We start from the raw sequence: 56,188 nt of genomic DNA, 5'->3' as shown, positions 1-56,188 counted from the left end.
CATGACGGCTGACCGGTCCGACCCTCGGCCGACGACCGCAGGCATCGAGCTGCGCGACAGTCCCGGCCTGATCGCGCCGCGGGGGCACTATTCGCACGTCGCCGTCCACGGCGCCGTCGCGTACATCTCCGGACAGCTGCCGCTCGACGCGGCAGGCACACCGCTGGCGGACCAGCCGTTCGACGTGCAGGTGCGGCAGGTGCTCAGCAACCTCGACGACTGCCTCAGCACCGCCGGCAGCAGCCGCCGGCAGCTGCTCTCGGTCACCGTGTTCGTCACCGACATCCGCCAGTGGCCGGCGTTCGACGCCGCCTACGCCGAGTGGATCGGCGGCCACCGGCCGTCGCGCGCCGTCGCCGGCGTCGCCGGCCTGCACTACGGCGCCGCGATCGAGGTCCAGGCCGTCGCCGCCGTCGGGCCCCGCTCGTGAGCGGCGGGGCCGACATCACCGTGCTCGCGACCGGCGGCACGATCGACAAGATCTACACCCTCACCGGTGAGCTGGAGATCGGGCCGCCCGCCGCCCAGCGGCTCCTCGATGTCCTCAGCACCGATCTGCGCATCGAGGTGCGCTCCGTCGTCGCCAAGGACAGCCTGGACCTCACCGACGCCGACCGGCAGGTCCTCGCCGACGCGGTCGACGGGACGGAATCGCCGTCCGTCGTGATCACGCACGGCACGGACACCCTCACCGATACCGCGGAGCACCTCAGCCGGCACGCGTCCGCGGCCGCGAACAAGGTGATCGTGCTGACCGGCGCGCTGCAGCCCGCGGCCATGGCCGTGAGCGATGCCGCGCTGAACCTTGGGGCGGCCCTGCTGGCGTCCCAGACGCTCCGGCCGGGCGTGTACGTGTGCATGAGCGGGCGCGCCGTCCCAGCAGGACAGGTCCGCAAGGACCCGTCCACGGGCCGGTTCGTGCGCCGGCCGCCGATCACCGCTCCGTAGGGGGCCGAAGCCCGGATCGGCAGAGGCGACGGACGAGTCGGCCTGTACGCCGGGTTCTGTCCACGGGCGCCTCGCGGCGTCCCGATGGGCGGTCATCCATCTAGGCCTGCCGTTGCCGGCAGGCTCCAGCGGTCTACCCGCAGGCATCGGGCGGGCCGCCCTCGAACGCCTGCGCGGGACGGCGGCGAACCGCCGTCCTTTCTTGACCTTGCTCCGGGTGGGGTTTACCGAGCCACACCGGTCACCCGGTGTGCGGTGGTCTCTTACACCGCCGTTTCACCCTTACCAGTGCGAGCACTGGCGGTCTGTTCTCTGTGGCACTGTCCCGCGGGTCACCCCGGGTCGCTGTTAACGACCACCCTGCCCTGTGGAGCCCGGACGTTCCTCGGCGACGGGGTCTCCCCCGCCGACGCGACCGCCCGGCCGACTCGTCCGTCGTGCCGCCAGTCTAGGCGATGATCACTCGCGAGCGTGTGCGCCGACGCCCCGTTCCCGACGGCGGAACGGGGCCCGGGTGCACACGCTCAGGCGGTGCGGACGTCGACGAGGCTGGCGTAGGCGACGACGTTGTCCTCGTAGCTGCGGTTCACCGGGTCGAACTCACCGCCACAGGTGATCAGCCGCAGCTGCGGGTCGGCGGTGTTCCCGTACACCCGCAGGGTCGGGAAGTCGGCCTTGGTGTACCGCTCGACGCGGTCGACGGCGAACACCGCCACCGTCCCGTCGGCCCGGGAGACCTCGACCTCGGCGCCGGGCGTGAGCGCCCCCAGCTCGAAGAAGACGCCGGGGCCGTACTCGGCGGAGTCGACGTGCCCGAGCAGCACCGCCGGCCCGACGGCGCCCGGAGCCGGCGACTCGCGGTACCAGCCGGCCTGGTCCACGGCGCGCAGCGGCGGCACCTCGGCGGAGCCGTCCTCCTGCAGGCCCAGGTCTAGCAGGTCGCTGCTGACCCCGAGGGCAGGGATGCGGAGCGCGACCGGAGCGGCCACCGGCTCGGGCTCGACCTCAAGGTCGGCAGGAGGGGGCGGGGCCGGCGCGGATGTCGTGGGAGGGGTCTGGGACCGCTCGTCCGCCGCGGAGACCGCGGGCGGCTGGGGCGCCCGCTGCTGACCGGCGAGCGCCACGCCGAGCGCGACCGCGGCGACGACGGCGAGGGCGATGGCGAGGTAGATCCAGGTACGCGAGCCGGCGGTACCGCTGGATCGGTCCATCACTGACGTTCCCTCCACCTCGGGGTTCCCACGGCCGGGGTCACGGGCCCTGGGTCGTGCGCCGGTGCCGCGCCGGGCAGGTGGTGCCTGCCCGGCGCGGCCCGGTCGGTCGGATCAGGCCTGGTCGGTGGCCTGACGACGGCGGTACGCGACGGCGCCGGCGGCCGCCGCACCGACGGCGGCGAGGGCGCCGACACCGATCGCGGCCTGGTTCTCGACGCCGCTGGTGGCACCGGCACCGGTGTCGGCACCGCCGGCGGGCATCTGACCCATCTGCGAGGCGTTCAGCACGCCGCACGCGGCCGGCGCGGTGGCCTCCATCGGCAGCGACGGGTCGAGGTCGCTGACCACGTCGCCGTCGTAGGCTCCGCTGCCGTCCTTGTCGACACCGTGCACGACGAGCACCGCGGTGCCCTCGGCGAAGGACTTCTGCACGTCCTCGCTGACGGCGAAGGTGCGCTCGTAGGTGTACGAGCCGCCCTCGGCGGTCGGGAACCGGTCGACTGCCAGACCGCTGTCGGGCCCGGTGTCACCGGTGGTGGTCAGCGACGCGCCGATGGAGCCGTAGTAGGGCGCGCCCTCGGTGACGCTGAGGAAGCCGTCGTCGTCGGTGTCGTCGGCGTCGGTCGGGCACGCACCCTGGGCACCGATGTGGAAGTGCTGGGCGTGCGGCGAGCCGGCCAGCAGGTTGGAGGCGTTGACGGTCACGGTCGCCTGGTCACCCTGCAGCGTGACCATGCCGGTGCCGGTCGTGCCCGACTCGTTCAGCGCACCGAGCGTCGCCTGGTAGCTGCCGTCGTGGTCGGCGAGCGCCGTACCCATGGTCAGCAGCGGGAACGCCGCGGCGGCGAGTGCGACGGTCGGGAGAGCGAATGCCTTGCGCATGGAGACTCCTTCGTCTCAGGGGTCGTGCTCCGCCGCGAGCGGCGGGCACCGGGCACGGTTCGGAACCGGCCCCCGTGGGCGAACGGCGCGTCGGTGCGCCGGTCGCTGGAACGGGTCGGGGAGGACCCGGATAGAGCGGCGGACGCGAACCGGATCGGTCCGTGCGTCTGCCGTGCCCTGCAATGGGCCTTCGCCGCCGATGCCCTGGTCGGTTCACTTTCGAACGCGCACAACCCGATTGAGCACATGACGATTGTGTGACACGCCGGTGCGACCAGCGCGAACGGCGCCGCCCGGAGGTCGGCGCGGCGGGCGGATCAGCCCCAGTAGAGCCGGAAACCCACCCGGCGCCGGCCGTCCTCGGTCAGCGTCGACATGTCGACGATCCGCCGTGCCTGTTCCTCCACCGGCTCGTCGGACAGCACCTCGAGGTAGCGCCGGTGCTCGGTCAGGGAGGCCACGGCGGACTCGACCGCGGTGCTGACGTCCACCTCGTGCGGCGCGTCGAGTAGCTCGCCGACGGCGATGTACTGCACACCCCGCCACGGCTCCTCGGCGAGGTCCGGGAAGATCCACTCGTTGGCGGCGTCCGCCACCGCGTCCAGGACGCTCTGCCCCAGCGCCTGGTGGTCGGCCGAGTTCAGGTACGCCGGGGAGACGCCCGGCGGCGTCCAGGTGGGCCCGAAGTATCCGGTGACCACGAGCTCCGGCCGGTGCCGCCGGATCGCCCCCGCGAGGTCACGCCGCAGGTCGGGGCCGGCGACGACCGTGCCGTCCCGGTGGTCGAGGAACTCCACCTCGCGCACGCCCACCACCGCCGCCGAACGGCGCTCCTCCTCCTCGCGCACGGGGCCGGCCTCCGCCGGCGGCACCCCCGCCATCCCCGCCTCGCCTCGGGTCGCCAGGAGGTAGTGCACCTCCTTGCCGGCAGCCGTCCAGACCGCCACCGCCGCCGCCAGTCCGTACTCGATGTCGTCGGGGTGCGCGGCCACGACCAGCGCGCGCTGCCAGTCGTCGGGGATCGGTGTCGGCATGACCGCAGTCTGCCGCGGCGGTCGACCTCGCGGTGCCGACGTCGTCCTCGCGGCACACCGGGTGGTCGAGTGCTCTGTCGCGAGGGCGGAGGATCACCTCCCGCGGGCCACGCCCAGCGCCACGCCGACCAGCGGTGCCTGCAGCGGGAGACGGAGGGCGGCGACGGCCAGCGGCAGCGGCCGCCGGGGCACCACGCGGAAGGTGTGCAGGTGCGCCGGCAGGAAGGCCAGCAGCAGCCCGGCCGCCGCCCATCCCCCCGCCCGCCGGGTCGCCGAGGCCGACAGCAGCGCCGCCGTCCCCAGCTCGGCCACCCCGCTGGCCAGCACCCAGCCCCGGGCGTCGCCCAGTTCCGGCGGCACCAGCCACTCGTAGGTGCGGGGGCGCAGCAGGTGGAGCACCCCCGACCCGCCGAGCAACGCCGCCAACCCGATCGCCCTGCCCGGCCTCCGCATCCGGTCACCGTAGGCTCGCCCCCCGTGCCCGCCGTCGACCTGGTCCTCGCCGCGGCGGTGGCCTTCCTGGCCGGCGCGGTCAACTCCGTCGCCGGCGGCGGCTCGCTGATCCTCTTCCCCACGCTGATCGCCCTCGGCCTGCCCCCGGTGACGGCGAACGTCACCAACTCCGTCGCCCAGTGGCCCGGATACCTCGGCGGGGTCGCCGGCTTCCGCCGGGAGTACGCCGGGCAGCGGGGCCGGCTGCTGCGGTTCGGGCTGGTCGCGCTGCTGGGCGGGGCGGCGGGCAGCGTCCTCCTCCTGACCACCCCGTCGGAGGCGTTCGCCGTCGTCGTCCCGGTCCTGGTCCTGCTGGCCAGCCTGCTGCTCGCCGTCCAGCCCCTGCTGACGCGGAGACTGCCCGACGACGAGCGGAGCCGCCGGGATCCGCTCTGGGTGTACGCCGCGCTCTTCGCCGCCACCGTCTACGGCGGCTACTTCGGCGGGGCGCTCGGCGTGATCCTGGTGGGCGTCCTCGGGATCGCCCTGCAGCGCCTGGCGCTGGCCAACGCGCTGAAGTCGGCGCTGTCGGCCGTCACCGCGACGGTCGCCCTCGTCGTCTTCGGCCTGTTCGGGGACGTGCGGTGGGACGTCGTCGCGGTGGCGGCCCCCGCCTGCCTGGCCGGCGGGTTCCTCGGCGCCCGCCTCGCCACCCGCATCCCGGCCCGGCCGCTGCGCTGGCTGATCGTGGCCTTCGGCGTCGCCGTCTCGCTGTACCTGTTCGCCGAGGTGTCGACGGCGGACGCCTGACCCCGACGGGTGAGGTGCCGGCCGGCGGGTTCACCGCCTCCGCCGCTCCGCCGATACCGGGACCATGGATGGTCGCGTGCAGTCCCGGCTGCTGCCCGGGGCTCCGCGCGGCCTGCTGGCCCTCGCCGTCCTCCTCGCCGTCCCGTTCCTGGCGTTCGGCCTGCTCAGGATCGCGTGGCCGGATGCCGTCACCGGTGTCGGCGGCGCGGTCGACCTGGCGCTGCTGGTGGCCCTGCACGTCGTCCTCCTCGCGGTGCTCGTGTGGCGGGCACGGACCGTGCCCACGGAGCGCGCGGTGTGGAACCGGCTCGCGCTCGGCGCGGCCGTCTTCGTGGTCGCCCTGGCGGTCGTGGGCGTCCTGGCGATCAGCCCCGCCACCCGGGCCGCCGCCGTGGTCCCGACGTACTGGGCCGGCGTGGCGGTCTTCCCCTTCTGGTACGGCGGTCTGGTGCGCTGGAACCGCCACAGCACCAGCCTCGCCGACCCCAACGACGTGCTCAACGGCTCCGCCGCGGTCCTCGCCGTGGTGGCGGTGCTGAACCTCTCCCTCGTGCCGGCGGTCGAGCCGCTCGGCCGGCTGCCCTGGTGGGAGCTCCAGGCCCTCCTCGCCCAGTTCGCCGTCTGCTTCGTGCTGCTGGGGACGGCGCTGACGCTGCCGTTCATCGGTGCCATGGGACGCGACCTGCGCACCTGGCTCGTGGTCGCCGCCCTCGGCACGGGCCTGGCCGGCACGGCGCTGACCCTGCTGGCCGGGGGCGAGCGCGTCGGCTGGGGTGCGGTGTCGCAGCCGTTGCTCATCCTGTGCCTGACCCTCGCCGCGTGCCTGCGCTCCCGCCGGTCGGCGCCCCAGCCCACCGACCCCGCGGCGGCCACGATCGGCGCCTTCGTCGTCATCCTCGCGGCCACGGCGACGCTCGCGGTGGGCAGCGTCGTCGACGCGAACGGGGTGAGCGTCTGGTGCGCCGCCCTGGCCGCGACCGGGGCCGGGGTGCGCATGGCGGTCAACGTGCGCGAGCTCGCCCAGCTGGCGGTCACCCGCCGGGAGGCGCTGACCGACGAGCTGACCGGCCTGGCCAACCGGCGGGCCGTGCTGCGCCGGATCGAGGAGCTGTGCGCCGAGGGGACACCGGTCGCCCTGGCCCTGCTCGACGTCGACAAGTTCAAGGAGGTCAACGACGCGCTCGGGCACGCCGCCGGGGACGACCTGCTGCGCATGGTCGCCGATCGCCTCGAGCCGGCCCTGCGGGCAGGAGACCTGCTGGGCCGGCTCGGCGGCGACGAGTTCGCCGTGGTCGCCGCGCTCGACCCGCAGCTCCCCGCCGCCGACGCCGCCCTGGCCCTGGGGGCGCGACTGCACGACCGCCTGACCCAGCCCTTCCCCATCGAGGGCATGTCGGTGCACGCCTCGGCGAGCATCGGTGTCACCACCACGCACGACGACCTCGCCCGGCCCTCCCACCTGCTGCGCCGGGCGGACGTGGCGATGTACGACGCCAAGCGCTCGGGGACCGGCGTCGTCCTCTACGACGGCGACCGGCACGCCCACGGCAGCGGGCACCTCGCCCTGGTCGAGGAGCTGCGGGCCGGCCTCGCGGGCGGGGAGCTGGTCCTGCACCACCAGCCCCAGCTGGACGTGGCCACCGGCCGGATCACCGGTGTCGAGGCCCTCGTGCGGTGGGCCCACCCCACCCGTGGCCTGCTCCTCCCCGCCGACTTCCTCCCCCTCGCCGAGGTGCACGGTCTGATGGGCACCCTCACCGAGACCGTCCTCGAGCAGGCCGTGTCGCAGGCTGCCAGCTGGCACCGGGAGGGCCGGCGGCTGCCGGTCTCGGTCAACCTCTCGGCCAGCAACCTGCTCGACGCCGGCCTGCCGGCCCGGGTCTCGGAACTGCTGGCCACCCACGCGCTGTCGCCGGACCTCCTGGTCCTGGAGGTCACCGAGAGCGTGCTGCTCACCGACCCCGACCGCAGCCTCGCCGTCGTCGGGGCCCTCGCCGATCTCGGCGTGACGGTGAGCATCGACGACTTCGGGACCGGCTACTCCTCGCTGGCCTACCTCCGCGACCTGCCGGTGGCCGAGCTCAAGCTGGACCGCTCGTTCACCGTCGACCTGCTGACCGACCAGCGGACCGCCGCCATCGTGGCCAGCACGATCGCACTGGCCCATCGGCTCGGTCTCCGGGTCGTCGCCGAGGGGGTCGAGGACCAGGCGACCCTGTCCCGGCTGCAGGCGCTCGACTGCGACGTGAGCCAGGGCTACCTGCACTCCCGGCCGCTGCCGGCCGACGAGCTCCCCCGCTGGGTCGCGGCCCACGGCCGGTCGCCCGGGGTGCGCTCGGGCGCGTAGCGCCGGGTCAGCGCAGGTGCGCGGTGTCGTTCACCAGCCGCACCGACGTCCGGCCGTCGGAGGACCAGGCGACGGAGGACAGCGACGCGGCCTCGAGGAAGACGCGGTGCACCACCTCGTCACCGGTGCCCAGGGCCGCGGCCAGCATCAGCTTGATCGGCGTCACGTGGCTGACGACCAGCACGGTCCGGCCGGCGTGCTCGGCGAGGATCCGCCGGCGGGTCCGCGCGACCCGGGCGCTCACGTCGGCGACGGACTCCCCACCCGGGGCGGGGACCGTGACGTCGTCGAGGAACCGGCGGGCGGCGAGCGGGTGCCGGGTGCGCGCCTCGTCGAAGGTGAGGCCCTCCAGGTCGCCGAAGTCCAGCTCGACCAGGTCGTCGTCGAGCGCGACCGGCAGGCCCAGCACCCCGGCCACGATCTCGGCGGTCTCGCGGGTGCGCCGCAGCGGTGAGGCCAGGACGACCTCGATGCCCAGGTCCTTCGCCCGGTGAGCCGCGGCGTCGGCCTCGGCGCGGCCGGTGCGGGACAGCGGGAGCTCGTTGCGGCCGCTGAACCGTCGCTCGGGGGTGTGCTCGGTCTGCCCGTGCCGCAGCAGGTGCGTGACCGTGGTGACCACGGGCGCCGGCACCTGAGCCGACGCCCCGCTCGGCTGCACCTCATCCTCCAGGACGACGGCCTCGGCGGCGGGGTCGCGGTGCACCGGCCGGCCGTCCATCGCGCTGTTGGCCAGCGCGTCCGCGGCGCCGTTCTGCGCCCGCGGCACCCAGGTGTAGCGGACGTCGCCCAGCTGCCGGGCCAGCTTCCGCGCCTGCACCGCCAGCTGCTGCATGTCGGGGTGCTTGATCTTCCAGCGGCCCGACATCTGCTCGACGACCAGCTTGGAGTCCATCCGGACCTCGACGCTGGCGGTCGGGTCGACGTCCAGGGCGGCCTGGAGACCGGCCACCAGGCCGCCGTACTCGGCGACGTTGTTGGTGGCCCGGCCGACCGAGGCGGCCCGCTCGGCCAGCACCCGCCCCGTGTCGGCGTCCCGGACGAGCGCGCCGTAACCGGCCGGGCCGGGGTTGCCCCGCGACCCGCCGTCCGCCTCCACGACGAGTCGCCGGCTCACAGCCCGGACTCGGCGGTGCGCACCAGGATCCGGCCGCAGTTCTCGCACCGCACCACCTCGTGCGGATCGGCGTTGCGCACGGCGGCCAGCTCGTTGCCGTACAGCTCGAGCCGGCAGCCCTGGCACGCGCGGGCCCGCAGCATCGCGGCGCCGGTGCTCCCGGTCTGGGTGCGGATGCGGTCGTACAGCGACAGCAACGGGGCGGAGATGACGGCGGCGACCTCGGAGCGGGCGGCCTCGTGCCGCTGCGTGCCGTCGGCGATGTCGGCGAGGGCGTCGTCGCGCAGCTGCACGGCCCGATCGCGGTCGGCACGCGCCTGCTCGAGGCCCTGCTGCGCGGTGCGCAGCGTCGCCTCGGCGTCCTCGAGGCGCTGCATGAGCTCGAGCTCCTGGTCCTCCAGGTCCGACTGGCGCCGCTTCAGCGACTCCAGCTCGTGCTGCAGGTTGGTCATCTCCTTGGGCGAGACGCTGCCGGACTCCAGCAGCCGCTGGTCCTTGGCCTCCCGGGCGCGCACCGTCTCCACGTCGGACTCCATGCGCTTGACCTCGCGGCCCAGGTCGCGCACCTCGGTCTCGGCCCGGACGACGTCGGCGGACAGCGCCCGCTCGGCCTCCTCGGCCGCGGCCACGGCGGCGACCTCCGGCAGGTTCCGGTGGCGGTGGGCCAGCTGGGTCAGCGCCACGTCTTCCGCGGCGAGGTCCAGCAGCTTCTGCTGCTCGAAGTGGTCGGCCTTCACGACGAGCAACCTACCTGTGGTGCCCGCTGCATCCGGCCCCCGTGCAGGGGCCCGCCGCGTCGGCCGGCGGGACCGTCACCGGAGAGCGAGCTCCGCCTCCACCGCGGCCACCGCCTGCCGCGGCGCGGGGAGCCCGCCGGAGGCCAGCACCGCACCGTCGACGATCAGTGACTCCACCGCCAGCCCGTCCCGTACCGAGCGGCGCAGCGCCGGGCCTCGGAGGCCACGGCGGCGGCCACCCCGGACCAGCTCGGGCACCAGCCACAACCAGTTCGACGGCGAGACGATCTCGACGGCGACGTCGCTGGGGAGCGCGCCCCGCAGGGCCCGGTAGACGCTCCCCAGGTCGTCGTCGGCAGGCGGGTGGTGGTGCGAGCCGCCCTCGTCGAACGGCCGGACGTCCCCGCTGCAGCAGCCACCGGAGGCCGATGCGGCGCGCGGACCGCGGACGAGGACGACCCGCGCGGTCACCGCCGGTCCCCGCCCGAGGAACCGCCGAGCGGCCGGTCGGCGGCGCCGACGTCCGGGTTGGCCTTCGCCACCGCGTCGGCGTCCCCGGCCTCGGTCCCGACTCCGAGGTCCCGGTCGCGGAACGCGCTCCGCAGGGACATGGCCGCCTCCACCATGAGCCAGATCGCGAGGACGAAGATCAGCGCGTCCAGCGGCGCGAGGACCCACTGGTCGGCCTCGACGAAGTTCCGGAGGTTCACGATCAGCGCCCAGGACGTCATCGCCAGCAGGAAGGCCAGCGGGACGAGGATCGCGACCGGGTTGCGGCCGCGGCGGGTGACCCAGACCGCGATGACCGAGAGCGCGAGCCCGGCGGTCAGCTGGTTCGTCGTGCCGAAGAGCTGCCACAGGACGCCGAACGTGTAGCCGGACTCCCCGCCGCCGGGCAGCAGTGCCATGACCAGCGGGATGGCGACGGCGACGGTGGTGGCCACGGTCAGGTTGTGCGACAGGGCCCGCACCTTGATCAGGTCACCGATCTCCTGGATGACGTAGCGCTGCAGGCGGACGCCGGTGTCCATCGTGGTGGCGGCGAAGCTGATCACCACGACCGCCGCGAACACCCCGGCGATGTCCAGCGGGACGGCGAGGTTGTTGGCGAACACGGCAACGCCCTCGACGAAGTTGTTGACCGCTCCCCCGGACGCCGTCGCGAAGTCCGGGTAGAGGGCCTCCCAGTCGGCCTGGGAGGCGGCGACGCCGGCCGTCGCGGCGAGCACCGCCCCGGTGGCCAGGGAGCCCTCGCCGACGGCGCCCATGTAGCCGACGTAGCGGGCGTCGGTCTCCTTGTCGAGCTGCTTGGACGTCGTCCCGGAGGACACCAGCGAGTGGAAGCCGGAGATCGCGCCGCAGGCGATGGTGATGAACAGGAAGGGGAAGAAGCTCGGCGACCCCTCGGGCACGTCGTTGACCACCGGTGCCTGGATCTGGTTCATGCCGATGATCAGGCCGAGGCCGATGACGCCGAGGGCGATGAAGAGCTGGTGGCTGTTGATGTAGTCGCGCGGCTGCAGCAGCACCCACACCGGGATCCGCGAGGCGATCCAGGTGTAGATGAACAGCAGGACCACCCAGACGTTGCGGGTCTGCTCGACACCGAGCGCGTCGGCGAGCCCGTCCAGCGAGATCGGGTAGGCGTTGCCGACCAGGATCAGCGCGTACAGCACGATCACGCCGACGATCGACGGGATGAGCGCCGACGACCTGGTCCGGTAGATGTAGGTCCCGATCAGGATCGCCAACGGGATCTCGACCACGATCGGGATCACGGCGCCGGGCCGGGCGACGAACAGGTTGCCGATGACGACGGCGAAGACGGCGTTCACCAGGGTCAGCAGGAAGAAGATGATGGCCAGGAAGAGCATCCGCGCCCGGCCGTTGATGACGTCGCCGGCCAGCGTGCCGATGCTCTTCGCCTTGTGCCGTACCGAGACCGCCAACGAGCCGAAGTCGTGCACCCCGGCGGCGAAGATGGTGCCCAGGACGATCCAGGTCAGCGCCGGGCCCCAGCCCCAGAACACCGCGATGGCCGGGCCGACGATCGGCGCCGCCCCGGCCACCGAGGTGAAGTGGTGGCCGAAGAGGACGTGCTTGTTGGTCGGCACGAAGTCGACGCCGTCGTTGAACTGGTGCGCCGGCGTGACGTACGCCGGGTCGAGCGCGTACACCTTCTTCGCCAGGTAGCTGGAGTAGTACCGGTAGCCGAGGAAGAAGAGCACCCCGACCACTGCGGCCACGACGAACGCGGGCACGGCGACCCCCAGGTCCACGGGCGGCCCCGTTGCCGCCGTCGGAGGGAGTAGACAACCAGGTGAGCGAGGTCACAAGAGTGCGAGCTGCCGTCCACGCCGCAGGTGTGGCCGAACTGTTATGGCGCACCCGGGGCGGACCGCCCGGCGCGACCGGCGTCGTCCCGCTGGTCCTGGGCGATCGGCCGGCCGTCGCACTGCCCTGGGTCCACGCCGAGACCGCGCGCACGGCCGCCGCGGCCGACTCCGCCGCGCTCGTCCTGTCCGACCCCCGGCTGACCGGCTCGGCCTGGGAGCCGCTCGTCGCCGCGGGCCGGTTCCAGCTGCTGGAGGACGGCGACGGGAGCGTCTTCACCGAGTCGCTGCTCGACCAGGAGCTGCGCAAGCACCCGCCGTCCCGGGCGCTCGCCGATTCGCACCTGCTCCGCCGGGAGCACTGGTGGTACCTGCCGCGGCTGATCCTGGTCCTCGACGTCGACCGGGTGCTGCCGGTCGCCCGGCGGGAGGGGCCGGCCGACGTCGTCCTCGCCGTCGACGACGACGCGCTGCACGTCGCCACCGTGCGGGTGGCCGACTGGTCCTCCCCCGAGCTCGACCTGCGGGGGCCCGTGCCGGACGCCGCCGGACCGGCCGTGCTCGCCGGCCAGGAGCTCTCGGTGCCCGACGTCGAACGGTGGACGGTGCACACGACGACGGGCTACCACGCCGGCGGCCGGCTCTCCGACGTGCGGCCGGCCGCCACCCGCGAGCTGGAGCCGGTGCCGGGGCTGCTCGCCCGCATCCGCCGCCAGCGCGCCCTGGAACGCGGCTGCGTCGCGGCGCTGCGGGCCGCCGGCCACGCCTGAGGGCGGTCAGCCCGCCGCGTGCCACGTCCAGGGGTCGGTCCGCAGCCGCGACACGGACACCTCCACCTGCCCCGCCAGGTCGCCGCGCAGGTGCTCGGCGGCGACCGGCAGCCACGGCCACTCCGACGCGTAGTGCGCGACGTCGCAGAGGGCGGGGCCGGCCACCTCGCCGGCGTCGGACACCGGGTGGTGCTTGAGGTCGCTGGTGAGCAGGACGTCGGCGCCCGCGGCCGCGGCGGCCGGCAGCAGCGAGCCGCCGCTCCCCCCGCAGACCGCGACCCGGCGGATCACGCGGCCGGGGTCGCCGGCGGCACGCACCCCGCCCACGGTCGCCGGCAGGAGCGCCGCCACGTGGGCGGCGAAGGCGCTCAGCGGCATCGGCGCGCGCAGCTCCCCCACCCGGCCCAGCCCGGCCCGTGGGTCGTCGCCGGCGGGTTCCAGCGGCACGGCGCCGGCCAGCCCCAGCAGGTCGGCGAGCGCCGCGTTCACCCCCGACCCCGGAGCCCGGTCGGCGTTGGTGTGCGCGACGAACAGCCCGGCACCCGCGCGGATCAGCCGGTGCACCAGCCGGCCCTTCGGGTCCTCGGCGGGGACGCCGTGCACGGGGGTGAGCAGCAGCGGGTGGTGGGTGACCAGCAGATCGGTGCCCGTGCTGATCACCTCGTCCACCACGGCGGTGGTCGGGTCGACGGCGAACAGCACGCGGCCCACCGGCTCGTCGGGATCGCCGCAGACCAGGCCGACGGCGTCCCAGCTCTCGGCGAGCGCGGGGTCGTAGCGGGCGTCGAGCGCGGCGATCACCTCGCGCAGGGGCACTGGCACGGCTCCGGACTGTAGGTGCCGCCCGGTCCCGCGGCTGCGGCGCCGTCGATGACAAGCTCTCCGCGTGATGGACCGCGGGCCACGGGAGCGGGGCCTGCGGGCGCCCGCGTGGCTCGAGGAACTGGTCCGCACGACACCGCCCCCGATCCCCTGGCGCGACGTCGTCCGGTTCGCCGTCACCGTGCCCGGGCCGCTGGCCGTCGCCGTGGCGGTCGAGGGCGGGGTGTCGGCCGGGCCCACGCTCGCGGCCGGCGTCTTCGGGACCATGGGGGCGCTGGCCGGCAGCCTGGCCCCGCAGTCGGGTCCGCTGCGCGACCGGCTGCGGCGGACCGCCGCCGCCATCGGCTTCGGCGCGGTCGGCCTGCTCGTCGGGCAGTACGCCACCGGCGGCGGCTGGGAGCCGGTGGTCGTCATCGCGGTGATCTCCGCGGTGGCGGCGCTGATCAGCTCGGTGAACGCCGCCCTGTCCCTGGGCGCCCTGCAGCTGCTGGTCTACACCGCCCTCTCCTCCGGGCTGGTCACGGAGCTGTCCCTGGCCGAGGAGGTCGCCTTCTTCTTCTGCGGCGCCGCGTGGGCCGCGCTCACCACGCTGGCCCAGGCCGGCACCGAGGCGCTCGATCCGGACCGGTCGTCGGTGGCCGCGGTCTTCCGGAGCATCGCCGAGTTGCTGGAGGCCAGCGGGACCGAGCGGACCGACGACATCCGGCGGGGACTGACCACCTCGCTGAACGCCGCCTACGACCGCGTCATCCGCAGCCGGAGCCATTCCGCCGGCCGGATCCAGGAGCTCTCCGAGCTCGCCGGCGTGCTCAACGCGGCCGCTCCGCTCGTGGAGGCCGCGGTGGCCGCCGCGCGGGCCGGCGTCCCCGCCGACCCGCGGGACGTCGCCGCCGTCCGGGCGCTCGCCGCGGCGCTGGAGCAGGACGACGAGCTGACCGCACAGCGGCCGCCCGCGCTGGAGGACGCGCCGCCCGGCCGGCGGGCGGTGCGGCACGGGATCCGCCTGGTGTGGAACGTCGTCGGCGATCCCGAGGAGCGGGCCGGGGCCGCCGCCGAGCGGACGGTGCTGCCGCTGCGGACGCGCCTGCGCGAGCTGTCGGACCGGACGCTGGCCAGCACGGACAGCCGCGGCTTCGCCGTGCGCCTGGCGCTGTGCATGACCGTCGCCGAGATCGCCCGGCAGTACCTGCCCGTGCAGCGCCCGTACTGGGTGCTGCTCACCGTCGCGATCGTGCTGAAGCCGGACTTCGGGTCGGTGTTCACCCGCGCGATCCAGCGCGGGGCGGGCACGCTGCTCGGCGTCCTGATCGGCTCGGCGCTGCTGGCGGTGCTCCCCCGGGACGCCTGGGTCCTGGTGGCGATGGCCGCGTTCGCGGCGCTGCTGCCGTGGGCCCGCAACGCCAACTTCGGGCTCTTCTCGGTGTTCCAGACCCCGGTCATCATCCTGCTGCTGGACCTGGCCCTGCCGAGCGGCCCCGGGCTCGTCGCTGCCCGGCTCACCGACACCCTCATCGGCTGCGCGATCGTGCTCGTCTTCGGCTACCTGCTCTGGCCGCAGACCTGGCGCGCGCCGCTCGACGAGGCGCTGCGCGCCGCGGCGCTCGCCCTCGACGCGTTCGTGGAGGCCGCCTTCACCGGGAGCCCGGCCGAGCGTCGTCGCGCGCGCCGGCGCAACTACCGGGCGCTCACCGAGCTGCAGACCCAGCTCCAGCGCCGGCTCGCCGAGCCGCCGCCGATCAGCAGCCGGGCCGCCGCCTGGTGGCCGGTGATCGTCCAGCTCGAGCGCACCTCCGACGCCGTGACCGGGGCGGTGATCGCCCAGCGGGAGGGCGAGCCGGCGCCCGACCTGGCCCAGGTGGCGGTGCTGCGCAAGGCGATCCGGCAGCTGGAGGCGGACGTCCGGGCGCACCGGGTCCCGGACGACGCCGAGATCCACGCCGAGGGCGTGCTCGGCCCGGTGGCCCGCGAGGTGGACACCGCCCGGCGGCTGGTCCGCGAGAACGCCCCGGGCCGGCGCGGCGGGCCCTGAGCCGGCCTCCCGGTTGCGGCGCGGGGTGCCCGCCCCTGGGATGGGCGCGTGCCGAGCGACGTCCCACCGCTGTCCCTGCCGAGCCCGGCCGCGCCCCCGCCGCCGGGCTCGCGCACCGTGACGACCGACGACGGCGTCCCGCTGCACGTCGAGGTCGACGGCGTCACGGACGCGCCGGTCACCGTCGTCTTCTCGCACGGGTTCACCGCCCGGCTGGCCGAGTGGCAGCTGCAGCGCGCCGCCCTGCGGGACCGGGCGCGGCTGGTCCTCTGGGACCAGCGCGGGCACGGTCGCTCGGGATGGACGCCGCTGACGGAGGCGAGCATCGACCGCACCGGCCGCGATCTCGGCCAGGTGCTCGACGCCGTCGCGCCGACCGGGCCGGTCGTGCTCGCCGGGCACTCGATGGGTGGCATGAGCATCCTCGCGCTGGCCCGGCAGCGGCCCGAGCTGTTCGGCGACCGGGTGGTGGGCGCCTTCCTGCTGGCCACCTCCGCGGGCGGCCTGGTCGGCACCGGCCCGCTGGGCCTCGCGGTGAAGGTGATGCGGCGGCTGCGCCTGCTCCCGCTGTACCTGCGGCTCCTCCAGCTGCTCGCGCCGCTGCTGGAGCGCTTCCGCCGCCGCGGGACGGCGGTGGGCCGCCGGACCGTCCGCCGGCTGCTCTTCGGACGGGACGACGCCGACCCGGCCAGCGTCCGGATGGTGCAGGACCTGCTCGAGGAGACGCCGCTGCCGGTGACGATGGCGTTCTACGCGACGTTCCTGGACCACGACGAGACGGCGTCGCTGGAGGTGCTGGGCCGCGTCCCGGTGACCGTCGTCGCGGCCACCCACGACCGGCTCACGCCGGTGGACCACGGGCGTCGCCTGGCGGCCGGCATCGGGACGGGCGCCGAGCTGGTCGTGGTGCCCGGCGCCGGGCACAGCGTCAACCTCACCCGTACCCGGATCGTCGACGACGCGTTGCACCGGCTGCTGGACCGCGTGGAGACGGCAGGGAGAAAGGCCGGTTGACCCGACCACCCACGGGGCACGGCAGTGTGGCGGCCACCACAGTGACCGGCTTGCAGTGACTTCCCGGCACGCCTAACTTCAGCGGCCACCCGACGACGTGCGAATGGCCCCGGTCCGAACAGCGCGACCAGGGGCGGCGAGGAGCAGAACGTGGACCGGATGAGCGCCCTCGATGCGGGCTTCTTCTACGCGGAGAGCGAGAACACCCCGATGCACGTGGGGTCGGTGGCCGTCTTCGACGGCCCGGCTCCCACCTACGGCGACGTCGTGCGGCTGATCCTCAGCAAGCTGCCGAAGGTCCCGCGGTACCGGCAGCGGGTGCGCCCGGTGCCGATGCAGCTCGGCCGGCCGCTGTGGGTGGACGACCCGCACTTCCAGATCCTGTACCACGTGCGGCACACCGCCGTGCCGCACCCCGGCAGCGACGAGCAGCTGCGCAACCTGGCCGGACGCGTCCTGGGCCAGCGGCTGGACATGGCCAAGCCGCTCTGGGAGCTGTGGCTGGTCGAGGGCCTGGCCGAGGACCGCTGGGCGCTGATCTCCAAGGTGCACCACTGCATGGTCGACGGCGTCGCCGGGACCGACCTCATGCAGCTGATGTTCGACCTGGACCCCGAGGCCACGCACGAGGCCGTGCAGGACTGGACGCCCCGGCGCAGCCCCTCGACCCTCGAGATCATGGCCGGCTCGGTGTCGGAGAGCCTGACGAACCCGGTGCAGCAGCTGGCCAACGCGCCCGCGATCGGCAGCCCCGTCCGGATGGTCAAGGAGCTGGCGGCATCCGGGAGGACGCTCGCCCAGACGGTGCCCTCGCTGGCCAAGCAGGCGATCACCCCCACCGCGCGGTCGCTCAACGGCCCGATCGGCCCGCACCGGCGCTGGGCCTGGACCGAGGGCAAGTTCGAGGAGTTCAAGGCGGTCCGGACGGCGTTCGGCGGCACGGTCAACGACGTCGTCCTCACCGCGATCACCAGCGGCTTCCGCGATCTGCTGAAGAGCCGGGGAGAGCTGTCGTCGGAGAAGCTGGTGGTCCGCTCGATGGTGCCCGTCTCGGTGCGCCGGGAGGACCAGAAGGGCAGCCTGAACAACCAGGTGTCGGCGGTCTTCGTCGACCTGCCGGTCGGCCTGTCGGACCCCGTGGCCCGGCTGACCTCGATCCGGGGGCAGATGGACGAGTACAAGCGGGCCATGCAGGCGGTGGACGCCAACTCGATCATCTCGATGGGGAACTTCGTCGCGCCGACGCTGCTGTCGATGGGGGTGCGGGCGGCGCTGCAGGCGGGCCAGATGTGGTGCCAGGCGGTGACCACCAACGTGCCCGGCCCCCGCGTGCCGCTGTACGTCCTCGGCAAGCGCATGGTCAGCGCCACCGCCTACGTGCCGATCGCCGGGGGCACCCGGTGCTCCATCGGGATCTTCTCCTACCTCAACACGATGACCTTCGGGATCAACGCCGACTTCGACGGCTACCCCGACGTCGACGTCCTCTCCGGTGGCATCCGTCGCGGCATCGAGGAGCTCCTCACCCTGGCGCGGAGGCACACGGAGGAGGAGATCCGGGCCGAGGCGGAGGCGGACGCGGCGACGGGACGGACGCCGCCGCCACCGCGGAAGGCACCGGCGAAGCGCGCCGCGAAGAAGGCGCCGGCCACGAAGGCCTCTCCGGCAGCCGCCCGGTGAGCCCGGGCCGGCAGCGCGGATCCGGAGCGCTCGGCGAGGGGCCGCGCGGGCTGGACGAGCCGGACGGCGCCGGAGGCGGGCTCACCGTGGCCGTCACCGGGCCGACCGGCACCTTCGGCTCGGGCCTGGTCCCGCTGCTCCAGGACGACGAGCGGATCGGCCGGATCATCGGGATCGCCCGCCGCCCGTTCGACCCGGCCGCGCGCGGCTGGACGAAGATGGAGTACCGGCAGGGCGACGTCCGCGACGCCGAGGCCCTGCGGACGGCCTTCGACGGCGTGGACGTGGTGGTCCACCTGGCGTTCCTCATCACCGGCAACGCCTCGCGCGAGGTGACCCGGTCGATCAACGTGGACGGCACGCTCAACGTCTTCCGCGCCGCGGCCGCGGCCGGGGCCGGGCGGTTCGTCTACGCCTCCTCCGTCGCCGCGTACGGCTTCCATCCCGACAATCCCGAGCGGATCGACGAGCAGTGGCCCACCCGTCCGGCGGCGCGGCTCTTCTACGCCCAGGAGAAGGCCGAGCTCGAGGAGCTGCTGGACGCCGAGGCGGGCAGGCACCCGGAGCTGGCCCTCTTCCTGCTCCGCCCTCCCGTGGTGCTCGGGCCGAACGTGATCGGCGGCAAGGACGTGCTGCCCGGACCGCTCGCCCCGCTGGGCCGGAAGCTGTTCGGCCGGCCACGGCGGCTGCCCGTCCCGGTCCCCGTGCTGGTCCCCGAGCTGCCCCTGCAGTTCGTCCACGAGGAGGACGTCGGGCGGGCGCTCGTGCAGTGCATCGTCGGGGCCGGCCCACCGGGGGCCTACAACATCGCCGGCGACGGCGTGCTGACCGCCGCCGACGTCGCCCGGGAGTTCGGCGCGCTGCCCATCGGCCTGCCGCCCGCACCCGCGCAGGCCGCCGCGCGCGCGTTCAGCCGGCTGCCGTTCCTGCCCCCGGCCGCGGAGTGGGTCGAGGCGGCCGCCCGGCCGGCGATCATGGACACCACGAAGGCGCGGGAGCAGCTGGGCTGGCGGCCGCGGTACACCGGTCTGGAGGCCCTGCGGGCGTCGTTCGGGCCCTGACCCCGACCGGACGCCGGGTGGGTCAGACCGCCCGCACCTGCGCCGTCTCCCGCAGCCAGTCGAGCACGGCGTCGGCCAGCTGCTCGGGCACCTGGAGCTGCGGCACGTGCCCCACCCCGGGCAGCTCGAGGTAGGCCCAGCCCGGGTGCCGCTGCGCGGCCTGCCGCGCGGCGGCCACGGGCACGAGCCGGTCCTGGTCCCCGTGCACCAGCAGGACGGGGACCCGGACGGCGGCCATCGCCCGGCGCAGCAGCCGCGGGTCGAGCAGGAGCAGCAGCAGCGAGCGCGCGGCGGTGAGGAAGGCGCGGTCCATCCCGGCGACGTCCTGCCGCCGGTCGACCAGCTCGATGGAGCGCTCGACGAGCCGCGGCGGCACGTCGTTCTCGGTGAGCCCGCAGAGCGCGAGGGTGTCGAGGACGGTGGCGCGCGCGCCGCGACGGCGCCGCCGGGCGGCGAGGAACCGCTCCCCCACCCCGGGTACGGCGAAGACGGCGAAGTTGGCCGCCACCCGGGCGTCGAGCCGCTGCCGGGGCCCGGGCACCGCCGGATCCACGAGCACCAGGCCGCTGACCGTCTCCGGCTGCCGGGCGGCCTGCAGGATGGAGATCATCCCGCCCATCGAGTTGCCGACCAGGACGGCCGGCGTCCCGGCGACCTCCCGCAGGAACCGGTCGAGGACGGTGACGTTGTTCTGCACCGTCGCCAGCCGGAGGCCCGGCTCGCTGAGGCCGAATCCGGGCAGGTCGACGGCGAGGACGCGGGCGGAGCCGCGGATGAGCGGGGCGAACAGGTCCCAGTTCAGGTGCGAGCCACCGAGGCCGTGCACGAGCACGACCGTCGGGGCCGACTCCGGGCCGCCGAAGTCGACGTAGTGGACGGGACCGCCGAGGTCCACGGTCCTGCTCTGCCCGTACTCGTCGCGTCGCTCGGTCATCGCTGCATCCTGCCTCGCCGGGGACGGCCGCGCCCGCAGGCAACGCGACCGTCATCTCGGCGTTCCGTGGCCGGTGCACGACCACACCGATCCGAGCGGAACGTGAACGGCTGATATGACCCAGGACACAATTGGGCAACATCTGCCCGCGCTCCGTGCCCGCGGAGTGTGAGCCAGGCCGCATCTTGGTAGTTGTCGGTACCAACGGCAGTCGGCACCAGGAGGACGACAGTGGCTTCACGGCAGGACGACGGACCCGCGCTCCCGCTCTACCTCACCGAGCCGACCCGCGCCGTCGGCGACTACGGCCTCTACCTCGCCGCCAAGCCGCTGATGTCCCGCCTGCCGCACGGTGACGGGCACCCGGTGCTGGTCCTGCCGGGGCTGCTGGCCGACGACACCTCGACCCGCGCGCTGCGGGCGGTGCTCCGGAGGCTGGGCTACGACGCCCACGGCTGGGGGCTGGGCCGCAACATCGGCCCCACGGCCAGCTGCGTGACCGGCACCCGGGACCTCCTCGGCCACCTCAGCGACAAGCACCAGCGGCCGGTCTCCCTGATCGGCTGGAGCCTGGGTGGCATCTTCGCCCGCGACCTGGCCCGCCGCTCCCCCGAGTCGGTCCGCCAGGTGATCACCCTGGGCAGCCCGTTCCGGCTCGCCCGGCACAGCCAGAGCCGCGCGACGAAGGTCTTCGACCGCTTCTCCCACCTGCACGTGGAGCACCGCACCCTGCCGCTGGAGTCGGAGAACACCCCGCTGACCGTGCCCGCGACGTCGATCTACTCGCACTACGACGGCATCGTGCACTGGCAGACCTGCCTGGACACCCCGGGCGAGCTGTGCGAGAACATCGCCGTCATGGCCAGCCACCTCGGGCTCGGGCACCACCCCGCCTCCATCTGGGCCGTGGCCGACCGGCTGGCCCAGCGGGAGGGTTCGTGGCAGAAGTTCCGGGCGCCGCTGTTCCTGCGCCCGGCCTTCCCGAAGCCGGCCGCCCCGACGGTTGCGGACCCGGTCGCCGCGCACGGCACCGCCGCCTGAGGAAGGACCCCCTCCTCCCCACCCCTCGCACGCTCGGGGCGGTGTCCTGGAGGGGGCCGACGGCGCCGGCGCACCCGCGACTACCGTGACCTCCATGCCGCTGATCTCGCACTGGGGCGGCCCCCGCCACGGTGAGGTCGACGAGGTGCCCGCCGAGCAGCTCGAGACCTCCGTCCTCGTCTACGACGGACCCCGCTGGTTCGGGGTCTACGAGCGCTTCGAGCCCCGGCAGCTCCAGGAGACCTCGCGGGGACCCGCCGAGGTGTGGGTCGTCCGCGAGTAGGCGGTGACCGGTGCTGGGCCACCCGGAGCCCGCGGACCGGCGCCCGGCGGCGCGGGACGGCGACGGTGAGTGGGCGCGGCAGGGATCGAACCTGCGACCGCTCGCTTGTAAGGCGAGAGCTCTCCCGCTGAGCTACGCGCCCGTGGGTGCCCAGGTCGGAGGGTCCGTCCTCCGCGGCCCTCGAACGGTCGAGGGGCATCGGACGCCGACCACCTGGGCCCCGGGCTAGGCGAGCTTACCGACCGCGTCCTTCCAGCCCGACTGCTCGCGGACGTCGCCGGGAGAGTTGACCTCGGCGAAGGTGATCTTCCCGTCGGCGTCGACCAGGAACGTCGCCCGCAGGGCCATGCCGGCCTTCTCGTTGAACGCGCCGTAGGCCTCGGCGGTGACGCCGTGCGGCCAGAAGTCCGAGAGCAGCGGGAAGTCGAGGCCCTGCTGCTCCTTGAACGCCTTGAGGCTGAAGACCGGGTCGGTGCTGATGGCCAGCACCCGCACCCCGGCGTCGGTGTACACCGACAGCTCGTCCCGCAGCTGGCACAGCTCGCCGGTGCACAGCCCGGAGAACGCGAAGGGGTAGAAGACCAGCAGGACCGGCGTCCCGCGCAGCTCGGCGAGGGAGACGACCTGCTTGTCCTGGTCGGGGAGGCTGAACTCGGGCGCGGCGTCGCCGACGGAGAGGCTCATGGGCCGATCGTGCCTCAGCGGCGGGTGCGGGCGGCCTTCGGGGTGACCAGGCGGATCCCCGACCAGTCCTTGGCGGCGGAGATGCTGCTGGTCTGGGACAGGCCGGCCGTGGGCGCGACCTCCGTGACGTCGCCGGGCTCGACGTGGCCGGGCCGGCCGGACTTGGGAACCAGCAGCCAGACGACGCCCTCGTCGGCCAGCGAGGTGATCGCGTCGGTGAGCGCATCGAAGAGATCACCGTCGTCCTCCCGCCACCAGAGGACGACGACGTCGGCCACCTCGTCGGTGTCCTCGTCGACCATCTCCCCGCCGGAGACCTCGATGATCGCGTCGCGCAGGTCCTCGTCGGCGTCCTCGTCCCACCCGAGCTCCTGCACGACCATGCCCGGCTTGATGCCCAGCCGGGCCGCCATGCCGGTGCTGTCGACGCTCATCCCTGCTGATCCTCCATGGAGTGGCCTGTTGCTGACCGGTCGTGGGGTGGATGGTGCCCTGTCGGGGCGCCGGACGCGCGCGGACGCGTCCCGCTCACTGGTTCCCGTCGTCGGGACGGGGGGTGCCGGGGAGCCGCGGTGCCGGACCGTCTCCCCCGCAGATGCCGGGATCGAACGCGCGCGGGACGGACACGACCGGCGGGCGGCTTCCCCGCTGCCTGGTCATGTCACCCCTCTCGCTCTCCCCGACGCCCGCTGCCCGGGATCGACCCCGGTCGTGCGGCGCGGCGCCCGTTCCGTCCGAGCCACCGCTGGCGGAAGCGTAGGGCATGTCGCGTGTGGCGCAAGCCGCCCGTAGCGGCCCGCCACCCGTGGGAGACGATCAACGCCGACGCGCGACTCGGCACACAACCGGTCGGTAGACGTGACGATCATGGCCCCGACGGGAGACGATGGACACATGAGCGCACCGCAGCAGTCGGACGGCGACCCCGCCCGCGACGCCGGCACGCCCCGCGCGGTCATCACCGACGGGCTGCCCAGCCAACTCCCCGACACCGACCCCGACGAGACGCAGGAGTGGTTGGACTCGCTCGACGCCGTCGTCGACAACGCCGGCCGCGAACGCGCCCGTTACGTGATGCTCCGGCTGCTCGAGCGCAGCCGCGAGCAGCAGGTCGGCGTGCCCGCCCTGCGGAGCACCGACTACATCAACTCGATCCCGCCCAGCCGCGAGCCGTGGTTCCCCGGGGACGAGCACGTCGAGCGCCGGATCCGCGCCTACATCCGGTGGAACGCCGCGATCATGGTGCACCGGGCGCAGCGCCCGGGGATCGGCGTCGGGGGGCACATCTCCTCCTACGCCAGCTCGGCCTCGCTCTACGAGGTGGGCTTCAACCACTTCTTCCGCGGCAAGGACCACCCCGGCGGCGGCGACCAGATCTACTTCCAGGGCCACTCCTCCCCCGGCATCTACGCCCGCGCCTTCCTCGAGGGCCGGCTCTCCGAGGACAAGCTCGACGGGTTCCGCCAGGAGGTCAGCCACCCCGGCGGCGGGCTGTCCTCCTACCCGCACCCACGGCTCATGCCCGACTTCTGGGAGTTCCCCACCGTCTCCATGGGCCTGGGGCCGCTGAACGCGATCTACCAGGCGCGGTTCAACCGCTACCTGCACGACCGCGGGATCAAGGACACCTCCGACCAGCACGTGTGGGCGTTCCTGGGCGACGGCGAGATGGACGAGGTCGAGTCGCTCGGCGCCATCGGCCTGGCGGCCCGCGAGGAGCTGGACAACCTCACCTTCGTGGTCAACTGCAACCTGCAGCGGCTCGACGGGCCGGTGCGCGGCAACGGCAAGATCATCCAGGAGATGGAGTCGTTCTTCCGCGGCGCCGGCTGGAACGTCGTCAAGGTGATCTGGGGCCGGGAGTGGGACGCGCTGCTGTCCGCCGACCGGGACGGTGCGCTGGTCAACCTGATGAACCAGACGCCGGACGGCGACTACCAGACCTACAAGGCCGAGGACGGCGCCTTCGTCCGCGAGCACTTCTTCGGCCGCGACCCGCGCACCCGCAAGCTCGTCGAGGGCATGAGCGACAAGGAGATCTGGAACCTCTCCCGCGGCGGGCACGACTACCGCAAGGTCTACGCGGCGTTCAAGGCGGCGCAGGAGCACAAGGGCCAGCCGACCGTCATCCTCGCCAAGACCATCAAGGGCTGGACGCTCGGCAACCACTTCGAGGGCCGCAACTCGACCCACCAGATGAAGAAGCTGACCGCGGACGACCTCAAGCTCTTCCGCGACCGGCTCTACCTGGACATCCCCGACGAGGCGCTCGACAAGACGATGCCGCCGTACTACAAGCCCGACCCCGACTCCGACGAGATGCAGTACATGCTCGAGCGGCGCCGGCAGCTCGGCGGCGCCGTACCGCGCCGCCGCTCGGAGGCGAAGGCGCTCAAGGCACCCGACGACAAGGCGCTGGAGGTCCTGCGCCGCGGCTCGGGCAAGCAGGAGGTGGCGACGACGATGGCGTTCGTCCGCCTGCTGAAGGAGCTGCTCAAGGACAAGGAGCTCGGCCCCCGCTTCGTGCCGATCATCCCGGACGAGGCGCGCACCTTCGGCCTGGACTCGCTCTTCTCGTCGCACAAGATCTACAACCCGGCGGGACAGCGGTACACGTCGGTCGACCGGGAACTGATGCTGGCCTACAAGGAGTCCGAGCAGGGCGTGATCCTGCACGAGGGCATCAACGAGGCCGGCTCCACGGCGTCGTTCACCGCCGTCGGCAGCTCCTACGCCACGCACGGCGAGCCGATGATCCCGATCTACATCTTCTACTCGATGTTCGGGTTCCAGCGGACCGGTGACGGCTTCTGGGCGGCCGCCGACCAGATGACGCGCGGGTTCATCCTGGGTGCCACCGCCGGTCGGACGACGCTCAACGGCGAAGGTCTCCAGCACGAGGACGGGCACTCGCTGCTGCTGGCCCACACCAACCCCGCGGTGGTGTCCTACGACCCGGCGTTCTCCTTCGAGGTCGCGCACATCACCAGGGACGCCATCGTCCGGATGTACGGCGACGACCCGGGTGCCCCGCTGGGCGGCCACCGCTCGCCGGACGTCATGTACTACCTGACGGTCTACAACGAGCCGTTCGTCCAGCCGGCCGAGCCGGAGGGCCTCGACGTCCAGGGTGTGCTGGCGGGCATGCACCGCTACGCCGAAGGGCCGCAGACCGACGGCCCGAAGGCCCAGGTGCTGGCGTCCGGGGTGGCGGTGCCGTGGGCGCTGCGGGCGCAGGAGCTGCTGGCGAACGACTGGAACGTCTCCGCGGACGTCTGGTCGGTGACCTCGTGGGGGGAGCTGCGCCGCCAGGCCGACGCGGTCTCCCAGCACAACCTGCTGCACCCGGAGGAGGAGCCGCAGGTCCCCTACGTCACCTCCCGGCTTCAGGACGCGGACGGGCCGGTCGTCGCGGTGTCGGACTGGATGCGGGCGGTGCCGGACCTGATCGCTCCGTACGCGCCGCACGGGATGCAGACGCTGGGCACCGACGGGTTCGGCCTGTCCGACACCCGCCCGGCGCTGCGCCGGCACTTCCACGTCGACGCCGAGACGATCGTCGTCCGCACGCTGGCCTCGCTGGCCGACTGGGGCCGGCTGGACCGCGACGTGGTGAAGCAGGCGGTGGAGAAGTACCAGGTGCGCGACGTGCAGGCGGCGCCGGCCGACGAGCGGTCGGACCCCAGCCCGGCCACCTGAGCCAGGGGGCCGGGACCGTGGAACTCACGGTCCCGGCCCTGGTCCGGTCGCCCCGGCGGGACCTAGGTCCAGCCGCTGCACCTGACGTCCAGCCGCGCCGTGACGCGGCTGGACGTCAGGAGCGGCGGCTCCGGCCCCGCTGAGGGACGGACCGAGCCGGGGTCAGCCCTGGGCCTCGCGGTGGCGGCGCAGGATGTCGGCGTAGACGCGGGCACTGTCCTTGGGCGTCCGCCGCTGGGTGTCGTAGTCGACGTGCACCAGGCCGAACCGCTGCGCGTACCCGCGGGCCCATTCGTAGTTGTCCAGCAGCGACCAGGCGAAGTACCCACGGACGTCGGCGCCGGCCGCGACGGCGTCGGTGACGGCCTCGAGGTGGCGGAGCAGGTAGTCGGTGCGCTCGGGATCGTGGACGGCGCCGTCCTCGGCCACCTCGTCCGGCCAGGCCGAGCCGTTCTCGGTGATCACCAGCGGCAGCCCCGGCGCCTGCTCGGAGATCCAGCCCAGCAGCCGGGTGAAGGTGCCCGGGCTGACGCCCCAGCCCATCGTGGTCGTAGGGCCCTCCGGGTCCAGCTCCACGACGTCCTCGCCGCCGATGAAGTGCGTCGGGTCGTCCGGCGCCCGATCACGGACCTGCACGGTCGACTCGAAGTAGTAGTTGACACCCAGCCAGTCCAGCGGCGCCGCGATCGTCTCGAGGTCGCCGTCCTGGATCGGCAGCGGCGCCCCGGCGGCGGCGAGGTCGGCCTCGACGTCGGGGGGGTAGGCGCCGGTCACGACGGGGACCAGGAACATCCGGTTCTGCTGGCCGTCCAGCCGGCGGGCCGCGTCGACGTCCTCGGGCCGGTCGGTGGCCGGCGTCATGGGCGTGAAGTTCAGCGTGATCCCGAGCGAGTCGGCACCCCGGTCGCGCAGCGCCCGGGTGGCCAGCCCGTGGCCGAGCAGCAGGTGGTGCGTGGCCCGTGACGCGGCGGCGGCGTCGCGCAGGCCCGGGGCGTGCTGGCCCGACATGTGGCCCAGCAGGGCGCTGCACATCGGCTCGTTGAGCGTCGACCAGTGCCGCACCCGGTCGCCGAGCGCGTCGTGGACGGTGCCGGCGTAGTCGGCGAAACGGGCCGCGGTGTCCCGGTCGGTCCAGCCACCGCGGTCCTGCAGCGCCTGCGGCAGGTCCCAGTGGTAGAGGGTCAGCCACGGGTCGACCCCCGCCGCCAGCAGCTCGTCGACCAGGCGGCGGTAGAAGTCCAGCCCCCGCTGCTCCACCCGCCCGGCCCCCTCGGGCAGCACCCGCGACCAGGCCACCGAGAACCGGTAGGCCGAGAGCCCGAGCTCGGCCATCAGGGCGACGTCCTCCGGGTAGCGGGTGTAGTGCTCGACGGCGACGTCGCCGGTGTGGCCCTGGAAGGTGCGGCCCGGCGTGTGGCTGAACGTGTCCCAGATGGAGAGGCCACGGCCGTCGACGTCCACCGCGCCCTCGATCTGGTAGGCGGCGGTGGCGGCCCCGAAGACGAATCCGGGCGGGAACACCAGCCCGGCGGCGCGGTCGGGTCGGGCGTCGGTCGAGGTCATGGACGCAGAACTCCTCGGGAGGGACGGCGGGACGGGCGGTCGACGACGGCGTGAGAACGCTTCCACCTCGCGCCGGAGGTCAGCGTCCGGCCACCCCACCGGGATGTCAAGGCCCTCGTGGAAACGCTTCCACAGCGACTACGGTGGACCGCCGCGCACCAGCGCGGCCGGCCGGTCCCCGACCCGAGGAGCACGTATGAGCAGCACCGCGGCGCGGCCCGGCACGCCCACCCTCGACCAGGTCGCCTCCCTGGCCGGCGTCTCCCGCGCGACCGTGTCGCGGGTGGTCAACGACTCCCCGCGGGTCAGCCCCACGGCCCGCGAGGCGGTGCGGGCCGCCGTCGAGACGCTCCGCTACGTGCCCAACCGGGCGGCCCGGAGCCTGGTCACCCGGCGGACCGACACCGTCGCACTGGTGCTCTCGGAGTCGGGGACCCAGCTGTTCTCCGACCCCTTCTTCGCCAGCATCGTGCAGGGCCTGTCGGCCCACCTCGCCGACACCGACCGCACCCTCGTCCTGCTCGCGGCGCGGGACCGGCGGGAGCAGGAGAAGATCGGCCGGTACGCGCGCCAGGGCCACGTCGACGGGGTGATCCTCCTGTCGCTGCACAGCGACGACCTGCTGCCCGGGATCCTGGCCTCCTCGCGCGTCCCGCTGGTGCTGTCGGGCCGCCCGCTCGACGGCCGCGAGGTGTCCTACGTCGACGCCGACAACGCCGGCGGTGCCGCCGCGGCCACCCGCCACCTGCTCGCGCAGGGCCGCACCCGGATCGCCACGATCACCGGCCCGCTGGACATGGTCGCCGGGCTCGACCGCTACGCGGGCTACCGCAGCGCGCTCGAGGCCGCGGGGCGCACGCCGGACCCGGACCTGGTGGACGGCGGCGATTTCGGCGAGGTCGGCGGGATGCGGGCGATGAGCCGGTTGCTCGACCGCGCCCCGGACCTCGACGCCGTGTTCGTCGCGTCGGACCCGATGGCGGCCGGAGCGCTGCAGGCGCTGCGGACGGCCGGGCGGCGGGTGCCCGACGACGTCGCGCTGGTCGGCTTCGACGACGCACCGCTCGCGCAGGCCTGCGACCCGCCGCTCACCACCGTCGCCCAGCCCCTCGGGGAGATGACCGCGCTGATGCTGGAGCTGCTGCTGCGCCGGATCGAGGACGCCGACGCCCCCGTCGAGACCCGGGTGTGCGCCACCCACCTGGTCCGGCGGGCCTCAGCCTGACGCCGCGAGCGCGCGCATCGCCATCCGCGCGTAGAGCGCCGCGCCCGCCGGCAGCGGCTCCTCGTCGAAGACCACCAGGTTGGAGTGGTTGGCCGGCGCCGTGGCCGGGTCCAGCCCCGGCGGGCACGCGCCCAGCCAGGCCATGGCGCCGGGCACCGCCTCCAGCACGTAGGAGAAGTCCTCGGCGCCCATGAGCGGGGCCGACGACAGCACGCTCGCCCGCTCCCCCAGCAGCTCCCGCGTCTCGGCCAGCACCGCGGCCGCCGCGGCCGGATCGTTGACCGTCACCGGGTAGCCCTGCTCGTGCTCGAAGGCGACCTCCAGGCCGTGCGCGGCACCGATGTGCGTGGCCACCCGCCGGACGGCCGCGACGACGTCGGCCCGCCGTTCCGCCGAGAGCGTGCGGATCGTGCCCTCGAGGAACGCGGTGTCGGGGATGACGTTGTTGGTCGAGCCGGCCGCGAGGTGGGCGACGGTGACGACGGCGGGATCGAAGACGTCGACCCGGCGGGTCACCATCGACTGCAGCGCCAGCACGATCTCGGCGGCCACCGGGATCGGGTCGGCGGCCGCGGCGGGGTCGGAAGCGTGCCCGCCACGGCCCTGCACGGTCATCGCCCACTGGTCGGCGGCGGCCATCATCGGGCCCGGCCGCACGTGCACGCTGCCGCTGGGCAGGGTCGAGCCGACGTGCAGGGCGAACGCCCCGCTGACCGGCGCCTCCGGGACGACGTCCAGCAGTCCCTCCTCGAGCATGTAGCGGGCGCCGTGGAAGCCCTCCTCCCCCGGCTGGACCATGAACACCACCTGCCCGGCCAGCTCGTCCCGCCGCGCGGCCAGCAACCGCGCGGCACCGAGCAGCATCGCCACGTGGGTGTCGTGCCCGCACGCGTGCATGGCACCGGGGTGCTCGGAGGCGAACGGCAGACCCGTGTCCTCGTGCACCGGCAGGGCGTCCATGTCGCCGCGGAGCAGGTAGGTGGGGCCGGGCCGCGACCCGTGCAGCACGGCGACGACCGAGCTGGTCGAGGTGCCCGTGGTGAGCTGCACGGGCAGATCGGCGAAGGCCTCGAGCACCAGCTCCTGGGTGCGAGGCAGGTGCAGGCCGATCTCGGGACAGCGGTGCAGCCGGCGGCGCAGGTCGATGGTGCGGTCGGCGTCGTCGTAGGCGGCGGAGAGCAGCTCCTGGGCGCTGGTCGGCATGCGTCCCACTCTCACACCGCGCCCGGGCACCTGCAGCGGCGGCGCGTCAGTCCCGCGCCCACGCCGGCCGCTCCGCGTCGAGCTCCCAGACCAGGAACACGCCGGGTCCGACCACCGCCCCGCCCGGCTGCTGCCGGACGACCACGGCGTCCCGGCCGCGGGAGACGAGCAACCCGGCCGGCACCGGGACGGACTCCCCCGGGGCCGCGCGGCCCACCCAGAGCCGGGCGTCCTCGCGGTCGAGGTCCACCCAGCCGGAGGCGGCCCGGTGCACCCGGTGGGACGGGGCGGCGCCCGGGGCGGCGCTCCGGAGATAGCACTGCAGCACGCGCGCGCCCTCGGCCCCGGCCACCTCGTCGTGCTCCAGCCCGGCCCCGGCGCGGAGCACCGCGGCGTCACCGGCGGCGAGCTCGGCGCCGTCCCCCCAACGGTGCCGCAGGGATCCGGCCAGGACGACCGCCACGACGTCGACCGCGCGGTGCTCGTGCCGGCCGTACCCGGCGTGCGGCGCCAGCCGGTCGTCGGCCATGCGCAGCAGCGGGCCCAGCGACCCGTCCTCCGGAGCCAGCACGATGCGCTGGTCGAACCCGGTCATCGGAGGACCGTCCGGCCGCCGGGCGGTGCGGAGCACGGGCCGATGGCACGGAGGGTGACCACCGCCCGGACCGGCGCACGCGTACGGGTGAGGGCCGCACTGCCGGCCGGGGGAACCTCCACCGCCCCACTCTCCCCGACGGCCTCTCCCGTGACACGCTGGCCGGGTGAGGAGCCGGGTGAACCACCGCCCGCCGACCGAGGGCACGATCCGTCGGCTGGAGCGCTCCTCAGGCGCGCTCGCGACCCGTGCGGTGGCCCGGATGGACGAGCAGCTCCCCTGGTTCCGCGCCATGCCCGCCGACCGCCGGTCGTGGGTGACCCTGGTGGCCCAGCGCGGGATCGCCTCCCTGGTGGAGTGGTGCCGCGACCCCGGCCGCCCGCCGCGGCTCACCGGCGACGTCTTCGGCGCCGCCCCCCGCGAGCTGGTCCGCGTCGTGGCGCTCAAGCAGACCGTGGACCTCATCCAGGTGGTCGTCGACGTCCTGGAGGACCACGTCGCCTCCGTCGCCGAGCCCGGCGACGAGGACGCCCTGCACCTGGCGGTGCTCCAGTTCAGCCGCGAGGTGGCCTTCGCCACCGCGCACGTCTACGCCAGCTTCGCCGAGAACCGCGGTGCCTGGGACGCCCGGCTGGAGGCGCTGGTCGTCGACGCGCTGGTCCGGGGCGAGCGGTCCGAGGAGCTCTCCGGCCGGGCCGCCGCGCTGGGGTGGGCCACCAGCACCCCGGTGGTCGTGCTCGTGGGCGCCACGCCGGCCGGTGAGGACCCGCACGGCGCCGTCCGCCGGGCCGCCCGGTCGCTGGGCAGCGACGTGCTCGTCGGCGTGCACGCCGAGCAGCTGGTCGTCGTCCTCGGCCGGCCCGACGACCTGGACGAGGTGGCGGAGCGGGTCAGCGACGAGTTCGGCGAGGGCCCGGTGGTGACCGGGCCGGTGGTCGACGGGCTCGCACGGGCCGGGGAGTCCGCGGCAGCCGCCCTGGCCGGGCTCCGCGCCGCGCGGGCGTGGCCGGAGGCGCCCCGCCCGGTGGCCGCCGACGCGCTGCTGGCCGAACGTGCCCTGGACGGGGACCCGCTCGCCCGCGCGGCCCTCTCCGAGCGGGTGGCAGCGCCGCTGCAGGCCGCCGGCGGCGAGGTGCTCGAGACGGTTCGGGCCGTGCTCAGCAGCGGCGGCAACCTGGAGGCCAGCGCGCGGGCGATCTTCGTCCATCCGAACACCGTCCGGTACCGGCTCAAACGGGCCGCCGAGATCACCGGTGTCTCGGTCACCGACCCGCGCGGCAGCTGGACGCTGCAGGTCGCGCTCGCCCTCGCGCAGCTCGACCACGAGCGGTCGCTCTGGCACTGATGAGGCGTTTCCCACGAGTCGGGGCGGTGAACGGCCCGTGACAGGGCGGCCGTTTTGGAGGGTTCCTACAAAGATCAGCGGTGTGCTTTCGTGGCCGACACCGCCACGCCGCCGGATGATCACTGGCACGGTGAGGGGGTGCTGGCCGTCCTCGCCCCCGGACAGGGTGCGCAGAAACCCGGAATGCTCACCGACTGGCTCGACCTCCCCGGCGCCGAGTCCTTCTTCCGCTGGGCCGGTGCGATCGCCGATGCGGACCTGCTGACCCTCGGCACCACGGGCGACGCCGAGGCGATCAAGGACACGGCGGTCACCCAGCCCCTGGTCGTCGCGATGAGCCTCTTCGTGGCCCGCGAGCTCGGCGGGCTGCCCGGACCGGTGACCCACAGCCCGCACGCCGGCCGCGACGTGGTCATCGCCGGGCACAGCGTGGGCGAGTTCACCGCCGCCGCGCTGGCCGGAGTCCTCTCCGTCGAGGCCGCGATCGCCCTCACCGCCGTCCGCGGCCGGGCCATGGCCGCCGCCTGCGCGCAGACGCCGACCGGCATGTCCGCCGTGCTCGGGGGCGAGTCGGACGACGTGCTGGCCGCCATCGAGAAGCACGGCCTCACCCCGGCCAACCTCAACGGCGCCGGCCAGATCGTGGCCGCCGGCGCCCTCGACGGCCTGGCCGCGCTCAAGGCCGACCCGCCCGCGAAGGCCCGGATCATGCCGCTGTCGGTCGCCGGCGCCTTCCACACCGAGTACATGACCTCGGCGCGCACCGAGCTCGAGGGGCTGGTGGGCGGCCTGGCCCCGGCCGAGCCGAGCCGTCTGCTGCTCTCCAACGCCGACGGCTCCGCCCTGCCCACCGGCGCCGAGGCGGTGGCCCGGCTGGTCAGCCAGGTGACCAGCCCCGTGCGTTTCGACGCGTGCCTGGCCACCATGCGGGAACTGGGCGTCACCGCCGTCATCGAGCTGCCCCCGGCCGGAGCCCTGGCGGGGCTGGCGAAGCGCGAGTGGAAGGGCCACCAGGTCAACGGGGCGGGGATCGAGATCCTCGCGGTGACCGGCCCGGCCGACCTCGACCGCGCGCGTGAGCTCATCGCAGCCGAACGCGGCCGCAGCGAGGCCGAGTACCTGCCGGACTGGCGCGTCGTCGTCTCCCCGGTGCGGGGCACGGTCAGTCCGGCCGAGGTCGCCGAGGGCACCCACCTGCCGGCCGGCACGCCGCTGGGCCTGGTGCGCAGCCGCCGCGACGAGGTCCATGTCTCCGCCGGCTACGACGGGGTACTGGCCGAGTGGCTCGTGCACGAGGGCGACCTCGTGGACGCCGGCGACCCGATCGCCCGTCTCTACCCGGAGGTCACGGCATGACGACACTGCAGCTGCCGGCCGGCGCGCCCGGCGCGCGCCTCCTCGGCTTCGGGAGCTACCGGCCACGCCGGCGGGTGACCAACGACGAGCTGGCGCAGCGCATGGAGACCAACGACGAGTGGATCCAGGCGCGCGTCGGCATCGCGGAACGGCGGTGGGCCGAACCGGACGAGACGCTCGTCGAGATGTCGGTGGCCGCCGGCGGCAAGGCCCTGGCGGCCAGCGGTCTGGACGCCAACGACATCGACCTGGTGCTGCTCGCCACGACCAGCCCGCCCAAGGCGATCCCCGGGCTCGCCCCGCGGATCGCGCACCAGCTGGGCGTGCCCCGGCCGGGCGCCTTCGACGTCAACGCCGGCTGCGCGGGCTGGTGCTACGCGCTCAGCGCGGCGGCCGACGCCATCCGGACCGGATCGGCGCGGAACGCGCTGGTCATCGGCGGGGAGCGGCTCACCGACTACACGAACCTCGACGACCGCGCGACGGCGGTGATCTTCGCCGACGGCGCCGGTGCCGCCGTCGTCGGGCCCGCCGACGAGCCGACGATCGGCCCGGTGGTCTGGGGCAGCGACGGCGACCTGCACGAGGCCATCGCCATCCCGGAGAACGAGACGGGCATGAGCATGGCCGGCCAGGCGGTCTACCGCTGGGCCACGACCAAGCTCACCGACACCCTCGTCGAGGCCATGCGCCGCGCGGGCGTCGGCCCCGACGACATCGACGTCTTCGCACCCCACCAGGCCAACCTGCGGATCATCGAGCTGATGGCCAAGCGGCTGAAGCTGCCGGAGCGGACCGTCATCGCCCGCGACATCGTGCGGTCGGGCAACACGTCGTCGGCGTCGGTGCCCCTGGCGCTGGCGGCCCTGCTGGAGAGCGGCGAGGCCAAGAGCGGCGACCTGGCCCTGCTCCTGGGCTACGGCGCAGGGCTCACCTTCGCCGGTCAGGTCGTCGTGCTCCCGTGAGCGCCATGACCGTCGTGGGCGGCGCTCCTGCGAGCGCCACCACCCCCGATCCCCGGGACACCCCGTCCCGGACGACGGCGGCATCCCACCGCCCCATCCGAGAGAAGAGAGGACCCGCCGCGTGAGCAGCACCCAGGAGATCCAGACCGGGTTGGCCGAGATCCTCGAGGAGGTCGCCGGCGTGACCCCCGCCGACGCGACCCCCGAGAAGTCCTTCACCGACGACCTCGACGTGGACTCGCTGTCGATGGTCGAGATCGCCACCGCCGTCGAGGACAAGTTCGGCGTCGCCATCCCCGATGACGAGCTCGGGAACATCAAGACCGTCGGCGACGCGATCAGCTACATCGAGAAGAACCAGGGCTGACAGCAGGACCCCCCTGCCCCCCACCGTTGACAGCGGGACGGGCAGGGGGGGCTCACCCCGGCCGCCCGGCCACCATTCCAGGAGGAATCGTCATGAGCACGCCCGTGACCGACGTCGTCGTCACCGGACTCGGTGCCACCACGCCCCTGGGCGGCGACGTCGCCAGCACCTGGGACGCGCTGCTCGCCGGGCGGTCGGGGGTCAGCCGGATCACCGACGACTGGATCAAGGACTACCCCGCCCAGCTCGTCGCCCGTCTGGCCACCGACCCGGCCGACCAGATCGACCGCGTCCGCGCCCGCCGGCTCGACCGCAGCCAGCAGGTGGCCGTGATCGCCGCCGAGGAGGCCTGGCGCGACTCCGGGGCCGCCGACGCCGGCGTTCCCGCCGAGCGGGTCGCCGTCGTCATCGGCACCGGCATCGGCGGCGCGCTCACCCTGCTCGGCCAGGACGACGTCCTGGAGGCGAAGGGGCCCAAGCGGGTCTCCCCCTTCACCATCCCGATGCTCATGCCCAACGGCCCGGCGGCCGCCGTCGGTCTGGCGATCGGCGCGAAGGGCGGCGTCCACGCGCCGGTGAGCGCCTGCGCGTCGGGTGCCGAGGCGATCCGCTGGGGGCTGGACCTGCTCCGCTTCGACCGGGCCGACGTGGTCCTGGTCGGCGGCACCGAGGCGTGCGTGCATCCCCTGCCGATGGCCGGCTTCGCCGCGATGCGGGCGATGTCCACCCGCAACGACGAGCCGGAGCGGGCCTCCCGGCCGTTCGACAAGGCACGCGACGGCTTCGTGCTCGGCGAGGGTGCGGCCTGCATCGTGCTGGAGAAGGCCGATGCCGCCAAGGCACGCGGCGCGCGCGTCCACGCCCGCCTGGCCGGCGCCGGGGGGACCGCGGACGGCTACGACCTGGTCGCCCCGCACCCGGAGGGCGAGGGCGCCTCCCGGGCGATCTCGGCCGCGCTCCGCGACGCCGGGCTCTCCCCCGCCGACATCGGGCACGTCAACGCCCACGCCACCTCGACGCCGGTCGGCGACACGGCCGAGGCCGCGGCGATCCGCTCCTCGCTGGGCGACCACGTGCTGGTCAGCGCCACGAAGAGCCAGACCGGCCACCTGCTCGGCGCTGCGGGTGCGCTCGAATCGGTCTTCACGATCCTCGCGCTCCGCGAGCAGATCGTCCCGGCCACCGCCAACCTCGAGGACCCCGACGACGACGCGTCGGTCCAGGCACTCGACATCGTCCGCACCGAGCCACGGCGCGCGACCCTCACCGCCGCCGTCAACGACTCCTTCGGCTTCGGCGGCCACAACATCGCGCTGGTCTTCACGACGGCCTAGCGACCGGGCCTCCCCGCCCGCCCCTCGCACGCTCGCAGCGGGACCCTGCAGCGAGGCTCCCCGACCCGGAGGACACGTGACCACCGTCCACGCCGCCCCGCCCCTGCCCACGCCCGACCCGCGCGACCCCGAGGACCGCCTGCAGCGGTTCTTCGACGACGGTTCCATGGAGCTGCTCGCCGCCCGCGACACGTCCGGCGTGCTGGCCGCACGCGGCACGGTGAGCGGGAGCCCGGTGGTCGCGTTCTGCACCGACGCCACCGTCATGGGCGGCGCGATGGGCCTCGACGGCTGCCGGCACATCGTCGACGCGATCGACACCGCCCTGCGCGAGCGCGTGCCGTCGGTCGGGATCTGGCACTCCGGCGGCGCCCGGCTCGCCGAGGGCGTGACCGCCCTGCACGCGGTGGGCGAGGTGTTCGCGGCGATGGTCCGCGCCTCGGGACGTGTCCCGCAGATCTCGATCGTGCTGGGGGCGGCCGCCGGTGGCGCCGCCTACGGGCCGGCGCTCACCGACCTGGTGATCATGGGCCCGGCCGGCCGGGTGTTCGTCACCGGGCCGGACGTCGTCCGATCGGTCACCGGTGAGGAGGTCGACCAGGAGAAGCTGGGCGGGCCGGACACCCACGGGCGGCGCAGCGGCGTCGTCCACGTGGTCACCGATTCCGAGGCCGCCGCCCTGGAGACGGGCCGCATGGCCGTCGACCTGCTGGCCGCCCAGGGCACGTTCGCGCCGCCGGACAGCGCGCCCGACGTCGACCTGGCCGCGCTCCTGCCCGAGCAGAAGCAGCGCGCCTACGACGTGAAGCCGCTGATCGCGAACCTGCTCGACGCGCCGGGGCTCGAGCTGCACCCGCGGTTCGCGCCCAACGTCGTCACCACCCTGGGCCGGCTGGCCGGCCGGACCGTCGGCGTCATCGCCAACAACCCGATCCGGCTGGGCGGCTGCCTGGACTCGGCGTCCGCGGAGAAGGCGGCCCGGTTCGTGCGGATGTGCGACGCCTTCGGGGTGCCGCTGGTCGTACTGGTCGACGTCCCCGGCTACCTGCCCGGCGTCGGCCAGGAGTGGGACGGCGTCGTGCGCCGTGGGGCCAAGCTGCTGCACGCCTTCGCCGAGGCCGTCGTGCCGCGGGTGACCCTGGTGACCCGGAAGTCCTTCGGCGGCGCCTACATCGCCATGAACGCCCGGTCGCTCGGGGCGACGGCGGTCTTCGCGTGGCCGGGTGCCGAGGTCGCCGTGATGGGAGCCAAGGCCGCGGTCGGGATCCTGCACCGCAAGAAGCTGGCCGCCGTCCCACCCGGCGAACGCGAGGCGCTGCACGCGCAGCTGGCCGAGGAGCACGAGCGGATCGCCGGCGGGGTCAACCGCGCGCTGCAGATCGGCGTGGTCGACGAGGTCGTGGAGCCGACCCAGACCAAGCGCCGGCTGATCGCCGCGCTCGCCGCGGCCCCGCCCGGCCGCGGGGCCCACGGCAACATCCCCCTCTGACCCCGCAGCCACGATCAGGGTCCCTGATCGTGGCGCGTCCTCCCTCACGGTGCACGGTGAGGGAGGACGCCCGATGATCAGGGACCCTGATCATCGACGACGACGGAGGGAAGGTCGCCCGGACGCCGCTTCCCCGACGGCGCCCGGACGACCTGGTCCCAGGTTACGACGATCCGGGGAGTCGGCCCGGAGTGTCGTAGTGCAACCGTGACCCTCAGACGACCTGGTGCAGCCAGGTCGCCGGGCTGCCGTCGCCGGCGTGGCGGTAGACCTCGAGGTCGGAGTCCCAGGCGGCGCCGAGCAGCTCGTCCACGCCGTGGCGGAAGGCCTCGGCCGAGGACGCGGTCGCCGCCAGGTGCCGCAGCTGCTGCTCGCTGATCATGATGTCGCCGTTGGCGCTGGTCGGTGCCCGGAAGACACCGTGCCCGGGCACGTAGGACATGCGCTCGCCGTCGTTGCCGTAGCTGGCTTCCTCGGTGACCTCGAAGCGCAGCATCGGCCACGCGCGCAGCGCGGCCACCAGGCGGGCACCCGTACCGGGCGAACCGGTCCAGGCGACCTCCGCACGGTAGGAACCGTGCGCCGCGGGCTGCTCAGCCCACGACAGGGAGACCGGCGCGCCGACGACGCGTTCCAGCGCCCACTCGACGTGCTGGCAGAGCGCCTTCGGGCACGCGTGCACGAAGACGACACCCTGGGTAGACCGTCGCTGCACGAGGCACCTCCATCGACTCGATTGGTCTCGTCTTCCCCTACGGACCCATCGATTCGGTGACGCGCTGTATTCGGCAGTGGCGGAACAGGGCTTCCGGGAACAGTCTGCACGATGAGGCACCCATCGCGCCAGCCCGGCTGAGGCAGTTGGGGCGATTGTGACGGATGGTCACCGGCGCAATGCTTTCGTGCTGGTCAAGTGCCAATACCACGAGTGCGGGACGCTCGTCCACCGGATGTGGCGCGTTCCGGAGCGGCACGCCCACGCCGTTCGGCACCGACCTGGTGGGTCGCGCGGAGGCGGTGAGCTGTATCGCACTGTTCGTCACGCACGGTAGCCGAGCGGTCCGGCGACGAGCCGATCCGCCGCGCCGGTGACCGGGTCCGACCTCAGGGGGACAGCGCCGTGACGCGGTTCCCGCCGGCGGTCTTCGCGCGGTACATGGCGGCGTCGGCACGGTGCATCAGGTCCTCCACGTCGTCCCCGGGCTCGACCTCGGCGACGCCCACGCTGGCGGTCACCCCCGCCGGGCGGCCGACCTGCGCCACGGCGGCGCGGAGCCGTTCGGCCAGCACCTCGCCGGAGGCGGTGACCGAGGTGTCGGCCAGGACGGCGAACTCGTCGCCCCCGAGCCGGGCCACGGTGTCGGTCTCCCGGACCGCACCCCCCAGGGCGATGCCCACGGCGGTCAGCATGGCATCACCGGCCGCGTGCCCGCCGGCGTCGTTGACGGCCTTGAAACCGTCCAGGTCCACCAGGCAGACGACGCTCTGGTGGCCCCACGCGGCGTCGCGCACGGCCTTGGTGACCCGGTCCACGAAGGCCCGCCGGTTCGGGATCCCGGTCAGCGGATCGGTCGCGGCGAGCATCTCCTGGGTGCGGATGAGCACGAGCTGGCGGTCGTAGGCGGCCCAGGAGTTCGCCGAGGCCAGGGCGCAGACCAGGGTGAAGGCCCCCATGATCGCCAGGAAGAACATGCCTGACGTGGTCAGCCCGCCGGGCAGCTCGACGAAGAGGAGATAGCTGAGGGTCATGACGCTGCCCATGGCCACGACCCCGTAGGGCGAGTACGCGACGGCCATGAAGGTCAGGGTCAGGAACAGCAACGCGTCCAGCGGACTGGAGGCGCCGCCGTCCACGCGCGTGCCGATGACGACGACGACGGTGGTGGCGAGACTCCAGGCGTAGAAGAGCGTGGGCCCCCGCGAGTCGCGCATCATCGCCGGCAACGGGAGCAGCAGGAGGCCGGGGACGCCGAGCAGCACCGCGCCGGCCAGTGCGAGGAGCACCGGATGGTGGCGGCCGGGGCTGTCGGTGAGCAGCACGTAGCCGATCACGACCACCGCGGCGACCTCGCTGAGCAGGACGCCGATCCGCACGTGCCGCACCCAGTAGGCGGCGCGCGTGTCGTCCTCGGCCAGCGGCCGGTAGAGCCCGGCGCGGACCGTGGCGACCCACCGGCGGACACGACCGGGCCGCGGGACGTCGGACGTCCTGCCGGCCCGGCGGTCCCCGGGGAGTCGATCGGTCACGGGAGTGCGATCGTCCCCGTGGGCGGTCTCCTTGACACCGCCCTCACCCGTCGGGATGAGTCCGGTTGCCGGGCGACGTGACGCGTGCCATCCCCGGGGCGCGCGTCCCGATGCCTGCCCGGCGGCGCTGCGGGTAGAGAGGCTCCGTGGGACGGGACCGAGGCATGGCGGACGCCGGACGCGACGAGGTCGCCGGCCGGGTGCTGAGCGCGTGGGACGCGTTCATCGAACGGGCCGAGGCGGTCGACCTCTCCCGCCCGTCCCGGCTGGACGGCTGGCGGGCCCAGGAGATCTGCGTCCACCTCGGCTGCTGGAGCGACCACACCGCGATGGCCGACCTCGTCGCCTCGGCGCGCGCCGGCGGCACGGGCGCTCCCCCGGACGTCGACGCGACCAACGCGCGGGTCACCCGAGCCCACCGCGACGCGTCCAGGAGCGAGGTGCTCGACGCGCTGCGGCGCAATCGCGACGCCACTGCCCGCTACCTGGCCGACGAGCCGGTGGAGCTCGACACCTCCCTCACGGTGTCCGTCGTCGGGCGCATCCCGCTGCTGAGCGTCGTCCTCGGGCAGGCCTACGAGCTCGCCGTCCACGGGCTCGACCTGGTCTCCTGCGGGGCGGCTCCCCCACCGCCCGACGTCCTGCAGTCCGGGCTGGCCGCGCTCACCGACGTCACCGGCGCGCTGGCCGCGTCGATGGGCATCGACGGCGAGGTCACCCTCGCGACACCGGAGGGAGGCTGGACCCTGGTCTCGGCGGGCGGCGGGTGGACCGTCACCCAGGCCGCGCCCGGCCGGATCGACGGGCCGGCGGTGGAGGGGGGCGCCGACCTGCTGCTGGAGGCGGCGTCGGGCCGGATCAACCCGGTGCCCGCGGTCGCCCGGCGCAGGCTCAAGGTGCACGACGTCGGGGGCCTGCTGCAGCTGGCCCCGATCGTCCAGGCGGTGCCGGGCATCCCGGGCGGGCCGATACTCCAGCTCGCCGCTCGGACGGTCGGTGGCGCGGGGGGCCTGCTGGGCAGGCTGTTCCGGAAGGGCTAGACCGGTTCGCGCACCGGCCGGCGGCGTCGCCAGGCGAAGGCCCCGAGGACGACGAGCACCAGGGCGGCAATCACGGCCGGCGCGACGGTGACGGTGACGGCGTGCGCCGCGAGCACGCCCACAGACGCCCCGACGCCCACCTGGACGACGGTGCCGGGGACGAGCCCGATCGCGGTGGCCAGCGCGTACGGTCCCAGCCGAAGGGCCGTCAGGCCCGCCGCATAGCTGAGCAGGACGAAGGGGACGACGGGCAGCAACCGGCCGGCCAGTACTGCCCAGAAGCCGCGCTCGGCCACGAACCCGTCCACGGTGGCCAGCCGGGGCCCGGCCAGCCGGGTCACCGCCGCCCGACCGAGGGACCGGGCCAGGCCGAAGGACACCACGCCGGCGAGCAGCCCTCCGGCCAGCGCGACGGCCGCACCCGGGCCGAAGCCGGCGACCACGCCGGCCAGCACCGACACCGCCGTCCGCGGAACCGGCAGGAGCAGTACGAGCGCGACGCCCAGGGCCAGCGCGACCCAGGTCGCTCCCCCGGCCTCGTCGAGCCACGCCCGCACGGTCGGTACGGAGGGAAGGTCGACGGTCAGGGCGAGGACCACGCCCACGGTCAGGAAGAGCCCGAGGACGGCGGCGCGTGCCCAGGTGCTGCCCGCCGCCGTCCTCACCGGCTCATCGTCGTCCAGGGGACGGCTCGGGGTCAGCAGCCCCCGCCGAGGGAGATGCCGCGGGAGCTCAGCCACGGCACGGGGTTGCCGCGGTTGGCGTAGAGCCCCCCGGTGTGCACCTCGAAGTGCAGGTGCGGCCCCGTCGACTGGCCACGGTTGCCGACCTCGGCGATCTGGTGCCCGGCCTGGACCACCTGCCCGGCGGACACGAACATCTGGTTCACGTGCCCGTAGAGGGTGATCGCCCCGTCGCCGTGCTGCACGGCCACGGCCAGGCCGAAGCCGCTGGCCGGGCCGGCCTGCAGCACGATGCCGTCCTCCGGCGTGTAGACCGGCGTACCGATCGGCGCCGCGATGTCGATGCCGGCGTGCAGGGTGCCCCACCGCGAGCCGTAGCAGGAGGTGACCCGGCCACTGGTGGGCGCGACGGCGCCTCCCGCGGAGCTGAGCATGTTGGCCGAGGCCGCCGCCGTCTGGCGGGCCGAGTGCACGACCTCCGGATCGGGGGTGCCCTGCACCGTGAGCAGCCGGATCTCGGCCTCGCGCAGCTGGGCGTCGAGAGCGGCCTTCTCGGCGGTCACGGCGTCGAAGGTGCCCTGAGCCGCGGCGAGCTGCGCGTCGGCAGCGGCCGCGGCCTCCTCGGCCACCCGCGCGAGCTCGTCCCGCTCGGCCACGGCGGCGCGGGCGGCGCGGTCGGCGCGGGCCTCGCGTGCCTCGACCGTCCGCATCTGCTCCAGCAGTTCGGTGCGCTCGACGCCGAGGTGCTCGAGAGTGGCGGCCTGCTGGAGCACCTCGGTCGGGCTCTCGGCGTCGAGCAGGATCTGCACGTCGCCGAAGCGGTCGTCGGCGCCCATGTAGGCCTCGCGGCCGATGGCCGAGACCTCGTCCTGCGTCTGCTCGACGTCCGCGCGGGCAATGGCGAGCTGGGTGGCGGTGGCGTTGGCCTCCTGCTGGGCGGCGGCGAGGGCGGCCTGCGCGGCGAGGGCCTCGCCACTGGCGGCCTCGGCCTCGATGCTCATCCGCTGCAGGGTCTCCTCCGCCTCGGTGACCCGCGCGGCGATGGCGGCGACCTGGGCGGCCGCCTCGTCGTGGGCGGTCTGCGCCTGCGCGGTGCGGGCGCTCGGCGCGGCGTGGGCGACGGACGTGCCCAGGAGTGCGGCGGTGAGGGCGCCGGCGACGAGGGTGGCTCGTCGGATGCGCTGACGGGGACGGCGCCGGGGGGGCGGCGGTGCGGACGTGGGCGTGACGGCGTGGTGCAGGGTCGCCAAGGCGACGCGTCTCCTGTTCTTCGCGACCGCCTACCGAGTTAGCTGACGGGTTCGGGCCGGAAGTGCCCTACTCGCCCGCGTCCCCGAAAAACGCGCGGGCGTGATTCACCCCAGTACTGGGGTGGTTCCCCGGTCCACGCGGCCAGCTGACCGACGCGGTTCGGCGGGGCCCCTCCGATGCCCTCGGGTGCGAGGGACGGAGCTCGTCGGGACCGCGGATGAAACTACAGCGGGAACGGCCGGATGTCACAGCGGGGTAACGAGATGCACGTCAGGTCACAGCAGACCTGCTGCGGAACCACGCGGGGCCGCTCCGGTCCGTCCCCTCCGGGGGCCGGACGACGTCTGGCAGGCTGTCCTCGTCGGGGGCGGTAGCTCAGCCGGTCAGAGCATGGGACTCATAATCCCTGGGTCGTGGGTTCGAGCCCCACCCGCCCCACCACCTGCGGATATGCCTTGAGGAGTGAAGCACACAGGAATAAGACCCGGGGACTGTACGCTTCTGAGGATGGTGTGGGTCGGCGACCGACCGGCCCGCCAGCCACCCGAAGGAGCCCCGCATGGCCCGCACCACCAAGCAGCCGGTGGTACTCGACGGCATCGAGCTGTCGGCCCTCTTGGACGACTGGCGCACCCACCTGCGCGCGCGCAACATCGCCCCGTCCACGGTCGACAGCTACCTCATCTGCGCCAAGAACCTCCTGGCCCACCTGACCGAGGCCGGGATGCCCACCACCACGACGGGGATCGCCAGGGAGCACGTGGAGGCGTTCCTGGCAGCCATGGGCGAGCGGCTGTCTGCCGCCACCGTGGCCAAGCACTACCGCTCGCTCCAGCAGATGTTCAAGTGGCTGGTGGACGACGGCGAGATCGACCACTCCCCCATGGAGCGGATGCGTCCGCCGAGGGTGCCGGAGCAGCCGGTCGACGTCCTCACCCACGACGAACTGAGACGGCTGCTGGCCACCACCAAGGGCAACACCTATGAGAACCGGCGCGACGCCGCGATCCTCTGGATGTTCATCGAGACCGGCATGCGTGCCTCTGAGGTGTGCGACCTCGCCGCCGAACAGGTCGACCAGGGGCAGCAGCTCCTGCACGACGTCATGGGCAAGGGCCGCCGGAAGCGACACGTGGCCTACGGCCCCAAGACCTCCGATGCGCTGCGACGGTACCTGCGGGTGCGAGCCGCCCACCCCATGGCCAAGGTCAGCACCGCTCTGTGGCTGGGCAAGAAGGGCAAGCTCACCGACTCCGGCATCCGCCAACTCCTGGAGCGCCGGGCGCTCGACGCCGGGGTGAAAAACGTCCACCCCCACAAGTTCCGGCACACCTTCGCGCACAACCAGCTCGCCGAAGGCACCCAGGAGACCGACCTCATGCGGATGGCCGGGTGGCGCTCGCGGCAGATGGTCGGCCGCTACGCCGCCAGCACCGCCGATGAGCGGGCCATCGCCGCGTACCGGCGCAACCGCTGGACCGACAAGCTCGGGTAGGTAAGGAGCACTCCTCCTACCCGTGAGGGAAGCCGAGTCGCGGCTGAGGAAAGCACTGACGTCTGTTTCGCCCGCCTCGGACGACGCTCTGACGCAGTAGTCTGTGCTTGCAGCGGTTCCTCTGGGGGCGAAGAGTCCGACTCCCAACGTGGGCCGTTGCCGTGACTGCGCGGGGTCCCTGAGGGATCGGCCCCGTGGCGGGCGGGCTTAGAGTCTTAGCGTTCGGCCTGAGGGACTACGAAGCCAGATTCGGACGCGCGGCGAGACGTAGCGGCACAGGCAGTTACCCCACAGGGAGCTGCCCCCGCATGCCCATCGACCCCCAAACCGCACGTCTGCGCGCCCAAGTGGCCGCGCACGCCCGTTGGGCCAAGGAGACCGACCGCACCGCCGCCACCGCTGCCGCGCGGGAGGCCGCAGAGCGCCGTTGGGACCGCCAGGTCGACCCTGACGGCAAGCTCGACCCGGCCGAGCGGGCCAAGCGCGCCGAGAGTGCCCTCAAGGCCGAGATGGCCCGCCTCAACCTGCGCCGCCGCATGGCCCGCCGAAAGGCTGAGGGCGCGTGATCATGGCCCAGGCGCGCGACGAGAGCGCGGCGTCCGAGCACGCGCCCTCGTCGGCTTCGATCGACCCCCGGACCAGGGAAGTCACCGCTCACGCTACTGGCGCAGGTGAGGAAGTTTCCTCACGTCCGGCTCGCGCCGGTGATGGCCCGGCCGAGATCCCCGATCTCGAGCGGGCGTTGCTCTCCTGCCTGCTCAGGCTGGACGCCGCCAGCGCACTCAAGGTCGCCGGGCTGGTCCGGCCGGATGACCTGGCCAGCCCGGCCCTCGCCGAGCTGCTGGCCGCCGTCGCCGCCCTTACGCACCTGCGCATCGACCCCGAGCCGACTGCCGTGCTGGCCTTGCTGCGCGACGACGGCCGGGCCAACGGGACGCGGGTGCAGGCAGTGGCGCAGTTGCTGCACGACCTGTACGCCAGCGCCGCCGTGCCCGTGTCGGCCCGGTTCTACGCCGCCGCAGTGCTGAAGGAGGCGACCCGTCGTCGCGCTCGCGAGGCCGGGGAGCGGATCGCCCAGGCCGCAGAGCTGGTGCCGATCGACGCGCTGCCCGAGCTGGTGGAGCGGGAGCTGCTCGCGGTGCAGGCCCTCGCTGAGCGGGCCGCCGGGGTGGGCTCGTGAACGCACCCTCGGCGACGGAGCAGGACTACTGGGACGAGGTCTACGGGAAGGAGACCCCCACCGGAGAGACCGCCCCCTCCGTGGAGGCCGCCCCCGAGGACGATCTCACCGAGCGCCGCCGTGGCGAGTTCACCCACGCCGACCAGGCCGCCGTGCTCGCCCGCGACCTGCTGGCCGGGCGCTACAAGTTCACCAAGGGTCTGGGCTGGCTGCGCTGGGATGGCCGCCGGTGGCGCGGCTGCCCGGTGGAGGTCGTCCGCGACGAGATCGCGGAGCACTACCGCCGGTTCATCGACGCCGAGCACACGCGGGTCCTCGCCGACGCCGGCGGCGGCTGGGCCGGGGTCAGCAAGGCCGACCAGGCCTACCTGGCCAGCCTGAACCGGCTGCTGGCCAAGCCGTGGCTGGACGCCGTCACGTCGCTGGCATCGGGCAAGGTGCTGGTGGAGGCCGACGATTTCGACGCCCACCCGGACCTGCTGAACGCTGCCAACGGCGTGGTGAACCTGGCCACCGGCGACCTGGCTCCGCACGACCCGGCGCTGCTCATGCGGAAGATCACGCCGATCGCCTACCGGCCCGACGCCCTGGCCGACCCCGGTCTGGCGCGGGTGCTGGAGTGCCTGCCCGACACGGAGGTCCTCTCCTGGACCCAGGTCCGTCTGGGCCAGGCGGCCACAGGCTACGTGCCGCCCGACGACCTGCTCGTCTTGTTCCAGGGGGGCGGGGCCAACGGCAAGTCCACCCTCATGGGCGGTGTGATGAAAGCCCTAGGCGAGTACGCCGCCACGGTGGACGACAAGGTGCTGCTGGACGACTCCAGCAGCCACTCCACTGAGCGGATGGAGCTGTTCGGCGCGCGGCTGGGCCTGACCGAGGAGGTCCCCGGCGGCAGGAAGCTCGACATGAACAAGATCAAGAAGATCGTCGGGACGCCGCTGATGCAGGCCCGCCGAATGCGCTGCGACCCGGTGACCTGGCAGCCGACGCATGCCTTGTTCATCACCACGAACAGCCAGCCCATCGTCGGCGACACCGACCACGGTGCATGGCGACGGCTGGCCAAGCTCACCTTCCCGTTGCGCTACCGGCCCGAGGGTGAGCCCCTGGAAGGCATCGACGACCGGCGCGGGGACACCGGGCTGCGCGCCCGTATGGAGACGGGCGACCCGGACCTGCTGGAGGCAGTGCTGGCCTGGCTGGTCGACGGTTCCCGCCGCTGGTACGCCGGCGGCCGGGCGATGCCGCCGATCCCGCGTCGGGTGCGAGAGGACACCCGCGCGTGGCGTGCCGAGACCGACCTGATCTTGAGCTTCATCGACGACCGGCTCGTGCTCGGGGCGGAGAGCTGCGTGCTCTCCACCGACCTCTACGACGAGTTCACCTCGTGGATGGAGGCCCAGGGGATCAACGCGTGGTCGGCGAAGACCTTCAAGCCCCGCTTGCTGGAGCACCCGACCGCGCAGGCCGCGAAGGTCACGGCGGCCAGGTCCAAGACCTACGACGACCTCGATCGGCCCGCGAAGAAGGCCCGCATGGGATGGCCGGTCGGTCAGCAGAACGTCGTCCGCAACGTCCGCTTCCGCCGGGACGACGAGCACGAGGACGACGACCACACCGCTGCCGAGACCCCCAACCAACAGGCCCTGCCCGAGGCGGACGAGATGTGAACCGCAAGGTCAGCGAGGTGTTGCTGCCATTGCCGGCAGCTTCTGTAACTCCTTCGTGAAGGCCTTCCTAGAGAACTAACAGAGCTTGCCTGCAATGCCTGCAACACACCGAGGAGATCAAGATCATGAACGAGAACAACGAGCCGGCTCGTCAGGCCAGGCCTGCGCGGCTGAGGAATGTTCCTCACCTGATCGCGGCGGTGAACCGGTGAGCAACCGTCGCCGTCGCCGTGGTGGTCCCCAGCAGCCGATCCGCAACGTCTGGGAGCCCATCGTCAGGAACCACGACAACGGGATCACCGCCCAGGAGCGGCAGACCTCGATGCTTCAGGCCATCGCCCTGCTGGACGCCGCCTGCGAGGGCGATCAGGAGATGCGCGCCTATCTGACGCCAGGCCCGCACGTCCACGACCTGGCACTGATGCTCGCCCAGATGACCGACCTGGCCCGCACGCTGACTCTCGCCCGCGTCGGCGGGGTGCCCGGTCGACAGCGCCAGATCACCGACGCCTTCCGCGAGGTCGTCCTCAATGGCTCGGGCCTGCGGTGACCCGCTCTGCCCGGTTGCGGCTCGCGACGTCGCAGCCGCCACGCAGGCGGCCGGAGGACCCAGGGGGGCCACCCCTCCCCCGGTCCCGAGCGGACATCGGTACGCACTGCGCATTTTCATCTGCACAGGTCTCAGGAACTCGGTGATCTTGATGCTCGAGGAGCGCTGAGATGCCGGGAATGGGACCTCCGCCGAAGCCGTACGGCTCTGCGGCCCGGCACCGCTGGGCGAAGCCGAAGGCGACGGCGGCGGTGCTGCACGCGCCCGAGCCTGGCGAGGTTCGGGTGCCAGCGCTGCCGCGCCGCGCGCCCGGAACCGGCGGGTGGCACCCGCTGACGACGGCGTGGTGGTGCGACGTTTGGGCCTCGCCGATGGCCCCCGAGTACGACGACAGCGACCGGCACGGCCTGTTCGCGCTCGCCATGATCGTTAACGACTTCTGGTCGACCAGCGACGCGAGGGAGCGCCGCGAGGCAGCCCAGGAGATCCGGCTCCAGGGGCAGCGGTACGGCCTCTCCCCGATGGACCGCCGCCGTCTCCAGTGGGAGATCACACGGGCCGATGAGGCCCAGGCCAAGGGACACCAGCGCGCCGCGCGCCAGGCCGCGATCGAGCTTGAGCGGGGGGATGGGCAGGCGGTCCCTGGTGCCGGCCGGCCGGCCGACCCCCGCGCGGTCCTGCGGTCGCTGCCCACCGGCGAGGGCGCGAGCTGATGCTCACCCCGCCGTCGCTCCGCCCGGCCGGCCGTGTGGCCGTCCTGGCTCACACCCCCAAGACCCCCCGTCGAACGCGGCGAGGGCGACCGAGAAGGAGAACGAAAGATCATGACCGCGATCCGCTTCGGTGACCACACGCAGCACCCGCTCACCGTCGCCTACCGCGAGGCCACGCCTCGCCCGCTCAACGGTGCCGACCGGCCGCTCGGGCTCGACCCCGACCCCGGCCGATGGCCGCACCCCTCGACCCTGACGTTCGACGAGGCGGCGCACCTCGGGAGGGCTCCGGCCTGGGTCCGCGAAGCCCTGGGGGCCGAGCTGGGCGCTTGGTATGGCGCGGAAAGCCGCCGCATGTCTGCCGAGCACGAGCGGCTTGTCCGTGATCCGCGAGGCCGTGGCCGCTACACCATGGCCAGGCGGAGGACGTCAGGAACCTGGTTGGTGGAGGGCGCGTAGGCGTCGCTGGTGGACGGTCGTGGTCCGGCCGTCCTGGATGCACTTCTCACCGGCGGCCACTCCGCACTCCGCGCAGGCGTTGGCCGCGATGGCCTTCTTGCGCTCCGCGTTGATCTCGCTCTTCTGCTCCGCCGTCAGATGAGGCCAGCACGCGGCGGCGCGGGACCCATCGGCGCGATTGACCCGTGTCCCAGAGCACGGGCGGCCGTCCATGATCTTGGGGCACGCCGGGTCCATCGACTCGGTCAGCCGGGTGTCGCTCAGTCGCGCCCGGTAAGACGTCGTGGCCCGGGCAGTGCCGTCGGCAGCCCGGTCGGCTAAGCCCAGCAGGTAGCGGGGCGGCTGCGGTCCGGCCCATGGACGTCCCGTGCCATATGCGCTGTCGACGGGCCGATCCTGGTCGACGATGGCGGCCGCGGACTCCAGCTCCATGTAGGCCATCTGCAGCGACTCATGCATCCAGCTGAGCGCCTCGGCCAGGTCTCCTAGCGCGAGGTACCGATCGACGCGCTGCTGGTATGCCGCTACCGAGTCCTCGGCTGCGGGCAGCCGCTGGATGATGGCGTTCAGCTGGCCGAGTACGTCCGTGAGCTGACCGTAGGCGGTCTCGTCTGCCTGCACCGATGCCTCCCGTTCTGGCGGTCAGGGTGAGGCTAGCCAGACGGCTGGCCGGGCCTGACCACCCGCGCGCTACCGCGACGCCGGGCCCACGACCCATGGGCCCGGCTGCTCAGTCACCCCGGGCACCGCACCGGAGAGCACGAGCACCTCGGCCTCGGTGGCGGCGTGTCCCGGAATGAGCTCGAATGCGGCGAACCGGGTCGAGGCATACGGGTCATCCGGGTGTGGCACGATGCGGAGCCACTGGAAGTCAGGGTCACCCAGGCACATGGCGAAGCGTGGAGTGATTACGCGCATGAAGACGACTTACGAACACGGGCGCTATTGGCACGACGGTCGCCAATGTATGCACTGGCACTGGGAGTGCGAGTGTGGAAGCCATTCTCGTGGCGGAGACATCCAGTCAGGCGCAGAAAGCAACGCTGTACAACACCGACTGCGGAACGCAGTTGGCCACCCCGGGCCCCGGGTCTACCAGGACGGCTGCCCGTGATTCAGCGATAGCCGCACTCAGGCGCGGCACAGCCCATCATTCCAGCGCTGTGCCGAGCGCCACCACGCTCGCGGATTCAGTCCGCGGTCCCGGGTGCGGCCGCATAGCAGGGTGTCCTGGCCCGCGTTGCCGTCGGTCTGGCGGCTGGTGAGGTCCGACGTGCGCGCCAGCCACATGCAAAGATTGCTGATCCTCGTATGCGGCCAGGCCGAGTTGCCGCGAAGGTGCCACTTCGCGCCTTAAACGGCCCACTTAGGGACACCCCGGCGACGCCCCGATCGGCTACCTGGGTCGACTAAGGGGGCCTTGCCCGGCGCTGCTGCGGGCATCTTGAGCATGTGTGGGGTTGCCGGCCTGAGTACAGCCGGGTGGTAAGCAGCCACGTCGCTCGGTTGGCGCATCGCCCGCTGCCCAAGCTGATCTGTCAGGGGCCGGGGCTATCCGGCGCGGAAGTGCCCTCGGCTCTAAGCGGTTGCCTTGGCGGGTGACTCGACCACCTGTTCCACGTCTTCTATCAGCCCCAGCACGGTCTGGTAGCGCTGGCTGAGGTCATTACTGGCGCACTTATGGATGATTTGACCGATGGCGTCGTCGCTGGGGGGAAGCCCCTCCTTGCCGGTGAATATGTAGGCGAGGACCCAAGCGATCGAGTACATCTCGTTGACGACCGCATAATCCTTGAAACTCGCGAGCAGTGGGTCGCGGTAAGTTCCCTTCATGGCGGTTCGAGTGTGGGTGAAGCTTTTGCTCGGGTCCTTCACCAGGCCAAAGTCCGACAGCTTGACCAGCACGGCACTCTCTCCGTAGACCTTCAGCAAGGTGTTCTGAAGGCTGATGTCTCGGTGCAGGTAGTGGTTCACGTGCAGGTAGTTGATGCCATAAAGGAATTGGAGCGCAATGCGCTTCCGAGTGCCGAACTTGAGCGTTGAGTTTTTCTTGCTGATGTAGTCCCGTAGCGTGGTGTCGCAGTACTCCATCCGGAACTCGTTGCGCTCGTCGTTGTATTTGTAGACCTGCACCACGTAGGGAAAGCTCAGCTTCTTCATCACGTCGAACTCCTGCTTGAACCGCGCCAGCTCGCGCTCGTCCAACTCCTTCTTGGCCCTCTTGACAGCGAACTTGATGTCGTAGTCAGGGTCCACGTAGGAGTAGACGTGGGCGTAGGAACCACTGCCCACCATCGTGAGCGGTACCGGCTCCTGCCCCTTCTTCAGCTTCACGCTCGCGGCCAAGAGGGTGAAGACTGGCTGGTAGTCGATGAGCTCAATGAGCTCGAAATCCTCGGGGACCGTGCTGCCCCCCGAGGGGGAAAGCCAGGGCCTGCAGCGATCCAGCGCGTCCTGATAGCCAGTGTCGAATTCGACCTCCACGCCGCACCTCTTCAGCGTATGGAGGTCGTTCTCGATCTCGTCGATAAGCGCGAGTAGGTCGCGGCTGGGATCCGCCCAGTAGTGGTGGGTGGACTTGGCGCGGCCGTTGATGTCACTGAAGTGCTGGTTCAGCCGCTTGTGGAGAACCGCGAACATGTGGCCCCAGTCGGGGTCGTCGTACAGGCGCGAGAACCGTGGAGACGCGGGCATCACCGCGTACTTCTCCCGCAGGTCTGCCACCATCAACGCCACCGGATCGGCCATCGTCTCAGCCCCTTCGAGTCGAACGCGATCCTCTCATCGGGGTCCGACTCAAGGCGGTGATGAGCCCGGGAAGAACCCAATAGCCACCGCGCAGTTGTTGTGCCGCGCGATCTCCGCCGCCATCAGGAAGCAGCGCTCCCGCATATCGAGCGGGAGGTCGAGCGTGGTGGTGAGGACCGGCACCGCCCGGCACGCGGCGGTCATCGGGCGTCCCTCAGGAGCGTCGCGAGGCGGGCACGCTGCTCGGCCGTGATGGGGGCGCGGTAGCGAGCGCCAGCCCCGTCCCTGTCCCTGAAGCCGCCTTCAGGGCGAACGTTGCCAGTCGCGGTACTAGACGGCGTCCACGTCGGCGACGCTTGTGATCGGGACCTCGGCGAGCAAGGCCTTCTTCCAGTTCAGTTGCCTCGCCGTCCGGCGCATGTGGTCGTTGACGCACACGACGTCGCACTTGTCGATCTCCCGGAGGATGGACCGCCAGCTGTAGCTGTAGATCATCTGGCTCACGTTCACCTCCTTGGACTCGCGGTCCCGGTGGTCGAACTGGAGGACGACGATGTCGGTCTCACCGCAGTCGACGCACGGGTGGTCCTCGAGGTACTGCCAGAGGTTCGCGCGGTTCTGCTCCACGTACGCCGTGTGCAATCCGGTGCGATAGGAGCGCCAGGCGTCCTCGCCTATCGCTTCCTTCTTCCGCGCGTCCCGGGCGTACTGCTTCTGGTTCTCCGCGGCCCGCTCGGCCGGCGTTATCTGGGCGCTGCGTTGCCTCCGGCGTTCACCCTTGACTGCGTTCTCGCAGGGCCTGCACCAGGCCTTGTAGCGCTGTCTCTTCTCGTCCCAGTAGAACTCGGTTACGGGCTTCCGTTCGAGGCAGTGCAGGCACTGCTTCTCCTCCACGGCCGAGTTGCTACCGGCCGTGTCTGACAGAACGGTGCGGATCACCGACGTCTGGCCGCCGGTCCGCCGATCAAGGTCATCCTGCACCGGCCGTTGCCTCCCGCACGGGGGCCTTCCTCCAGCCCATTTGCGTCGCCGTGCGGCGGGCGTGGCAGTTTCCGCACACGACGTCGCACTTCTCGATCTCGCGCAGGATGACCGGCCAGCGCCGTCCCGAGGCGATCATCCGGCTGACGATCATCTCCTTGGACTCGCGGTCCCGGTGGTCGAACTGGAGGACGACGATGTCGGTCTCGCCGCAGTCCATGCACGGGTGCTCGCGCAGGTACTGCCACAGGTTCTGGCGGCTTTCCGCGACGTAGGCGTCGAAGAGGGCCAGGCGGTAGGCGCGCCAGGCCTCATCTCCCATCTCCTCGCGCCGCCGGGCGTCCGCGGCATACTGCTTCTCGTTCGCGGCAGCCCGTTCTTCCGGCGTCATCTGCGCCCAGCGTTGCCGCCGCAGCTGGTTCTGCCGCTCCCTGTAGCAGGGCTTGCAGCGGGCCAGATGTCGCTGGTGCGTGTTGTCCCAGTAGAACTGGTCGACGGGTTTCACCACCCTGCAGTTCGCACACCGCTTCGTCTCCACGACCGCATCGATACCGGTCAGGTACGACGGAATCAGCCTTCGGGGCGGTCGCTCCGTGTCCTGGTCACGGCGAGTACCGCTCCTATAGCAGGCTGCCTGCCGTGGCGCTCAACACCTGGTGGACCGCAGACCCGGCCCAGCGGTACTGGATGGAGATCACGCTCCGGGACGATCTCGGTGTCAACCTCAAGGCCCCGAAGCTGAACGCCGGCGTGTGGTCGTACGACCTCGTCGGCGAGGTGAAGCCCGGTGACCGGGTATTGCCCTGGTCGGGCAAGGCGCGAGCCCTCGTGGGCTGGTCAGACGTCATGGAGTCGGCGACGACGGTGCCCGAGTACACCTGGCAGCCGCGAGGCACCAGCGGGCGCGCTCTGCCCGACCCCCGCACCACCGAAGGCTGGGTTGCGCCGCTCGAAGGGTTTTCCCACTTCCCGCGTAGTGGCGCTCATTCTCCGGCGAGCCGGCCGAACAGCACCGCGTCGCCGTGGGGCCGGGTCCGGTAAGGGATGCAGGCGCGCACCACTCCTCGTCGCGGAAGCCCGCCCGCCGCGCGACCGCCTCCTGAACGTCGGGGGGAAGGCTCACGTCAGTGGTAGGCGATGCGGCAAAGTCCTGGAGCCGCTTCCAACGCTGCGAGGGAAAGCCTCTTCTTAGGACCTCTTCGACTCTTTTCGTGTCTTGTTAACATATGTCCCACATGACGACTAGTGTTCAGGTCACTTGGTGAACGGCAGGCGATCACCAAAGATGAGTATCAGGAGAGCTCAATCCTTATGAAGATCAGCTTCGACACTGAGCACGACTCGTTCGACAGTGTCATTCACGCTGTCCAGGCCGCCTACGGCGTCTCGTACTCGTCCAACGGCGACGCACCTGCCGCCGGCGGTGGCGAGGACGACGACTACCTGCCCGGCAAGTGGACCCGCCCTCGCCTGCGCAAGCTCGTCGAGTGGCTCGCGGACTCCGACGCAGCGGTGGCGATGCGCTACATCGCGGAGCACGCCCCGGCTGTGGACCTCGACGACGTCTTCGAGCACATGGGTGCACACACGGGCATCCAGGACTTCGACGGCAAGGCGATGGGTGGTCGCATGTCGGCTATCGGGTTCGCTCGCAACGCCATCGGCGGGGGTGTCACCGGGCCATACGACACCGACTACAACTCGCGGAAGTACCGCATGGACAAGAAGGTCGCTGAGGCGCTTCTCGAGGAGATGGACGCCTACGCCAACGCGTGAGGATGAAGCATGGGATAGGGGACAGCAGCTAGTCCGTCACCTCTGGCACGTGGTCTCGATCGGCTTGGCCCCCGGCCACTAGGTCGTCAGTGCCTCGCTCGCTGCCTCGCCTTGTACCTCCGCTGAGCCTCCCGATGGCACTCCCGGCACCGACCCGCTGCAGTCAGGCCGACCTCAGCGATCCGGTGTCCGTTCGCGCACTGGCCGTCCTTCCGGGCACGCCCGTCGACCTCCGACCGCACGGAAGACTCTCGCTGGCGATCGTTGGCGCAGATGCCACAGTGTCGGGCCCCGCGCTTGTCGACGTAGGCGTCGGCCAGGTCATGCCCCCGCTTGCAGGTATTCCCGCGCGGCCGCCGGCGGTGCGCCGCGTTGTTCTCCTTGGCCGGGACCGCGGCCAGGTGGTCTGGGTGACAGCAGGCGCGGTGCGGACACGGCTTCGCGGTGCACTCCGGGCCGTGGCACTTGTGGTCGATGACGTACCCGGTCGGAATGGGCCCGCGAATGGTCTCGTAGACCAGGCGGTGCACGTCGATCATTCTGTTGGTTCCTGCGTCCCGCACTGTGACGTACCCGTCGGCTCGGCTGGCCGGCCGGCCACGCCAGTACCAGCAGCCGTCCCCGCCTTGCTCGGCCAAGCCCCAATTCACAAGCTGCTCGCGGGTCATCCCGCGCGGTCGATACTCGCGATCGGGCTGCCTCGGGATGGCGTTGGCTGCGCGCCGCTGTCGAGCGGCCTCGGCCGCGCACGTGCGGCAGTACCGCCGGCCGGACTCCGTGACGTCGAATGGGTGCCCGCGCCGGCAGGTCTCCCCCTGGATGCCCGCCCGGTTCCGTGATGTGTTGGTTGCTAGGGACTCGGCTCGCAGGTGGAACGGGTTGAGACAACTACGATGCGGACAGCCTTCCCCGCCACCGCAGGTCTGTGCGTCGTGACAAATATGGTCAACGGTCTCGTCCACCTCACCGTTGACGAGCTCGGCCACCAGTCGGTGCACTTTCAGCTGACGCCGGAAACCTGTCGTGAGGCGCACCCACAGGACTGGGTAGCCCCTCGAGTAGCTCCCTCCCCTCCAACGCCAACATGCTGACGGCCCACAGGTGTTGTCGATCAGAGAATCCAGACGGGCAGTCAAGGCGGCTACGTCGGCGATAAGAGGCACTAGTGGGTCAGACACTGGTCACGTCGTCCTCCGCTCACGAGCCGGCTGCACCGGTGTTGGTCCACGCGGCTGTCTCTACAGCCAGCCACCGACAGCCGCAGTGATTCCGCCCGGATGAGGCGGGTCACCCGGATGTAGACCGCCGAGGTCGAGCGGCTGGCCGCGCAGCTCCACGACCCAGCCGACCTCTGGCAACAGGTCGAGCTGGTCGAGCTGCTGGACGACGACGGCGAGGTCGACCGGCAGCGGGTCGCTGAGGCCGTGGCCGCCTTGGCCGACTCCAAGGCGTACCTGCTGAAGCCTCCGCCGTCGCCCGGTGGCGGCTTCAGGCAGGGCCGCCGGACGGCCGTCGACCACGGGAGCGACACCACCAGGGAGCCGTCCTGCGCGGCCGCGACTGAGGGCGCGCATGACTCCGTCAGAGTCAGGACTCGTCGAAGAAGTCCTCGTCGACTCGTTTGAGCACGAACGTCTCCGAGTCCTGTGCGCCGATGTTGTGCTTGACCAGCAGCTCGGCCAGCGTCGCGCCATCGATGAGGATTACGCGGGCGTTGACCTTCTCGGCGTAGTCCAGGGCATCCTGGCTGAAGCGTGTCTCGCCCCGAGTTCAGTGGAGACTCGGAACTGACGCGGCGACGGTAGTCGCCACGGGGTTGTGCCGGTAGAAGTGGTCCTCGTGCTCGGCCGGTGGGATCAGGCCGATCTCGCCGTGTAGGCGTCGGTGGTTGAACCAGTCGACGTACTCGGCGACGGCGATCTCGAGGTCGTCGATGCCCTTCCAGGGGCCGCGGTTGCGCACGAGTTCGGCCTTGAAGAGGGAGTTGAAGGCCTCGGCGAGGGCGTTGTCGTAGGAGTCGCCGGTGGAGCCGACCGACGCGACCGCGCCGGCCTCGGCGAGGCGCTGGGTGTAGCGCACGGCGAC

56 protein-coding genes, 2 tRNA genes, 1 other RNA gene and 1 riboswitch are annotated in these 56,188 nt (G+C 72.8%); of the genes, 30 read left to right on the top strand and 29 right to left on the bottom strand.

Going from position 1 to position 56,188, the window contains the following annotated elements; genetic code table 11:
* Position 1: 1 nt before the first annotated feature.
* Positions 2–430 (top strand): RidA family protein, encoded by a 429-nt coding sequence (locus BM142_RS12635; RefSeq protein ID WP_092199027.1) that lies wholly within the window; start codon positions 2–4, stop codon positions 428–430.
* Positions 427–948 (top strand): asparaginase domain-containing protein, encoded by a 522-nt coding sequence (locus BM142_RS12630; RefSeq protein WP_092199024.1) that lies wholly within the window; start codon positions 427–429, stop codon positions 946–948. Before BM142_RS12635 ends, BM142_RS12630 begins: the two co-directional genes overlap by 4 nt.
* A 29-nt stretch (positions 949–977) precedes the next feature.
* Here BM142_RS12630 and rnpB read toward each other — a convergent pair.
* From rnpB to BM142_RS12605, 5 genes are all read right to left on the bottom strand, one after another.
* Positions 978–1,379: RNase P RNA component class A (gene rnpB, locus BM142_RS12625), an RNA gene on the bottom strand.
* 93 nt (positions 1,380–1,472) lie between these two features.
* On the bottom strand, positions 1,473–2,159 hold the full coding sequence (locus BM142_RS12620) for a class F sortase (RefSeq protein WP_092199021.1): 687 nt from the start codon (positions 2,157–2,159) through the stop codon (positions 1,473–1,475).
* A gap of 114 nt (positions 2,160–2,273) precedes the next feature.
* On the bottom strand, positions 2,274–3,044 hold the full coding sequence (locus tag BM142_RS12615; protein ID WP_092199018.1) for a hypothetical protein: 771 nt from the start codon (positions 3,042–3,044) through the stop codon (positions 2,274–2,276).
* Between the two features lie 317 nt (positions 3,045–3,361).
* Positions 3,362–4,078 (bottom strand): PIG-L deacetylase family protein, encoded by a 717-nt coding sequence (locus BM142_RS12610; RefSeq protein WP_092199015.1) that lies wholly within the window; start codon positions 4,076–4,078, stop codon positions 3,362–3,364.
* A gap of 93 nt (positions 4,079–4,171) precedes the next feature.
* The gene (locus tag BM142_RS12605) at positions 4,172–4,531 is read right to left on the bottom strand and encodes a DoxX family protein (protein ID WP_092199012.1); all 360 of its coding nucleotides are present in this window, start codon (positions 4,529–4,531) and stop codon (positions 4,172–4,174) included.
* Positions 4,532–4,555: 24 nt separating this feature from the next.
* Here BM142_RS12605 and BM142_RS12600 point away from each other — a divergent pair, with 24 nt between their 5' ends.
* Both BM142_RS12600 and BM142_RS12595 read left to right on the top strand, forming a co-directional pair.
* Entirely contained in the window at positions 4,556–5,320 is a 765-nt protein-coding gene (locus tag BM142_RS12600) for a sulfite exporter TauE/SafE family protein (RefSeq protein ID WP_092199009.1), read from the top strand.
* Positions 5,321–5,396: 76 nt separating this feature from the next.
* A complete protein-coding gene (locus tag BM142_RS12595; RefSeq protein WP_092199006.1) occupies positions 5,397–7,667 on the top strand; it encodes a putative bifunctional diguanylate cyclase/phosphodiesterase in 2,271 nt (756 codons plus the stop codon).
* 7 nt (positions 7,668–7,674) lie between these two features.
* On the opposite strand, the gene BM142_RS12590 is transcribed toward BM142_RS12595, so the two are convergent.
* The 4 genes from BM142_RS12590 to BM142_RS12575 all read right to left on the bottom strand — a co-directional run bounded on the left by BM142_RS12590 (position 7,675) and on the right by BM142_RS12575 (position 11,797).
* Positions 7,675–8,781, bottom strand: coding sequence for a bifunctional RNase H/acid phosphatase (locus BM142_RS12590; RefSeq protein ID WP_092199003.1), 1,107 nt, complete (start codon positions 8,779–8,781; stop codon positions 7,675–7,677).
* Positions 8,778–9,518 carry a zinc ribbon domain-containing protein gene (locus tag BM142_RS12585; RefSeq protein ID WP_092199000.1) on the bottom strand — a complete coding sequence of 247 codons (741 nt, stop codon included), beginning with the start codon at positions 9,516–9,518 and terminating at the stop codon, positions 8,778–8,780. The genes BM142_RS12590 and BM142_RS12585 overlap by 4 nt, the downstream gene beginning before the upstream one ends.
* Before the next feature lie 75 nt (positions 9,519–9,593).
* The gene (locus tag BM142_RS12580) at positions 9,594–9,989 is read right to left on the bottom strand and encodes a hypothetical protein (protein ID WP_092198997.1); all 396 of its coding nucleotides are present in this window, start codon (positions 9,987–9,989) and stop codon (positions 9,594–9,596) included.
* A complete protein-coding gene (locus BM142_RS12575; RefSeq protein WP_254790858.1) occupies positions 9,986–11,797 on the bottom strand; it encodes a carbon starvation CstA family protein in 1,812 nt (603 codons plus the stop codon). Before BM142_RS12575 ends, BM142_RS12580 begins: the two co-directional genes overlap by 4 nt.
* An 86-nt stretch (positions 11,798–11,883) precedes the next feature.
* Here BM142_RS12575 and BM142_RS12570 point away from each other — a divergent pair, with 86 nt between their 5' ends.
* Positions 11,884–12,621 carry a hypothetical protein gene (locus tag BM142_RS12570; protein ID WP_092198994.1) on the top strand — a complete coding sequence of 246 codons (738 nt, stop codon included), beginning with the start codon at positions 11,884–11,886 and terminating at the stop codon, positions 12,619–12,621.
* A 6-nt stretch (positions 12,622–12,627) separates the two neighbouring features.
* Here BM142_RS12570 and BM142_RS12565 read toward each other — a convergent pair whose 3' ends face one another.
* A complete protein-coding gene (locus BM142_RS12565) occupies positions 12,628–13,443 on the bottom strand; it encodes a Nif3-like dinuclear metal center hexameric protein (protein ID WP_092198991.1) in 816 nt (271 codons plus the stop codon).
* A gap of 67 nt (positions 13,444–13,510) precedes the next feature.
* Between BM142_RS12565 and BM142_RS12560 the strand changes: the two genes are divergently transcribed.
* From BM142_RS12560 to BM142_RS12545, 4 genes are all read left to right on the top strand, one after another.
* Complete coding sequence (locus BM142_RS12560; protein ID WP_092198988.1) at positions 13,511–15,472, top strand: FUSC family protein; 1,962 nt, start codon at positions 13,511–13,513, stop codon at positions 15,470–15,472.
* Positions 15,473–15,520: 48 nt separating this feature from the next.
* Entirely contained in the window at positions 15,521–16,486 is a 966-nt protein-coding gene (locus tag BM142_RS12555) for an alpha/beta fold hydrolase (protein WP_254790856.1), read from the top strand.
* A gap of 159 nt (positions 16,487–16,645) precedes the next feature.
* The gene (locus BM142_RS12550) at positions 16,646–18,166 is read left to right on the top strand and encodes a WS/DGAT/MGAT family O-acyltransferase (protein WP_254790893.1); all 1,521 of its coding nucleotides are present in this window, start codon (positions 16,646–16,648) and stop codon (positions 18,164–18,166) included.
* Positions 18,163–19,227: an NAD-dependent epimerase/dehydratase family protein gene (locus BM142_RS12545; protein ID WP_254790854.1), complete on the top strand. Its 1,065-nt coding sequence runs from the start codon at positions 18,163–18,165 to the stop codon at positions 19,225–19,227. The genes BM142_RS12550 and BM142_RS12545 overlap by 4 nt, the downstream gene beginning before the upstream one ends.
* A gap of 22 nt (positions 19,228–19,249) precedes the next feature.
* Here BM142_RS12545 and BM142_RS12540 read toward each other — a convergent pair whose 3' ends face one another.
* A complete protein-coding gene (locus tag BM142_RS12540) occupies positions 19,250–20,161 on the bottom strand; it encodes an alpha/beta fold hydrolase (protein ID WP_092198982.1) in 912 nt (303 codons plus the stop codon).
* Between the two features lie 231 nt (positions 20,162–20,392).
* On the opposite strand from BM142_RS12540, the gene BM142_RS12535 reads away from it, so the two are divergent.
* On the top strand, positions 20,393–21,202 hold the full coding sequence (locus tag BM142_RS12535; protein WP_092198979.1) for an esterase/lipase family protein: 810 nt from the start codon (positions 20,393–20,395) through the stop codon (positions 21,200–21,202).
* 94 nt (positions 21,203–21,296) lie between these two features.
* Positions 21,297–21,485 (top strand): hypothetical protein, encoded by a 189-nt coding sequence (locus tag BM142_RS12530; RefSeq protein ID WP_139228879.1) that lies wholly within the window; start codon positions 21,297–21,299, stop codon positions 21,483–21,485.
* Between the two features lie 70 nt (positions 21,486–21,555).
* Here BM142_RS12530 and BM142_RS12525 read toward each other — a convergent pair.
* The 3 genes from BM142_RS12525 to BM142_RS12515 all read right to left on the bottom strand — a co-directional run bounded on the left by BM142_RS12525 (position 21,556) and on the right by BM142_RS12515 (position 22,603).
* Positions 21,556–21,627 (bottom strand) — tRNA-Val (locus BM142_RS12525).
* Positions 21,628–21,710: 83 nt separating this feature from the next.
* Entirely contained in the window at positions 21,711–22,169 is a 459-nt protein-coding gene (locus tag BM142_RS12520) for a peroxiredoxin (RefSeq protein WP_092198973.1), read from the bottom strand.
* Positions 22,170–22,183: 14 nt separating this feature from the next.
* The gene (locus BM142_RS12515; protein WP_092198970.1) at positions 22,184–22,603 is read right to left on the bottom strand and encodes a DUF3052 domain-containing protein; all 420 of its coding nucleotides are present in this window, start codon (positions 22,601–22,603) and stop codon (positions 22,184–22,186) included.
* A 460-nt stretch (positions 22,604–23,063) separates the two neighbouring features.
* Between BM142_RS12515 and aceE the strand changes: the two genes are divergently transcribed.
* Complete coding sequence (gene aceE, locus BM142_RS12510; protein ID WP_092198967.1) at positions 23,064–25,868, top strand: pyruvate dehydrogenase (acetyl-transferring), homodimeric type; 2,805 nt, start codon at positions 23,064–23,066, stop codon at positions 25,866–25,868.
* Positions 25,869–26,030: 162 nt separating this feature from the next.
* Here the strand turns inward: aceE and BM142_RS12505 are convergent, their stop codons facing one another.
* Complete coding sequence (locus tag BM142_RS12505; protein ID WP_092198964.1) at positions 26,031–27,431, bottom strand: GH1 family beta-glucosidase; 1,401 nt, start codon at positions 27,429–27,431, stop codon at positions 26,031–26,033.
* Positions 27,432–27,627: 196 nt separating this feature from the next.
* On the opposite strand from BM142_RS12505, the gene BM142_RS12500 reads away from it, so the two are divergent.
* Positions 27,628–28,656 carry a LacI family DNA-binding transcriptional regulator gene (locus tag BM142_RS12500; RefSeq protein WP_092198961.1) on the top strand — a complete coding sequence of 343 codons (1,029 nt, stop codon included), beginning with the start codon at positions 27,628–27,630 and terminating at the stop codon, positions 28,654–28,656.
* On the opposite strand, the gene BM142_RS12495 is transcribed toward BM142_RS12500, so the two are convergent.
* Both BM142_RS12495 and BM142_RS12490 read right to left on the bottom strand, forming a co-directional pair.
* Complete coding sequence (locus BM142_RS12495) at positions 28,648–29,859, bottom strand: M20 metallopeptidase family protein (protein ID WP_092198958.1); 1,212 nt, start codon at positions 29,857–29,859, stop codon at positions 28,648–28,650. The genes BM142_RS12500 and BM142_RS12495 overlap by 9 nt on opposite strands.
* A gap of 46 nt (positions 29,860–29,905) precedes the next feature.
* Positions 29,906–30,454: a pirin family protein gene (locus BM142_RS12490; protein ID WP_092199438.1), complete on the bottom strand. Its 549-nt coding sequence runs from the start codon at positions 30,452–30,454 to the stop codon at positions 29,906–29,908.
* Between the two features lie 166 nt (positions 30,455–30,620).
* Between BM142_RS12490 and BM142_RS12485 the strand changes: the two genes are divergently transcribed.
* The 6 genes from BM142_RS12485 (at position 30,621) to BM142_RS12460 (ending at position 37,310) form a co-directional block, all read left to right on the top strand.
* Entirely contained in the window at positions 30,621–31,799 is a 1,179-nt protein-coding gene (locus tag BM142_RS12485) for a PucR family transcriptional regulator (RefSeq protein ID WP_092198955.1), read from the top strand.
* Between the two features lie 90 nt (positions 31,800–31,889).
* On the top strand, positions 31,890–33,155 hold the full coding sequence (locus BM142_RS12480) for an acyltransferase domain-containing protein (RefSeq protein ID WP_254790852.1): 1,266 nt from the start codon (positions 31,890–31,892) through the stop codon (positions 33,153–33,155).
* Positions 33,152–34,120, top strand: coding sequence for a beta-ketoacyl-ACP synthase III (locus tag BM142_RS12475; protein ID WP_092198952.1), 969 nt, complete (start codon positions 33,152–33,154; stop codon positions 34,118–34,120). The genes BM142_RS12480 and BM142_RS12475 overlap by 4 nt, the downstream gene beginning before the upstream one ends.
* A 121-nt stretch (positions 34,121–34,241) precedes the next feature.
* A complete protein-coding gene (locus BM142_RS12470) occupies positions 34,242–34,487 on the top strand; it encodes an acyl carrier protein (protein ID WP_092198949.1) in 246 nt (81 codons plus the stop codon).
* Between the two features lie 92 nt (positions 34,488–34,579).
* The gene (locus tag BM142_RS12465) at positions 34,580–35,821 is read left to right on the top strand and encodes a beta-ketoacyl-[acyl-carrier-protein] synthase family protein (RefSeq protein ID WP_092198946.1); all 1,242 of its coding nucleotides are present in this window, start codon (positions 34,580–34,582) and stop codon (positions 35,819–35,821) included.
* 76 nt (positions 35,822–35,897) lie between these two features.
* On the top strand, positions 35,898–37,310 hold the full coding sequence (locus tag BM142_RS12460; protein ID WP_254790850.1) for an acyl-CoA carboxylase subunit beta: 1,413 nt from the start codon (positions 35,898–35,900) through the stop codon (positions 37,308–37,310).
* A 214-nt stretch (positions 37,311–37,524) separates the two neighbouring features.
* On the opposite strand, the gene BM142_RS12455 is transcribed toward BM142_RS12460, so the two are convergent.
* Together BM142_RS12455 and BM142_RS12450 are read right to left on the bottom strand one after the other, a co-directional pair.
* Positions 37,525–38,025 carry a DUF3145 domain-containing protein gene (locus BM142_RS12455; protein WP_092198943.1) on the bottom strand — a complete coding sequence of 167 codons (501 nt, stop codon included), beginning with the start codon at positions 38,023–38,025 and terminating at the stop codon, positions 37,525–37,527.
* Between the two features lie 389 nt (positions 38,026–38,414).
* Entirely contained in the window at positions 38,415–39,557 is a 1,143-nt protein-coding gene (locus tag BM142_RS12450; protein ID WP_092198940.1) for a GGDEF domain-containing protein, read from the bottom strand.
* Between the two features lie 164 nt (positions 39,558–39,721).
* On the opposite strand from BM142_RS12450, the gene BM142_RS12445 reads away from it, so the two are divergent.
* Positions 39,722–40,597 carry a maleylpyruvate isomerase N-terminal domain-containing protein gene (locus BM142_RS12445; protein WP_092198937.1) on the top strand — a complete coding sequence of 292 codons (876 nt, stop codon included), beginning with the start codon at positions 39,722–39,724 and terminating at the stop codon, positions 40,595–40,597.
* Here BM142_RS12445 and BM142_RS12440 read toward each other — a convergent pair.
* Both BM142_RS12440 and BM142_RS12435 read right to left on the bottom strand, forming a co-directional pair.
* Positions 40,594–41,262 (bottom strand): TVP38/TMEM64 family protein, encoded by a 669-nt coding sequence (locus BM142_RS12440; protein ID WP_175527258.1) that lies wholly within the window; start codon positions 41,260–41,262, stop codon positions 40,594–40,596. The genes BM142_RS12445 and BM142_RS12440 overlap by 4 nt on opposite strands.
* A 32-nt stretch (positions 41,263–41,294) precedes the next feature.
* Positions 41,295–42,530, bottom strand: a complete 1,236-nt coding sequence (locus BM142_RS12435) for a M23 family metallopeptidase (protein WP_254790848.1) — start codon at positions 42,528–42,530, stop codon at positions 41,295–41,297.
* A gap of 12 nt (positions 42,531–42,542) precedes the next feature.
* Positions 42,543–42,706: riboswitch (cyclic di-AMP (ydaO/yuaA leader) on the bottom strand.
* A gap of 189 nt (positions 42,707–42,895) precedes the next feature.
* On the opposite strand from BM142_RS12435, the gene BM142_RS12430 reads away from it, so the two are divergent.
* The 8 genes from BM142_RS12430 (at position 42,896) to BM142_RS12395 (ending at position 48,598) form a co-directional block, all read left to right on the top strand.
* Positions 42,896–42,972 (top strand) — tRNA-Ile (locus BM142_RS12430).
* Between the two features lie 118 nt (positions 42,973–43,090).
* On the top strand, positions 43,091–44,026 hold the full coding sequence (locus tag BM142_RS12425; protein WP_092198933.1) for a tyrosine-type recombinase/integrase: 936 nt from the start codon (positions 43,091–43,093) through the stop codon (positions 44,024–44,026).
* Between the two features lie 308 nt (positions 44,027–44,334).
* Positions 44,335–44,592 carry a hypothetical protein gene (locus BM142_RS12420; RefSeq protein WP_092198929.1) on the top strand — a complete coding sequence of 86 codons (258 nt, stop codon included), beginning with the start codon at positions 44,335–44,337 and terminating at the stop codon, positions 44,590–44,592.
* A 176-nt stretch (positions 44,593–44,768) separates the two neighbouring features.
* Entirely contained in the window at positions 44,769–45,206 is a 438-nt protein-coding gene (locus BM142_RS12415) for a hypothetical protein (RefSeq protein ID WP_092198926.1), read from the top strand.
* Complete coding sequence (locus BM142_RS12410) at positions 45,203–46,876, top strand: DNA primase family protein (protein ID WP_092198923.1); 1,674 nt, start codon at positions 45,203–45,205, stop codon at positions 46,874–46,876. The genes BM142_RS12415 and BM142_RS12410 overlap by 4 nt, the downstream gene beginning before the upstream one ends.
* Before the next feature lie 208 nt (positions 46,877–47,084).
* Complete coding sequence (locus tag BM142_RS12405) at positions 47,085–47,426, top strand: hypothetical protein (RefSeq protein WP_092198920.1); 342 nt, start codon at positions 47,085–47,087, stop codon at positions 47,424–47,426.
* Between the two features lie 170 nt (positions 47,427–47,596).
* A complete protein-coding gene (locus BM142_RS24215) occupies positions 47,597–48,139 on the top strand; it encodes a phage terminase small subunit (RefSeq protein ID WP_470278818.1) in 543 nt (180 codons plus the stop codon).
* A gap of 111 nt (positions 48,140–48,250) precedes the next feature.
* Entirely contained in the window at positions 48,251–48,598 is a 348-nt protein-coding gene (locus tag BM142_RS12395) for a hypothetical protein (RefSeq protein ID WP_092198914.1), read from the top strand.
* Here the strand turns inward: BM142_RS12395 and BM142_RS12390 are convergent.
* The 5 genes from BM142_RS12390 to BM142_RS12370 form a co-directional block, all read right to left on the bottom strand.
* Positions 48,569–49,219 carry a hypothetical protein gene (locus tag BM142_RS12390; RefSeq protein ID WP_092198912.1) on the bottom strand — a complete coding sequence of 217 codons (651 nt, stop codon included), beginning with the start codon at positions 49,217–49,219 and terminating at the stop codon, positions 48,569–48,571. The genes BM142_RS12395 and BM142_RS12390 overlap by 30 nt on opposite strands.
* Positions 49,220–50,176: 957 nt before the next feature.
* Entirely contained in the window at positions 50,177–51,346 is a 1,170-nt protein-coding gene (locus tag BM142_RS12380) for a protein kinase family protein (RefSeq protein ID WP_092198906.1), read from the bottom strand.
* Positions 51,347–51,394: 48 nt separating this feature from the next.
* Entirely contained in the window at positions 51,395–51,550 is a 156-nt protein-coding gene (locus BM142_RS24560) for a hypothetical protein (RefSeq protein WP_175527257.1), read from the bottom strand.
* Positions 51,551–51,676: 126 nt separating this feature from the next.
* On the bottom strand, positions 51,677–52,240 hold the full coding sequence (locus tag BM142_RS12375) for a hypothetical protein (protein WP_139228876.1): 564 nt from the start codon (positions 52,238–52,240) through the stop codon (positions 51,677–51,679).
* A 76-nt stretch (positions 52,241–52,316) separates the two neighbouring features.
* Positions 52,317–52,865 carry a hypothetical protein gene (locus BM142_RS12370; protein ID WP_139228875.1) on the bottom strand — a complete coding sequence of 183 codons (549 nt, stop codon included), beginning with the start codon at positions 52,863–52,865 and terminating at the stop codon, positions 52,317–52,319.
* A gap of 101 nt (positions 52,866–52,966) precedes the next feature.
* On the opposite strand from BM142_RS12370, the gene BM142_RS24210 reads away from it, so the two are divergent.
* Both BM142_RS24210 and BM142_RS12360 read left to right on the top strand, forming a co-directional pair.
* Positions 52,967–53,368 (top strand): hypothetical protein, encoded by a 402-nt coding sequence (locus tag BM142_RS24210; protein WP_139228874.1) that lies wholly within the window; start codon positions 52,967–52,969, stop codon positions 53,366–53,368.
* A gap of 270 nt (positions 53,369–53,638) precedes the next feature.
* Positions 53,639–54,103 carry a hypothetical protein gene (locus BM142_RS12360; RefSeq protein WP_139228873.1) on the top strand — a complete coding sequence of 155 codons (465 nt, stop codon included), beginning with the start codon at positions 53,639–53,641 and terminating at the stop codon, positions 54,101–54,103.
* Between the two features lie 86 nt (positions 54,104–54,189).
* Here BM142_RS12360 and BM142_RS25670 read toward each other — a convergent pair whose 3' ends face one another.
* From BM142_RS25670 to BM142_RS12345, 3 genes are all read right to left on the bottom strand, one after another.
* Positions 54,190–54,642, bottom strand: coding sequence for an HNH endonuclease (locus tag BM142_RS25670; protein ID WP_417852092.1), 453 nt, complete (start codon positions 54,640–54,642; stop codon positions 54,190–54,192).
* A 699-nt stretch (positions 54,643–55,341) separates the two neighbouring features.
* Complete coding sequence (locus tag BM142_RS12350; protein WP_092198886.1) at positions 55,342–55,623, bottom strand: hypothetical protein; 282 nt, start codon at positions 55,621–55,623, stop codon at positions 55,342–55,344.
* A 250-nt stretch (positions 55,624–55,873) separates the two neighbouring features.
* Positions 55,874–56,188: integrase core domain-containing protein (locus BM142_RS12345; RefSeq protein WP_139228871.1), on the bottom strand; the 315-nt coding region annotated here is incomplete at its 5' end.

This window comes from Blastococcus tunisiensis, from assembly GCF_900112815.1.
Taxonomy (GTDB): Bacteria; Actinomycetota; Actinomycetes; order Mycobacteriales; family Geodermatophilaceae; genus Blastococcus_B; species Blastococcus_B tunisiensis.
Note: the sequence above shows the minus strand (reverse complement) of the source record. Positions and strands in the feature narration are given on the sequence as shown.

Bases quoted from the DNA above. Each gene is read 5' to 3' on its own strand.
- BM142_RS12615 (WP_092199018.1), bottom strand. From the start codon at position 3,044: ATGCGCAAGGCATTCGCTCTCCCGACCGTCGCACTCGCCGCCGCGGCG.
- BM142_RS12445 (WP_092198937.1), top strand. From the start codon at position 39,722: ATGGCGGACGCCGGACGCGACGAGGTCGCCGGCCGGGTGCTGAGCGCG.
- BM142_RS12380 (WP_092198906.1), bottom strand. From the start codon at position 51,346: ATGGCCGATCCGGTGGCGTTGATGGTGGCAGACCTGCGGGAGAAGTAC.
- BM142_RS12505 (WP_092198964.1), bottom strand. From the start codon at position 27,431: ATGACCTCGACCGACGCCCGACCCGACCGCGCCGCCGGGCTGGTGTTC.
- BM142_RS12560 (WP_092198988.1), top strand. From the start codon at position 13,511: ATGGACCGCGGGCCACGGGAGCGGGGCCTGCGGGCGCCCGCGTGGCTC.
- BM142_RS12490 (WP_092199438.1), bottom strand. From the start codon at position 30,454: ATGACCGGGTTCGACCAGCGCATCGTGCTGGCTCCGGAGGACGGGTCG.
- aceE (WP_092198967.1), top strand. From the start codon at position 23,064: ATGAGCGCACCGCAGCAGTCGGACGGCGACCCCGCCCGCGACGCCGGC.
- BM142_RS12635 (WP_092199027.1), top strand. From the start codon at position 2: ATGACGGCTGACCGGTCCGACCCTCGGCCGACGACCGCAGGCATCGAG.
- BM142_RS12610 (WP_092199015.1), bottom strand. From the start codon at position 4,078: ATGCCGACACCGATCCCCGACGACTGGCAGCGCGCGCTGGTCGTGGCC.
- BM142_RS12550 (WP_254790893.1), top strand. From the start codon at position 16,646: ATGAGCGCCCTCGATGCGGGCTTCTTCTACGCGGAGAGCGAGAACACC.
- BM142_RS12495 (WP_092198958.1), bottom strand. From the start codon at position 29,859: ATGCCGACCAGCGCCCAGGAGCTGCTCTCCGCCGCCTACGACGACGCC.
- BM142_RS12500 (WP_092198961.1), top strand. From the start codon at position 27,628: ATGAGCAGCACCGCGGCGCGGCCCGGCACGCCCACCCTCGACCAGGTC.
- BM142_RS25670 (WP_417852092.1), bottom strand. From the start codon at position 54,642: ATGATCGACGTGCACCGCCTGGTCTACGAGACCATTCGCGGGCCCATT.
- BM142_RS12520 (WP_092198973.1), bottom strand. From the start codon at position 22,169: ATGAGCCTCTCCGTCGGCGACGCCGCGCCCGAGTTCAGCCTCCCCGAC.
- BM142_RS24215 (WP_470278818.1), top strand. From the start codon at position 47,597: ATGCCGGGAATGGGACCTCCGCCGAAGCCGTACGGCTCTGCGGCCCGG.
- BM142_RS12605 (WP_092199012.1), bottom strand. From the start codon at position 4,531: ATGCGGAGGCCGGGCAGGGCGATCGGGTTGGCGGCGTTGCTCGGCGGG.
- BM142_RS12515 (WP_092198970.1), bottom strand. From the start codon at position 22,603: ATGAGCGTCGACAGCACCGGCATGGCGGCCCGGCTGGGCATCAAGCCG.
- BM142_RS12425 (WP_092198933.1), top strand. From the start codon at position 43,091: ATGGCCCGCACCACCAAGCAGCCGGTGGTACTCGACGGCATCGAGCTG.
- BM142_RS12465 (WP_092198946.1), top strand. From the start codon at position 34,580: ATGAGCACGCCCGTGACCGACGTCGTCGTCACCGGACTCGGTGCCACC.
- BM142_RS12395 (WP_092198914.1), top strand. From the start codon at position 48,251: ATGACCGCGATCCGCTTCGGTGACCACACGCAGCACCCGCTCACCGTC.
- BM142_RS12475 (WP_092198952.1), top strand. From the start codon at position 33,152: ATGACGACACTGCAGCTGCCGGCCGGCGCGCCCGGCGCGCGCCTCCTC.
- BM142_RS12420 (WP_092198929.1), top strand. From the start codon at position 44,335: ATGCCCATCGACCCCCAAACCGCACGTCTGCGCGCCCAAGTGGCCGCG.
- BM142_RS12360 (WP_139228873.1), top strand. From the start codon at position 53,639: ATGAAGATCAGCTTCGACACTGAGCACGACTCGTTCGACAGTGTCATT.
- BM142_RS24560 (WP_175527257.1), bottom strand. From the start codon at position 51,550: ATGACCGCCGCGTGCCGGGCGGTGCCGGTCCTCACCACCACGCTCGAC.
- BM142_RS12620 (WP_092199021.1), bottom strand. From the start codon at position 2,159: ATGGACCGATCCAGCGGTACCGCCGGCTCGCGTACCTGGATCTACCTC.
- BM142_RS12530 (WP_139228879.1), top strand. From the start codon at position 21,297: ATGCCGCTGATCTCGCACTGGGGCGGCCCCCGCCACGGTGAGGTCGAC.
- BM142_RS12540 (WP_092198982.1), bottom strand. From the start codon at position 20,161: ATGACCGAGCGACGCGACGAGTACGGGCAGAGCAGGACCGTGGACCTC.